The sequence below is a fragment of the Hyphomicrobium sp. genome, assembly GCF_019753045.1.
Lineage (GTDB): Bacteria > Pseudomonadota > Alphaproteobacteria > Rhizobiales > Hyphomicrobiaceae > Hyphomicrobium_B.
The window spans coordinates 230,687-288,357 of sequence record NZ_JAIELN010000002.1 but is presented as its reverse complement, the minus strand read 5'-3'; the positions used below and the strand labels follow the sequence as shown (position 1 = coordinate 288,357).

At 58.3% G+C, this 57,671-nt stretch carries 50 protein-coding genes and 1 pseudogene (2 of these 51 running past the window's edge); 23 read left to right on the top strand and 28 right to left on the bottom strand.

Features of this window, described 5'->3' with window-relative positions; translation table 11 throughout:
* The 10 genes from K2Q04_RS01805 to K2Q04_RS22155 form a co-directional block, all read left to right on the top strand.
* Positions 1 to 1,294: the 3' portion of an ABC transporter substrate-binding protein gene (locus K2Q04_RS01805; protein ID WP_291158458.1), read on the top strand. Its footprint begins 299 nt before the window's first position; the window shows 1,294 of its 1,593 coding nt (coding positions 300-1,593); the start codon falls outside the window, past its left edge; the stop codon is at positions 1,292 to 1,294.
* 29 nt (positions 1,295 to 1,323) lie between these two features.
* The gene (locus tag K2Q04_RS01800) at positions 1,324 to 2,292 is read left to right on the top strand and encodes an ABC transporter permease (RefSeq protein ID WP_291159102.1); all 969 of its coding nucleotides are present in this window, start codon (positions 1,324 to 1,326) and stop codon (positions 2,290 to 2,292) included.
* Between the two features lie 56 nt (positions 2,293 to 2,348).
* On the top strand, positions 2,349 to 2,996 hold the full coding sequence (locus tag K2Q04_RS01795; RefSeq protein WP_291158455.1) for an RraA family protein: 648 nt from the start codon (positions 2,349 to 2,351) through the stop codon (positions 2,994 to 2,996).
* A 25-nt stretch (positions 2,997 to 3,021) separates the two neighbouring features.
* Positions 3,022 to 4,302: an NtaA/DmoA family FMN-dependent monooxygenase gene (locus K2Q04_RS01790; protein ID WP_291158452.1), complete on the top strand. Its 1,281-nt coding sequence runs from the start codon at positions 3,022 to 3,024 to the stop codon at positions 4,300 to 4,302.
* A gap of 18 nt (positions 4,303 to 4,320) precedes the next feature.
* The gene (locus K2Q04_RS01785) at positions 4,321 to 6,624 is read left to right on the top strand and encodes a molybdopterin-dependent oxidoreductase (RefSeq protein ID WP_291158449.1); all 2,304 of its coding nucleotides are present in this window, start codon (positions 4,321 to 4,323) and stop codon (positions 6,622 to 6,624) included.
* A gap of 483 nt (positions 6,625 to 7,107) precedes the next feature.
* Positions 7,108 to 7,950: a LysR substrate-binding domain-containing protein gene (locus K2Q04_RS01780; RefSeq protein WP_291158446.1), complete on the top strand. Its 843-nt coding sequence runs from the start codon at positions 7,108 to 7,110 to the stop codon at positions 7,948 to 7,950.
* A gap of 139 nt (positions 7,951 to 8,089) precedes the next feature.
* Complete coding sequence (locus tag K2Q04_RS01775; protein ID WP_291158443.1) at positions 8,090 to 8,806, top strand: peroxiredoxin-like family protein; 717 nt, start codon at positions 8,090 to 8,092, stop codon at positions 8,804 to 8,806.
* 172 nt (positions 8,807 to 8,978) lie between these two features.
* Positions 8,979 to 9,791: a TonB C-terminal domain-containing protein gene (locus K2Q04_RS01770; RefSeq protein WP_291158440.1), complete on the top strand. Its 813-nt coding sequence runs from the start codon at positions 8,979 to 8,981 to the stop codon at positions 9,789 to 9,791.
* 33 nt (positions 9,792 to 9,824) lie between these two features.
* Positions 9,825 to 10,568 (top strand): MotA/TolQ/ExbB proton channel family protein, encoded by a 744-nt coding sequence (locus K2Q04_RS01765; RefSeq protein ID WP_291158438.1) that lies wholly within the window; start codon positions 9,825 to 9,827, stop codon positions 10,566 to 10,568.
* Positions 10,549 to 11,208: an ExbD/TolR family protein gene (locus K2Q04_RS22155; RefSeq protein WP_366935731.1), complete on the top strand. Its 660-nt coding sequence runs from the start codon at positions 10,549 to 10,551 to the stop codon at positions 11,206 to 11,208. The genes K2Q04_RS01765 and K2Q04_RS22155 overlap by 20 nt, the downstream gene beginning before the upstream one ends.
* 433 nt (positions 11,209 to 11,641) lie before the next feature.
* Here K2Q04_RS22155 and terL read toward each other — a convergent pair whose 3' ends face one another.
* From terL to K2Q04_RS01740, 4 genes are all read right to left on the bottom strand, one after another.
* Positions 11,642 to 12,613, bottom strand: a complete 972-nt coding sequence (terL, locus tag K2Q04_RS01755) for a phage terminase large subunit (protein WP_291158437.1) — start codon at positions 12,611 to 12,613, stop codon at positions 11,642 to 11,644.
* Positions 12,614 to 12,909: 296 nt separating this feature from the next.
* The gene (locus tag K2Q04_RS01750) at positions 12,910 to 13,053 is read right to left on the bottom strand and encodes a hypothetical protein (protein ID WP_291158435.1); all 144 of its coding nucleotides are present in this window, start codon (positions 13,051 to 13,053) and stop codon (positions 12,910 to 12,912) included.
* Positions 13,053 to 13,421 carry a DUF5681 domain-containing protein gene (locus K2Q04_RS01745; RefSeq protein ID WP_291158432.1) on the bottom strand — a complete coding sequence of 123 codons (369 nt, stop codon included), beginning with the start codon at positions 13,419 to 13,421 and terminating at the stop codon, positions 13,053 to 13,055. Before K2Q04_RS01745 ends, K2Q04_RS01750 begins: the two co-directional genes overlap by 1 nt.
* Positions 13,418 to 14,713: a DNA methyltransferase gene (locus tag K2Q04_RS01740; RefSeq protein WP_291158429.1), complete on the bottom strand. Its 1,296-nt coding sequence runs from the start codon at positions 14,711 to 14,713 to the stop codon at positions 13,418 to 13,420. The genes K2Q04_RS01745 and K2Q04_RS01740 overlap by 4 nt, the downstream gene beginning before the upstream one ends.
* Positions 14,714 to 14,865: 152 nt before the next feature.
* Between K2Q04_RS01740 and K2Q04_RS01735 the strand changes: the two genes are divergently transcribed.
* The 4 genes from K2Q04_RS01735 to K2Q04_RS01720 all read left to right on the top strand — a co-directional run bounded on the left by K2Q04_RS01735 (position 14,866) and on the right by K2Q04_RS01720 (position 20,216).
* Complete coding sequence (locus K2Q04_RS01735) at positions 14,866 to 15,096, top strand: hypothetical protein (protein ID WP_291158427.1); 231 nt, start codon at positions 14,866 to 14,868, stop codon at positions 15,094 to 15,096.
* 1,008 nt (positions 15,097 to 16,104) lie between these two features.
* Positions 16,105 to 16,461, top strand: coding sequence for a helix-turn-helix domain-containing protein (locus K2Q04_RS01730; protein ID WP_291158424.1), 357 nt, complete (start codon positions 16,105 to 16,107; stop codon positions 16,459 to 16,461).
* A gap of 858 nt (positions 16,462 to 17,319) precedes the next feature.
* Positions 17,320 to 19,425: a glycine-rich domain-containing protein gene (locus K2Q04_RS01725; RefSeq protein WP_291158421.1), complete on the top strand. Its 2,106-nt coding sequence runs from the start codon at positions 17,320 to 17,322 to the stop codon at positions 19,423 to 19,425.
* Entirely contained in the window at positions 19,350 to 20,216 is an 867-nt protein-coding gene (locus K2Q04_RS01720) for an RHS repeat-associated core domain-containing protein (protein ID WP_291158418.1), read from the top strand. The genes K2Q04_RS01725 and K2Q04_RS01720 overlap by 76 nt, the downstream gene beginning before the upstream one ends.
* A gap of 195 nt (positions 20,217 to 20,411) precedes the next feature.
* Here K2Q04_RS01720 and K2Q04_RS01715 read toward each other — a convergent pair whose 3' ends face one another.
* From K2Q04_RS01715 to tnpB, 5 genes are all read right to left on the bottom strand, one after another.
* On the bottom strand, positions 20,412 to 21,173 hold the full coding sequence (locus K2Q04_RS01715; protein WP_291158415.1) for a glucose 1-dehydrogenase: 762 nt from the start codon (positions 21,171 to 21,173) through the stop codon (positions 20,412 to 20,414).
* A gap of 151 nt (positions 21,174 to 21,324) precedes the next feature.
* A complete protein-coding gene (locus tag K2Q04_RS22150; protein ID WP_366935730.1) occupies positions 21,325 to 21,669 on the bottom strand; it encodes a cupin domain-containing protein in 345 nt (114 codons plus the stop codon).
* 294 nt (positions 21,670 to 21,963) lie between these two features.
* Positions 21,964 to 22,758: a glucose 1-dehydrogenase gene (locus K2Q04_RS01710; protein WP_291158412.1), complete on the bottom strand. Its 795-nt coding sequence runs from the start codon at positions 22,756 to 22,758 to the stop codon at positions 21,964 to 21,966.
* Entirely contained in the window at positions 22,755 to 23,849 is a 1,095-nt protein-coding gene (locus K2Q04_RS01705) for an LLM class flavin-dependent oxidoreductase (RefSeq protein WP_291158409.1), read from the bottom strand. The genes K2Q04_RS01710 and K2Q04_RS01705 overlap by 4 nt, the downstream gene beginning before the upstream one ends.
* A 396-nt stretch (positions 23,850 to 24,245) precedes the next feature.
* A complete protein-coding gene (gene tnpB / locus K2Q04_RS01700) occupies positions 24,246 to 24,506 on the bottom strand; it encodes an IS66 family insertion sequence element accessory protein TnpB (RefSeq protein ID WP_291158406.1) in 261 nt (86 codons plus the stop codon).
* A gap of 274 nt (positions 24,507 to 24,780) precedes the next feature.
* On the opposite strand from tnpB, the gene K2Q04_RS01695 reads away from it, so the two are divergent.
* Positions 24,781 to 26,289: an APC family permease gene (locus K2Q04_RS01695; protein WP_291158403.1), complete on the top strand. Its 1,509-nt coding sequence runs from the start codon at positions 24,781 to 24,783 to the stop codon at positions 26,287 to 26,289.
* 166 nt (positions 26,290 to 26,455) lie between these two features.
* Here K2Q04_RS01695 and K2Q04_RS01690 read toward each other — a convergent pair whose 3' ends face one another.
* The 5 genes and pseudogenes from K2Q04_RS01690 to K2Q04_RS01670 form a co-directional block, all read right to left on the bottom strand.
* Positions 26,456 to 27,130, bottom strand: coding sequence for a hypothetical protein (locus K2Q04_RS01690; protein WP_291158400.1), 675 nt, complete (start codon positions 27,128 to 27,130; stop codon positions 26,456 to 26,458).
* Positions 27,131 to 27,302: 172 nt separating this feature from the next.
* Positions 27,303 to 27,854 carry a flavin reductase family protein gene (locus K2Q04_RS01685; protein WP_291158397.1) on the bottom strand — a complete coding sequence of 184 codons (552 nt, stop codon included), beginning with the start codon at positions 27,852 to 27,854 and terminating at the stop codon, positions 27,303 to 27,305.
* 391 nt (positions 27,855 to 28,245) lie between these two features.
* On the bottom strand, positions 28,246 to 29,499 hold the full coding sequence (locus K2Q04_RS01680) for a D-amino acid dehydrogenase (RefSeq protein ID WP_291158394.1): 1,254 nt from the start codon (positions 29,497 to 29,499) through the stop codon (positions 28,246 to 28,248).
* 31 nt (positions 29,500 to 29,530) lie between these two features.
* A pseudogene (locus tag K2Q04_RS01675) lies at positions 29,531 to 29,662 on the bottom strand (alanine racemase C-terminal domain-containing protein); the annotation flags it as partial.
* 279 nt (positions 29,663 to 29,941) lie between these two features.
* Positions 29,942 to 31,429: a PLP-dependent aminotransferase family protein gene (locus tag K2Q04_RS01670; RefSeq protein WP_291158392.1), complete on the bottom strand. Its 1,488-nt coding sequence runs from the start codon at positions 31,427 to 31,429 to the stop codon at positions 29,942 to 29,944.
* Positions 31,430 to 31,631: 202 nt separating this feature from the next.
* On the opposite strand from K2Q04_RS01670, the gene ald reads away from it, so the two are divergent.
* From ald to K2Q04_RS01645, 5 genes are all read left to right on the top strand, one after another.
* Positions 31,632 to 32,747 (top strand): alanine dehydrogenase, encoded by a 1,116-nt coding sequence (ald, locus tag K2Q04_RS01665; protein WP_291158389.1) that lies wholly within the window; start codon positions 31,632 to 31,634, stop codon positions 32,745 to 32,747.
* An 18-nt stretch (positions 32,748 to 32,765) separates the two neighbouring features.
* A complete protein-coding gene (locus tag K2Q04_RS01660) occupies positions 32,766 to 34,115 on the top strand; it encodes an aspartate aminotransferase family protein (RefSeq protein WP_291158386.1) in 1,350 nt (449 codons plus the stop codon).
* 22 nt (positions 34,116 to 34,137) lie between these two features.
* Positions 34,138 to 35,679, top strand: a complete 1,542-nt coding sequence (locus tag K2Q04_RS01655) for a CoA-acylating methylmalonate-semialdehyde dehydrogenase (protein WP_291158383.1) — start codon at positions 34,138 to 34,140, stop codon at positions 35,677 to 35,679.
* A 102-nt stretch (positions 35,680 to 35,781) separates the two neighbouring features.
* Entirely contained in the window at positions 35,782 to 36,069 is a 288-nt protein-coding gene (locus K2Q04_RS01650; RefSeq protein WP_291158379.1) for a propanediol/glycerol family dehydratase large subunit, read from the top strand.
* The gene (locus K2Q04_RS01645) at positions 36,066 to 36,971 is read left to right on the top strand and encodes an EamA family transporter (protein WP_291158376.1); all 906 of its coding nucleotides are present in this window, start codon (positions 36,066 to 36,068) and stop codon (positions 36,969 to 36,971) included. The genes K2Q04_RS01650 and K2Q04_RS01645 overlap by 4 nt, the downstream gene beginning before the upstream one ends.
* Positions 36,972 to 38,519: 1,548 nt before the next feature.
* Here K2Q04_RS01645 and K2Q04_RS01640 read toward each other — a convergent pair.
* The 5 genes from K2Q04_RS01640 to ssuD all read right to left on the bottom strand — a co-directional run bounded on the left by K2Q04_RS01640 (position 38,520) and on the right by ssuD (position 44,560).
* Complete coding sequence (locus K2Q04_RS01640) at positions 38,520 to 40,217, bottom strand: recombinase family protein (RefSeq protein ID WP_291158373.1); 1,698 nt, start codon at positions 40,215 to 40,217, stop codon at positions 38,520 to 38,522.
* On the bottom strand, positions 40,214 to 40,672 hold the full coding sequence (locus tag K2Q04_RS01635) for a DUF2924 domain-containing protein (protein ID WP_291158370.1): 459 nt from the start codon (positions 40,670 to 40,672) through the stop codon (positions 40,214 to 40,216). The genes K2Q04_RS01640 and K2Q04_RS01635 overlap by 4 nt, the downstream gene beginning before the upstream one ends.
* Position 40,673: 1 nt before the next feature.
* Entirely contained in the window at positions 40,674 to 41,033 is a 360-nt protein-coding gene (locus K2Q04_RS01630) for a DUF3489 domain-containing protein (RefSeq protein ID WP_291158367.1), read from the bottom strand.
* A 576-nt stretch (positions 41,034 to 41,609) separates the two neighbouring features.
* Entirely contained in the window at positions 41,610 to 43,070 is a 1,461-nt protein-coding gene (locus K2Q04_RS01625; protein WP_291158364.1) for an APC family permease, read from the bottom strand.
* Positions 43,071 to 43,390: 320 nt separating this feature from the next.
* Positions 43,391 to 44,560 (bottom strand): FMNH2-dependent alkanesulfonate monooxygenase, encoded by a 1,170-nt coding sequence (gene ssuD, locus K2Q04_RS01620; RefSeq protein ID WP_291158362.1) that lies wholly within the window; start codon positions 44,558 to 44,560, stop codon positions 43,391 to 43,393.
* 365 nt (positions 44,561 to 44,925) lie between these two features.
* Here ssuD and K2Q04_RS01615 point away from each other — a divergent pair, with 365 nt between their 5' ends.
* Both K2Q04_RS01615 and K2Q04_RS01610 read left to right on the top strand, forming a co-directional pair.
* Positions 44,926 to 46,362: an FAD-dependent oxidoreductase gene (locus K2Q04_RS01615; protein ID WP_291158359.1), complete on the top strand. Its 1,437-nt coding sequence runs from the start codon at positions 44,926 to 44,928 to the stop codon at positions 46,360 to 46,362.
* Between the two features lie 18 nt (positions 46,363 to 46,380).
* Positions 46,381 to 47,235: an amidohydrolase family protein gene (locus K2Q04_RS01610; RefSeq protein ID WP_291158356.1), complete on the top strand. Its 855-nt coding sequence runs from the start codon at positions 46,381 to 46,383 to the stop codon at positions 47,233 to 47,235.
* Between the two features lie 103 nt (positions 47,236 to 47,338).
* On the opposite strand, the gene K2Q04_RS01605 is transcribed toward K2Q04_RS01610, so the two are convergent.
* The 6 genes from K2Q04_RS01605 to K2Q04_RS01580 form a co-directional block, all read right to left on the bottom strand.
* A complete protein-coding gene (locus K2Q04_RS01605) occupies positions 47,339 to 48,151 on the bottom strand; it encodes a TorF family putative porin (RefSeq protein ID WP_291158353.1) in 813 nt (270 codons plus the stop codon).
* 283 nt (positions 48,152 to 48,434) lie between these two features.
* The gene (locus tag K2Q04_RS01600; protein ID WP_291158322.1) at positions 48,435 to 49,037 is read right to left on the bottom strand and encodes an NAD(P)H-dependent oxidoreductase; all 603 of its coding nucleotides are present in this window, start codon (positions 49,035 to 49,037) and stop codon (positions 48,435 to 48,437) included.
* A 27-nt stretch (positions 49,038 to 49,064) separates the two neighbouring features.
* On the bottom strand, positions 49,065 to 50,123 hold the full coding sequence (sfnG, locus tag K2Q04_RS01595) for a dimethylsulfone monooxygenase SfnG (protein ID WP_291158319.1): 1,059 nt from the start codon (positions 50,121 to 50,123) through the stop codon (positions 49,065 to 49,067).
* A gap of 27 nt (positions 50,124 to 50,150) precedes the next feature.
* Positions 50,151 to 51,524, bottom strand: coding sequence for a glutamine synthetase family protein (locus tag K2Q04_RS01590; RefSeq protein ID WP_291158316.1), 1,374 nt, complete (start codon positions 51,522 to 51,524; stop codon positions 50,151 to 50,153).
* A gap of 4 nt (positions 51,525 to 51,528) precedes the next feature.
* Positions 51,529 to 52,797: an SfnB family sulfur acquisition oxidoreductase gene (locus K2Q04_RS01585; RefSeq protein WP_291158314.1), complete on the bottom strand. Its 1,269-nt coding sequence runs from the start codon at positions 52,795 to 52,797 to the stop codon at positions 51,529 to 51,531.
* A 95-nt stretch (positions 52,798 to 52,892) separates the two neighbouring features.
* Complete coding sequence (locus K2Q04_RS01580) at positions 52,893 to 54,137, bottom strand: SfnB family sulfur acquisition oxidoreductase (RefSeq protein WP_291158311.1); 1,245 nt, start codon at positions 54,135 to 54,137, stop codon at positions 52,893 to 52,895.
* Positions 54,138 to 54,524: 387 nt separating this feature from the next.
* On the opposite strand from K2Q04_RS01580, the gene K2Q04_RS01575 reads away from it, so the two are divergent.
* On the top strand, positions 54,525 to 55,334 hold the full coding sequence (locus tag K2Q04_RS01575; protein WP_291158309.1) for a MetQ/NlpA family ABC transporter substrate-binding protein: 810 nt from the start codon (positions 54,525 to 54,527) through the stop codon (positions 55,332 to 55,334).
* A 52-nt stretch (positions 55,335 to 55,386) separates the two neighbouring features.
* Here K2Q04_RS01575 and K2Q04_RS01570 read toward each other — a convergent pair whose 3' ends face one another.
* From K2Q04_RS01570 to K2Q04_RS01560, 3 genes are all read right to left on the bottom strand, one after another.
* The gene (locus tag K2Q04_RS01570; protein ID WP_291158307.1) at positions 55,387 to 56,046 is read right to left on the bottom strand and encodes a methionine ABC transporter permease; all 660 of its coding nucleotides are present in this window, start codon (positions 56,044 to 56,046) and stop codon (positions 55,387 to 55,389) included.
* 9 nt (positions 56,047 to 56,055) lie between these two features.
* A complete protein-coding gene (locus K2Q04_RS01565) occupies positions 56,056 to 57,120 on the bottom strand; it encodes an ATP-binding cassette domain-containing protein (RefSeq protein WP_291158304.1) in 1,065 nt (354 codons plus the stop codon).
* Between the two features lie 90 nt (positions 57,121 to 57,210).
* Positions 57,211 to 57,671, bottom strand: the 3' portion of a protein-coding gene (locus K2Q04_RS01560) for a MetQ/NlpA family ABC transporter substrate-binding protein (RefSeq protein WP_291158302.1). The gene runs 349 nt beyond the window's last position; only the last 461 of its 810 coding nucleotides appear in the window; the start codon falls outside the window, past its right edge — the gene reads right to left on this strand; it ends in the stop codon at positions 57,211 to 57,213.

The following is a 57,671-nucleotide window of genomic DNA, read 5'->3' as shown; positions in this document are numbered from 1 at the left end:
TGTGCGCTGGCACGATGGTCAGCCGCTGACATCGGCTGATGTCGCCTATTCCATCCTGACGCTGAAGAAGTTTCATCCTTACGGTTCAGCGACGCTCGTCAATGTAAGCGACGTCGAAACGCCGGATGAGCATACCGCCATCATACATTTGTCGTCACCGTCGCCGGCGCTTCTGGGCGCGCTTCGCGCGGAATTCTCGCCGATTGTGCCAAAGCATCTCTACGCGGATAAAGACCCGCGGACAAATCCGATCAACAATGCGCCGGTTGGAACCGGACCGTTCAAATTTCTCAATTGGGAGCGCGGAAGCCACATCACGCTCGTGCGCAATCCGGACTATTGGGATCAACCGAAACCTTATATCGATCGCCTGATCTTCAAGATCATTGCCGACGGCAACGCGCGCGTTGCCGCCTTTGAGACGGGAGATGTCGACATCGGCGCCACCCCGGTTCCACCCAATGAGGTCAATCGGATTCTGCGGCTACCGCATTTGCGCTCGGAGAATCGAGGCTATGCGTGGCTCGGATCCTTGACATTTCTCATGTTCAATCTCGAGCGCCCTCCTTTTGACAAGCTCGCCGTACGCCAGGCGATTGCTCACGCAATCAATGTTCCGCGTATGCTGGATATCATCTGGTACGGTCGCGGCGTCGTGACGAGCAGCCCCATCGTGCCGAGCCTGAAACCCTTTCATACCGATGTGCCGGGATATCCTTATGACCTGGCGCGCGCCAATGCCTTGTTGGACGAGGCGGACCTGCCGCGGCGTTCTGGTGGAATCCGGCTGAGGATGGATTTCGACTATCTCCCCTATGGAGACGGGTATCATCAGCTTGCGAAGTATGTTCGCGCGTCACTCGCCGACGTGGGCATTCATGTGACGATCCGCGCGCAGGATTTTGGCGCCTATGTTCGCCGGCTTTACACGCAACGAGATTTCGGGCTTGCGCAGGTCTCTGTGGCCAACGATTACGATCCGACTGTCGGCGTACACAAATTATATTGGTCGCGGATGTTTCGCCCCGGAATACCGTTTTCCAATGGCCCCCACTATCATAACCCGCGCGCAGATGAACTTCTCGAAGCGGCGTCCAGAGAAATCGATCTGGAGAAGCGGATCGCACAATATCGCGAGTTCCAGCTCGTGGTGGATCAGGATCTTCCCCACATCAATCTTTTGTCCCTCGACAGCTACACGATCCATCACCGGAAAGTCCGCGACCACACCGTGACCGTCGATGGCCTCGCCGGAAACTTTGCCGATGTCTTCATCGATCCGAGTGCAACATGAAATTCTCTAGTCTTCGACGCGGTCTTGTCATGTCCGGCCGCGTACTTCTATCCATTCCATTTCGCGCGCTGCCGACACTGCTCGCAGCGATCGTCGTGAGTTTCCTGCTGCTGAGATTGATCCCAGGCGATGCGGTCGATGTCATGGCTTCGCAGGTGGCGCTTTCGAATGAAAGCGATATCGCAAAATGGCGTCACGATCTTGGCCTCGATCGAAGCATCGGCGAACAGCTTCTCGATTATATCGTCAATCTCGCGCGGCTCGATTTTGGCTATTCGCATATCTATAACATGCCTGTCGCCAGCCTGATCGGGGAACGTCTTCCGTCGACGTGCTTGCTGGCGGGAACGGCCTTTGTCGTCGCGATTATCCTTGGCATCCTGGCCGGAGTGATTTCAGGCTATGCAAAAGGTGGCGCACTTGATCAACTGACCTCCGCTGTCCTGCTTTTGCTCTATTCGGTTCCCGCGTTCTGGACGGGACTGCTTTTGATCGAAGTTTTTGCCGTCTGGTTGAATTGGCTTCCGCTTGGTGGTTCTCAGTCCTTGGGACTTGATCTCTCCGGCGCGGCCCGGATCGGAGACAGGCTTCGCCATCTTGTCTTGCCGGCAGTGACGCTGGCTCTCTTTTACATCGCAGTCGATGCACGCTTGGTTCGGGCATCCATGCTCGAAGTACAGAACCAGGATTATATCCGGACCGCGATCGCCAAGGGCCTAGACCGTCATACGATCGTCTGGAAGCACATGCTCAGAAACGCCTTGTTGCCGCTTACGGCGGTAGCCGGAAATCGTATCGGTGCAATGCTCGGCGGCGCCGTCACCATCGAAACGGTTTTCAATTGGCCAGGCATGGGCCGTTTGGCGTTCGAAGCTGTCCTGAAGCGGGACTTCACCGTATTGACGGCGATTCTCGTCCTTTCAGCTTTTTTTGTAATCGCTGCCAACATCATCGTGGATTTGATTCAGGTCTGGATCGATCCGCGTATCGAACATTGAGAAATCGAAACGTCCTTGACCGCACGACCAGAATGTCCACCCTTAGGGAGCTTGAAATGCCTGCGTTCGTAAATCCGTTTCCGCCGCAAATATCCGCGGATCTCGTCAAGCGGTTTGCGCAATGCGAGACCGGAACCATCGGGCATTTCGAATATGAGGGTTTCCTCCATAACCATCTGCGCCCGGTGCTGCCGGGCGTGCGTGTCGCGGGTACGGCGATTACGTTGCGTGCTCCGAGCATCGTCGGCAGCCTGTCTTCCTATTTGATCTCCAATGCCCGTCCTGGCGATTTCATCGTCGTTGATCGCTGCGGTGAATCAAAACATGCCAACTGGGGTTATGTCACGAGTTTCGCTGCCAAGCTCGCGGGCGTCGTCGGGATCGTGGTTGACGGTCCAACAACCGACCTGCAGGAGCAACGGGATCACGGGATACCGTGCTGGTGCAGCGGCGCCTCGCCCATAACGGTCAAGGGCAATTTGCCGGTCGAGGGCGCAATCAACGTGCCGGTTTCCGTGGGTGGTGTGATCATCTCTCCCGGTGACGCCGTGCTTGCTGACGATAGCGGAATCTTCGTGTGCTCACCCAATCGATTGGAAGCAATCGTGGACGAGTCGCTTCGGCGGCAAAAAAACGAGAAGACAACGATCGCGCGACTAACGCGCGGCGAAACTCTGCTCGACATATTCGGTCCGCGCGCCTGACTGGTGTCCACAAAGGATCAACGAAATGAGCAAAGCGCTGCATTTTACGGCTTTTCAAATGCTGAGTCCCGGAGATCGCGGGGCATGGCGCGATCCCGACAACGTCCGCGATCCGACGAATCTACGTTATTGGCAGAAGCAGGCCCAACTGCTGGAGGCTGCGGGGTTCGATGCAATTTTTTTCGCCGACATACTCGGCGTATTCGAGACGCGGGAAACTGGACCCGAATTGTCAGTGCGGGATGCGCATGTCTTTCCTTTGGGCGATCCATTCGTTCTCGTCTCGGCTTTGGCTTCGGTAACTGAAAAGCTCGGTTTTGTCGTCACCGCGTCGAGCACTTATGAGCCGGCTTTTCTATTGGCGCGGCGCTTCAGCACGCTCGATCATTTCACCGGAGGCCGGATCGGCTGGAATATCGTTACGTCCTATCTTGACAGTGCCGCCGCGAATTTCGGGCTCAACGAACAGATTTCGCATGGCGAACGTTATAAGCGGGCCAACGAATATATTGAGGTGCTGGAAAAGCTTTGGCTGGAGTCGTGGGAGCCAGGGGCTCTCGTGCGCGATAAAGATGCGGGAATTTATGTCGATCCGGCCAAGGTGCATCCGATCAATCACCGCGGTCAGTATTTCAACGTCCGGGGACCTCACCTGAGCGAACCGTCGCCGCAAGGCAAACCCGTCTACTTCCAAGCGACGGCGTCCGAAGCGGGCTTTGATTTCGCCATTCGTCACTCGGAGGCGCTCTATACGAATGCTGGAAACTTGGAAGGGCTGGCCGCCAATATCAAAAAGCTCGAGCTTTTGGCCGCAGCGGCCGGCCGGAGTCGTCCGCGCATATTTACGGGTGTCACCATCGGTGTCGCGAGGACACGCGAGGAGGCGCAACGGAAAATAGATCGCCAGGCACAATTTCAAACGGATGAGAGCGTGCTCGCGTGGAACGGCATCGACATCCGGCAATATACGCGTGACACCCTTCTCTCGGAGTTGAAAACCTATGGAACGACGAGGCCCTTGCGCTCAGTAAACGGTCGCTACGACGTCACCATTCAGGATTATATCGATCACGTTCGCAATCAGCAGTCTCCATTCACGGTCGTCGGTACGCCGGAAGAGGTCGTGGACAGGCTGGTTGAAATATCCGAGCAGACGGGACTTGACGGGTTCAACATTAGCTCGTCGAGTTCGCCGGGGATTTACGACGATTTTCTCGAATTTCTGACGCCATTGCTGCGAAAGCGTGGACTTCTTCCCGAAGCGGACGCTGCTCCAGTCCATTTGCGGGATAGGCTCGCGCTGTGAGCTTTGTGCGTCGAACCCATGACTGAGCATAGATATTCAGCAGCACATTGGGGCATTTATGAAATCGACCCGGACCCGGCCGAAGGCCGGCCGAAGCTTCGATCGTTCTCGCTCGACCCCGATCCCAATCCGATTGGGCTAGACCAACTCGACCCCTCCGTCACCGCCTTGCGGATTGCGCAACCGGCGATCCGCGAAAGCTGGCTCGAAGCGGGAGCAGGGACAAACCCATCGAAACGAGGAAGAGAGCGCTTTGTAGAGGTCGATTGGGAGACCGCGCTCGATCTCGCGGCCGGCGAGATTGCAAGAATCCGCGCGGCCCACGGCAATGAGGCGATCTTTGGCGGATCATACGGATGGTCGAGCGCCGGCCGCTTTCATCACGCGCAGAGTCACTTGCATCGGTTTTATAATAATGTCGGCGGCTACGTGCACAGCGTCGACTCCTACAGTCTTGGCGCGGCGCGCGTGCTCATGCCCCACATTGCAGCCGGAATGGACGAATCCAATGTGTCTCATACGTCTTGGGACGTGTTGGCGGCGCATTGCGAATTATTCGTGAGTTTTGGCGGGATGCCTCTCAAGAACACGCGCGTCTCGCCAGGTGGCGCCGGACGGCATCGGGCGCGTGACGGCCTGCGACGGATGCGGGAAGCCGGCGCTCGGATCGTCAACATCAGTCCTGTCAACGACAGCCTCGAAGACGGCGCTTCCGACGAATGGATTCCAATTCAGCCCAATACTGATACGGCGATGCTGCTCGCTTTAGCGCATGTTGTGCTGAACGACTCACGTTTTGATCGTAGCTTCCTTGCGACTCACACGGTCGGCTTTGACCGCTTCCTGCCCTATTTGACGGGCGAGGCCGACGGAATAGCCAAAACCCCGGCCTGGGCTGCGGGTATCACCGGCGTATCCGCGGCACGAATAGAACGACTCGCCCGCGAGATGCTTGGCAAGCGCACGATGCTCAATATTGCCTGGGCGCTTCAACGCGCAGCGCATGGCGAGCAACCTTTCTGGATGCTCGTGACGTTGGCGGCAATGCTGGGACAGATTGGGCTGCCGGGTGGCGGCTATGGGCTTGGCTACGGCGCGATGAATACGATGGGAAGCAGCCATCCGCGCGTCCCCGGCCCGACCCTGCCCCAGGGCAGGAATGCGGTTGCGGCCTTTATTCCGGTTGCGCGTTTTTCCGATATGCTGCTTCGTCCGGGCGAGACGTTTCGTTACAACGGTGGCCTTCACCGTTATCCTGATATTCGGCTGGTGCATTGGGCGGGCGGCAATCCCTTCCATCACCATCAGGATCTGAACCGTCTACGACTGGCCTGGGAAAAGCCGGAAACGATTATCGTTCACGAGCAATATTGGAACCCCGTCGCACGTCACGCGGACATAGTATTGCCGGCAACGATCAGCCTCGAGCGCGAGGACCTCGCCTTTTCCACGCGCGAGGGATATCTGATCGCGATGCGGCGCGCGGTTGCGCCATATGGCAACGCGCGAGATGACTTCGCGATATTCTCCGGGCTTGCCCGTCGACTCGGCGTGGAACCGGATTATACAGAGGGGCTTGATGTCTTCGGCTGGCTCCGGCGCCTTTACGAGAAAAACCGCATGCAAGTTGCCGAAGCCGGCATCAAACTCCCCGATTTCGAGGAATTCTGGGAAACCGGATTCATTGATTACTCGCGGCATGACAGGCCCCATGTCATGCACGCCGATTTTCGCCATGATCCCGTATCCTGTCCGCTGCCCACGCCCTCGGGCAAGATCGAAATATTCTCCGAGCGCATCGCATCGTTCGAGCTTGACGATTGTCCGGGTCACCCAGTTTGGCGAGAACCATTCGAATGGCTGGGGCACGCCGAGTCGAAGCGATATCCCCTGCATCTCCTCTCCGATCAGCCGGTTCGCCGGCTGCACAGTCAGCTCGATCAAAGTCCCTCTAGCCGCGCCGGCAAGATTTCGGGACGCGAACCCGTCTACCTCAATCCAAAGGATGCCGCCCAGCGCGGGATCGCGCAGGGCGACGTGGTTGAACTATTCAACGATCGTGGACGCTGTCTGGCCGGCGCGATTCTGAGCGAAGCTATTATGCCTAGAGTGGTGCGGCTTTCGACAGGTGCCTGGTTCGATCCCGGCGATGATGTCGAGAAGCACGGCAATCCCAACACATTGACGCTGGATCGCGGCACTTCCTCCTTGTCGCAAGGTTGCAGTGCACTGACCTGCCTGATTGAAGTCCGACGATTTACAGGGTCTGTTCCGCCTGTGTCTGCTTTCACGTTACCGGAAATCATTGTCAAAGAAGTGTGACCCTCTACGGATCGTGGCGCGCATCAAACAGTGTGCGAGGTCCTTGCGTGCGAGGAGTGCTGGCAGGCAATCGGCACGCCGGGCACACCGATTGGTCGTTGGGGTAGACCCAGCAAATCTCATATCGAACGAAGAAATACATATTTGACCCCGCGCTGGCCGTGCTCTTAGCTGCACTTGCGAAAACGGGTAAATAGTGAGTTGCGTCAGAGAGTTCGCGCCCAAAGAAAAGGCGCTTCGCACAGCTGCGAATCTGGGCTTCCGGTGTCATCCGCCTCACCTAGCCCATTACTGGAAATGGCAACGCGTTCCTCGCCGCCATGTCGAGGCTGCACGTCGTCAGCCCGACGACCTTGATCACATGCGAGGAAGTCATTGCGCATTCGCTCGCCGCACTTGAACCTTTGAGGATTTGAGATGGCCGTAGTCTCCACACTTCAACGACCTGCCTTAACACGGCCGCCTCGCCTGATGGCGACGAACATGCCGATCGATTTGCTCCGCTCCTTCATTGCAATCGTCGAAGCGGGCTCCCTGGCTCAGGCTACCGAAACCATTCTGCTGACGCAGTCAGCACTCAGCCTTCAGATGAAACGGCTGGAGGATGTGCTGCAACAAAAGCTGTTCCGACGTGACGGGCGCAAGCTTTCGCTCACTCCCGCAGGCGAGGAGTTAGTCGGACATGCGCGCCAGCTCCTGGCGCTGAACGACCGAATCGTATCGGCACTTGGTCAGGATTTCGATCCGGAGCCGATCACACTCGGCTTGGTGCAGGACTTTGCCGACACGATCCTTACGGATGTCCTGAGCCGCTTCCATTTCGGGCATCCGCGCGCGCGCATCATCATCCGTGTCGGTGGATCGGTCGAGTTGCTCGACATGTTCGATCGGTCCCGTCTCGACCTCGTCCTCTGCCTCGGCCAGCATGGCGATCGTGTCGGATCGAGCCTGAAAACGGTCGGCCATGACCGGATGGTCTGGCTCGGCCAACCCGATAGCGCCGATTTGGAAGAGCTTCCGCTCGTACTCCTGGAATCTCCGTGCCGTTTTCGCGACACGGCATTGCATACGCTTGGCGAAAGCAAGCGCGCCTATCGAATTGTTTTGGAAACGCCCAATCTGCCCGCTCTGGGCGCAGGAGTGCGCGGCGGCCTCGGCGTGAGCTGCCGGACGCGGCGGTTCGCGACCTCTGAAGGCTTGCCTCTGCTACCGGCAGGCGTGCTACCGCCACTGCCGGAAGTCGAAACAGTGCTCGTGCGTCGCAACGGACTTTCCGATACCGCACATGATCTGGCCGAGTTGCTCGAGCAGGCCGCCGCCGATTGATGAGTTTTCACAAGATTTCCATTGAGACTAATTCCTTGGTCTCTCTGTCACGACTGAAGGCATACTGCTCTCCGACGTCGAATAAGCGGGTTACGCGGAAAGTTCCCAGTAACCGATATTGACTTGCAGGACGGACGGTATGTCATCTGATCAGCATCGAAATATTGCCTTTTCTCTGAACTCGCGTTTCCAAGAACTCGACTCTGAGCGCCGGCGGACATGGACGCCAGACGCTTTGGCCGTCTACGATAATCAGCGCGCAGAGCTTGTGCGCGAGCATAGCAAGCACCCGTTCGTCGGCTTAGGCGACACCCTCCCCGACGTGACACTGGTCCGCACGGACGGAAAACCGATCTCTCTCGATGCTGTCGCGACCGCCGGCCCGGCCGTCTTGATTTTCTTCCGCTTCGCGGGATGCCCAGCCTGCAACATCGCACTTCCTTATTATCGTGACACGCTGTGGCCCGCCCTCTCGGCAGCGCGAGTCCCGCTCATCGGCATTTCCCCGCAGCCGATTACGCTGCTGCACGAGATCGTAAAGCGGCATCAGCTTCCTTTCCCGATCGCCTCCGACGAGAACCTTGGTCTCTCGCGCGCTCTGGGTATCACCTATGTCTTCAATGATGCATCCCGTAAGTCGTCTGAGGCGAACGGCGGCACGAGTCAGGCGCTGAACGGAACATCATCCTGGGAGTTGCCCAAACCGGCCGTCATCATCATCGATCAGCACCGCGTCGTCCGTTTCGCCGATATCTCGCCAGACTGGATCATCAGAACCGAGACGCCGGCGATCCTCGACGCGCTGCGCTTGTCGGGGAAGAAGGCAAGCCAGGGAGCTTATTCTGAGCCAGTCTGAAATTGGAAGAAGCCAACTTATGCGCGAAAGCGCATGGAACATTCCAATAGCGATGAGAGCCGAGGAGACATGTTGAGATGGATAGGGCGTGAAATTTCGATGACCAACAGTCGTCATAGAACGCTGATGGCAAGATTGACGTCTACCCAAGCCACTGGTTGGGGGCAGATCAATGCCTAGAGCTTCGCAAGCCTATTCTATTCCTGCGCCGCCACCGCAGGAGCATGACACAACATTCTTCGCCGACACGCTTGTTCGAATGTCTTCGAGCAAGCCGCCCTATTTGTTTATTTCGGCAGGTATGGGGGCATACTTTGTCGTGCTGGCCGTACTCCTGACCGTCGATTTCAGCCCCGCGCCGATGACCCTCGAGGCGCCGGTCGAGATGGCGTTCGAGCAGAGCGAAGAGCAAGCACCGCAACCTGAGACCCCGCCGGAGCCGCCGCCCGTTCCGGAGCAACACCCTGAACCGCCGCCGCCGGTAGCCGAGAAGCCTCCTGAGCCTGCACCCGAACCGCCGCCGCCAGTTCCTGAAGAAGCAGCGGAAGCTTTGCCGGTGCAGCCGCCCCCACCACCGCCGCCGCCTGCGCTAGAGAAGCCTCCTGAACCGAAGCCAGAACCGGTGAAAGAGAAGCCCGCGCCAAAACGGTCAGCTGAAAAGCCGAAAGGAAAGCCCAGCGCGACGCGCACCGCGGGAGCCGTTCCGAGCGATTATGCCAACAAGGTCTTTCAGCGCATCAATCGGATCGCGTCCAACACCTTTCCACGTGGTGCTCTGACGCAAAAATCGGTGCGGGTCGGGTATGTCATCGTCATCGGCGCGTCAGGCCAACTCATTTCGAAGTCAATTTCGCCGTCGGGCGTTGCCGCCGTTGACCATGCCGTCGCGCAAGCTCTCGCCCAATCGGCTCCCTTTCCGCCACCGCCCAATCTCGGAGCAAGCTCCTATCGGATTGCCGGCGGCATCGTCTACCGCGTCCGGTGATCTCTTGAACACCAACATTAGTTGAGAGGAACAATGTCTGATCCTGCCCTTTCGAGTCCGGGTACCGGCGTCCCGGTTCACATAGCCACTCCGGTGGAGCTCTTCAATCAAGCGGACATTATCGTAAAAGTCGTGATGGCGCTGCTGATCCTTGCGTCTGCATGGAGTTGGGGAGTCATTGTTGCGAAGTCCCTGCGGCTCACTCTGGTCGACAGAAGGGCCAACCGCCTTCTCAAAAGTTTGAGGCACGGCATTCAGACGTCAGAGCTTTCGGAAGCGTTTTTGAAAGTGAAGGCAGACGATCCGCTGCGATACGTCTACCAGGCCATGGTGGAAGAGAACACGCGATCAGCGGAGCTGCGATACAGCTCGGGTCAGCAGGAAAGTTTGTTGGAGCGTATCCACCGGGTCGCGCAACTTTCGTCTACCAGCGCGCTCGATAATTTGCGAGCCGGCCTGCAGTCGTTGGCGAGCATCGGTTCGGTCGCGCCGTTCGTCGGGCTTTTCGGCACCGTTTGGGGCATCATGAATAGCTTCCAGGGCATCGCCGCGACGAACAACACAAGTCTCTCCGTCGTTGCGCCGGGCATCGCGGAAGCACTTTTTGCGACGGCCCTCGGTCTCGTCGCGGCCATTCCGGCGGTGCTCTTCTACAATAACATCAGCGGCCGGATCAGCCGCTACGGCAAGCGCCTGACGAACCTCGTCGGCATTTACGAGGTCGAACTATCGCGGCAACTTTCGAAAGGTGAAGTCCATGGCCGTCGCGCTGCGTAAGCATGACGAAGATTTCGACGACCCGCCGATGAGCGACATCAACGTGACGCCGCTGGTCGACGTCATGCTAGTTCTTCTTATCGTCTTCATGGTCGCCGCCCCTTTGATGACGAGTGGCATTCCCGTCGATCTGCCCAAGACGCAGGCGAAACCGCTCAACGATCAAAAACCGCCCATAGCGGTCTCGCTCGATGCCGCAGGCAAGTACTTCGTCGGCTCGACTGAAGTTCAGCCGGATCAATTGCTTGCTGTCCTGTTGAACCAAGCCGAGAACGGGCTCGATCAGCGCATCCACGTCCGTGCAGACAAGGACCTTCCATATCGAGTCATTCTCGAGGTGATGGGTAAGATCACCTCCGCGGGGTTCACCAAGGTGGCGCTGGTATCAAATCCACCGCCAGGCGCACAGCTTCCTTTGCCAGCGCCAGCGGCGGCTCAACCCCCGGGACCCGGCACAACGGCGGCTTCGGCTCCGACAACGCCGGTTGACACGGCACAACCTGCCTCGCCGACACCGGCTCCCCCGACGCCAGCGATAGCAGCACCGGCCGTCGCGCCTGCGCAAGGATCGCAGAGCGTAGCCCCTGCGGTTGCACCGCCGACGACTTCCGAAGTAGGTCCTGCTGTGAACCCGCAATAAGGGACGATGAGCAATGGTGGAGCAGCACGACGATTTGGCAAGCTCGTTCGTCGGAACGTAAATATTATGCCTAATCGTGTGAGGTGCAGTCGACATTCGATATTTTAGCCAACTCTGCAATTACTCTCCCGTCGTCATTCACAACCCGCGTCCTTCTTGTTCCAGCCTCCGGCCTTCAAGATATCCGTGGTTCCAGATCGAGCAATTAGCAAGCGTAATTCCTCGTCCGATGACTTTGACCTGACACTTCCGCCGGCCTCGCCTTCGATAATCCAGGCGTGATCAAGTCAGCGATCTCGTGGCCGCTATTTTTGAAGCGCTCGACGAAGGAACACCGGTCTTGGGCACGGGAACGCCTTGAGCACGTTGCGGTCGCGAGCCTACACTTGATGCCTCGATCATTATTAGCGGATATTGCCCAGGCGCCGTCGCCTCAGAACAGGGCACCGACTCTTTTTCGGGATCGGTTCTCGGCCCAGTTCAGAAATTGCGACACGCTGTCGACCTGATCGTCGTTGCGGCCGATTGGAAAGGCCAGCAGCTCATTTCGGAAGGCATCAAGCCATCGGGCGTTTCGTGGAATAAATACAGCTCCCGCCTCAATGATTGCCGACTGAGCTACGACGCGATCTGCCTTCGATCCTTCCGGACGCAACCCTATCCATCGAATGCCATGGCCCTCAGAGCGCAATTGCTGAATCAGGCCGAGTCCAACGCCTGCCTCTTCGAGCAGGACCGTGTTGACCGCAAAAGCGCGCGCGTGGTTCACGACCTTGCGCTTCAGATCGGGAAACTCCATCCGCACACGCAGCACGTCCTGAAGAAAATATTTGCCATTCTGAATAAGCCAGGTTGTGCAGACCGACCAATCCGATGCTTCACCGGACGTCGTCGCCAAGTCCCAGCTCTGCACAATTCGATCGTTGGCCGCCCGCGAGGGCAGAGAATCACAGACTTGAAACCAGCGCCATTTGAGGAGGTTGCCTTCGGCGGGGACCGGTGCCTGCTGGTATTGCGCTGAAAACTGGAAAGACGACATTGAGGCCCGAAGCTGCTTCAGAACTTTCAATGGCTCGCGTTCCGGATGCAGGGGTTCTCCTTCTCGACGTCCCACCATCCGCCCGTCCGACAACACATAGCTCTCATCCTCCTCAGCGATTGCCGAAAGACGAAGATGCTCCCAATGTTCCTTTTCCATGACATGGGCCACGAGATCATCAACGTGCACGCGTTGCATAATGAGGATGATCACGTCATCCTTTTTGTTGTCGAGCCGTGAGTAGAGAGTGGAATCGTACCACTGCTTGACGGAGTGACGGCGCGGCTCCGATTGCGCGTCCTGTGGCTTAATCGGATCATCGATAATGATGAAGTTGCCGCCACGCCCCGTGAGCGTACCGCCCACAGACGTTGACAACCGATAGCCGCCGGCGACGGTTTCGAACTCGCTTTCGGCCTGCTTGTGAGGATTGAGACCGCCGGCAACAAATGCCCGCCGGTACCACGGCGCCATCATGACCGTCCGGCAATCGCCTGCCAACTTGCTCGAAAGATCCTGAGAATAGCTCGCGCAAATAAAACGCAGAGCGGGGTTCTTTCCCAGCGCCCACGCCGGGAAGGCAACGGACGCGGAGATAGATTTTAGATTTCGTGGCGGCAGCGTGATGATCAGGCGCTTAATTTCGCGACGATAGGCGCGCATTAGCCGATCCGCGATAAGGTCATATGCCAATTCGGTGTGAATGGCTGACTGCCATCGACCGTCGCGAAAGCTTTGGCGATGAAGGAGGCCAAATCCTGCCGCAGTATGGCGTCGAAAATTTCTCCGTTGTTCAGCGAAGCCATTACTCTTCCTGTCCGGATCGGCGCCTAAACGCTTCGATGATCGCTTGGTCCAACGCATCGAGTTCGTTAGGCTGCAGTGCTGCGCGTTCGTTGCGATCACTGCAGTGGCCAAGGATCAGCTGAACGGACCTCACGTCTCCCTTCAGCGCCTTTGCACATAATGCCTTGATCATGGCTAGTTGTTTGCTGAGCTTTCGCGTTCGGCCTCCCTCCGTGACGGTAATGAGCTGTCGTAGCTCCTTCTCAAGTTCAGCCTTAAACCCTGGAGCACCTTTCGGTCGTCCTTTGGGATTGCCTGACTGACCGGGCTTGAAACGCGAATGTTTGGGTGGCTTGCCGTACCCGACACGATATTTGCTCTTCTTCAAGATCGGGACGACCTTCTTTTCCTCATGCTGTTCGAACGGCCGCCCGCTTGGATCTCGGAGAACGGGCGGCTCGTGACGGCGTCGGTCGCTTGTTGCCCGGTCAATTTTTGCCAACGCAGGACCGTGACGTCGACATACCGCGGTTCCAATTCAATGACTCGTGCTCGTCTGCCGACTTTTTCAGCGGCCATCAGTGTCGTGCCAGCACCACCAAAACCGTCGAGCACGATATCGCCGCGGTTACTGGCATCTTGGATTGCGTCAGCCACCAACAACACCGGCTTCACCGTCGGATGATCAGACAGATCGTTGTCTCTGCCCTTCCGCCACGTGTTGACGCCGGCGTATTCCCAGACGTTTGAACGGTAACGTCCAAAACGCCCAAGTTCGATGTTGTTCGTGTGGCTAGCGCGCCCCAATTTGTAGACGAAGACAAGCTCGTGCTTCGATCGATAGAACGAGCCCATTCCTCCATTCGTTTTATTCCAAACACAGAGGTTCTTGAGTTCCGCGTAGACACGCTTTCCTGCATCCGTGAGTTCGCCGAGATGCCGCCAATCCATGCACACATAATGGAGTGACCCATCGCTGCTTACCGACGCAAGATTGCCCAAGGCGACTTCCAAAAACTCGGTGAATTCTTTGGGGCTCATTTCTCCGCTGGCGACGGCGAACTCCTTGTGACGCTGCCGGCCGAGGCCCGACACATGACCATCAATCGGCACGTTATAGGGCGGATCGGTGAAAACCATTCTTGCTCGATCGCCGTCCATCAAACGCGCGACTACATCTCGATCGCGGACATCGCCGCAAATGATGCGATGCTCGCCGAGGCACCACAGCGTTCCGACGCGCGTAATAGCTTCCTCAGCCGATGGAACCTTTGGTAGCTCATCCATGACATCTGGAGGGTCGGGCTGTCGTTGGATCGCCAAATCAATCTCGGCATGGTCGAAGCCCGTCACCGACACATCAAAATCGCTGTCAATCGTGACGAGATCTGCCAATTCAATCGCGAGAACGTCTTTGTCCCAGCCGGACAGCTCCGCGAGCCGGTTGTCTGCAATCGCATAGGCGCGCAACTCTGCCTCGGTCAGGTGGTCGAGGCAGATCACCGGCACTGTCGCCAAGCCTAATTTGCGAGCGGCCTCAACCCGCCCGTGCCCGGCGACAATGCGGTCTTCGGCATCGATGAGTACGGGATTGACGAAACCGAAGGCATCAATGCTGTCAGCGATCTGACGGATTTGCTTCGCCGAATGCGTCCGCGCATTTCGATGCGCGGCCTTCAACGCCCGGAGAGTCCGCAGCTCAATCCTTGGATGTTCGAATGCAGTCGCCCGGATTTTGTCTCGAGAAGTTCGCGCCATATATCCCCAGCGCGAAGTTCTCGCGCGCCCCGTGTATCGTCAATGAGTGATGCGCAAACGCAACTAAGACCGGGATGGCGAACTCTTCCAAACGCTCCGGCGAACAACGTCACTCTGTAGTAAGCTTCCAGCTGGCCGAAATGTTCTCGGCCATTTTTTTGAATTTTGGATATCCCACCGGATTAGGTACGCATTTGCGCGTCAACCTGTTCCAAAGACGAATTGCTCTGATGCTGGTCGTGAATTCCCTGCTAGCTCCAGTAGGGAATTTTTTTCAGAAATGCCCGTGGATCAGCGGTTATTGAATGCAGTTCCAACTATCCGGAGGCCGCTTTATGCGGAATTCCCTGTAAATCAGCCCATATCAGGGAATTTCCTGGAGAGACGGGTTCGCCGCAGACTGCCAGCACAGCCAATAAAATCAGCAACTTACCGAATTGAGATCCACCCCACTTTCTCCTAGTGCCTCATCACTGCCTCGGAAACGATGAGCTCGCACGTTCCCACGCGCTCCGTCTCGCGCGGGCCCTTCCGACTATCGGCCGGGTGCGCGCGGTACGCACGGCGCGAGCCTTCGGCGTGGTGTGGATAGACGCAAAGCGCCGTGCCCGACGCGCTATACTCTGGACATATGTTTGAGGGCCCCGAGCACCACGACCTGTCGCGACAAACCGCGACCAGTACACCGTCACAATCGAGGACGCCCTCATCCGTTACGAACACGCGGGCCACCCACGCACACTCCGCAGCATCCAGCGCTATTGCATGAAAGGTGATCTCGACTGCCTCCGGCAGGAAACGACCTTCGGCACGCGGTACATGATCACTCCGGAATCGATTGCCCGCCACATCTCTCAGATTGAAGAATTGACCAGTGCGACAGGACGCGCCAAGTCGCGACCGGTCGCGACAAGAATTGCCACCCGAAACTCCTGCACAAAGAGAAACAACTGAAATCGGAGCTCCGACGGGCGACGACAGACAACGACAAGGGGCGACAGACCATGGTTCGCAGGCCACCACGATTGCTGCTCACGCAAGCGACGATCGCTACATCACGCGTCTTGAGGGCGAGGTTGAGTTCTTGAGAGACCAAGTGAAGCAGAAGGATACACAGATTGGCGAGCTCACTGAACGAGCCCGCGAGACAAACTTTCTCATCAAGGGCCTCCAAGACCTCGTGTTACGCCTCAACCCCGGATCGCCGCAACACCAGGACGAAGGCACCAATCGAGGATAGTAGCGAAGCGTGCCACCGGCTCTGTTGATAACGCCATTGCGCGAGCGCTAAGGGGTATAATGGGGGGGGCGCTATGGAGCACATCAGCAGCCGCCTCACAGAGCTCAAACGCAACATCGAGATCATCGGCGCCGATCCCGCGACGCGCTATGGCTTCACCCAGGTTCCGAACTTCGTACTAACGAACAAGGAGCTCTCTGTGGGTGCCAAGCTCGCGTACGCCATGCTGCTCAAGTACGCGTGGAGCGATGACGCGTGCTTTCCAGGCCAACAAAAGCTCGCGATCGATATGGGAGCAGGGGAGAGGAGCATCCGAACTTACCTTAAAGAGCTCGAGGCCGCCGGCTTCCTCGAAGTCGAGCAGCGGGGCTTAGGACAAACGAACCTCTACAAGCTCCACATCACCCTCAAGAAAGGGACGGGAAAATGAGCTGCCACACCAGACCGGCAACGGTGGCCACACCAGACCGGCAGAAATTGCCGCTCTAGAGCGGCCAATTCTTCCGGTCTCTCCTTATAAGAATACCCAGTATGAAAAGACCCATATTAAAAACACCCAGTATGGGGACCCGTCTTTTTAAAATGGATACGAAATGCAAAATCCATCAATGAAGGCAGCGACGGTTGTGTTGCATTTCAAGGGTGACATTCACCCCCCAGCCGATCCAAGTAAAGCAGCTGACTTGACAGAACGCATTTTGCGTGTCGCAAAAAAGTTATTGTGCGACGCATTACGCAACGCTCACCCGCACTCGTCAATAACCCCCATTTTCTAAGGCTGAATTGCATTTCAAGCTGCAATTCTCAGATATCGAACACGTCGCGATACGCGGTATCGAACGCGTCCGATATCTTTTTGCCCCTACAAGCGCCCCTACGCGCGTTTGTAGGCCCGGCGAGAGGCCTCGCGAAGCGCAAGAGACTGCAAATGCGCGCATTTCCCCCCACCCCCTTTGTCGGGCTGCCGCCCGACCTCGTGCCGCCATTCCGTCGAGTGTGTGTAAGCTTGCGCAACACCACACTAACGACGGAACTGGCGGCACTCGCCCGCGTTTGGTGGTGCTCTTCCGTGCGGTCAAACAGAGCGCTCATTTTCGCGCACGTGGAGCGCCGATCGCGGGCTCGGCTGACGGCACGAGGTCGGCCGGCACCGCCGAACGCCCCCTCGACTGCGGGGCATCGGACGCGCGGTGCGTCACGTTAGGCGTTGTGGGGCGCCTATCTCTGCGCCGCCTCTTCCACGTCAGCAAAGACAACTGACGGCTATGACATCCTGGGTCGCGTCTCGGTGGCAACGACGACAATCGCTGGCATCAGCTACCCGGTTACTAGTACATATGATCTGCAGGGAAACACGACTGAAATTAAATATCCGAGCGGTTCGCGCGCCGATTACAGTTTCGGATCGGGTGGTCTTATCAATGGGGTGACCTCGACTGCAGCGAACGGCGCGACGAGCTCAATCGCGTCATTTATCGACTACGCACCGAACGGCAAAATCAGCTCGATCGTTTATCCCTCCGGTATCATCACTTCCTACACATACGACGCTGCCAATCTCTATCGGCTCTCGCGTCTCCTCACCGCGACCAGCTCGACGGTCCAAATCCAGGTGCCTGTAAGCAAACCGGTCTATGATCTCGCAGTCGGCGGTGGTGGAGGCGGTGCCTCTTCAAATAGCCCCTTTGCAGGAAGAGGCGGCGGCGGCGGCGGTCAAGTCGCTTCATCTACAAATTACGTTTCTCCACAAGCCTATGCCATCACAGCTGGCGCCGGTGGTGCGGGTGGCACCGGTGGAAACGATGGCGCTGCTGGATCAAGCAGCAGCTTTGCCACGTCGACCGCTAGAGGCGGGGCGCAGGGCACATCTTCCGGCGGCGCGAGCGGTAACTCGAATGCCGGTGGAAGCCAGAGCGGCACGTCGCCGTATCTTACAGGCGGAGGCGGAAACGGGGGAACGGGCTCGAACGGCGGCACTAATAACGGTGGGAACGGCGGCTCAGGCACGCTCTCATCGTTATCTGGGTCGAGCACTGCGTATGCGGGTGGTGGAGGCGGTGGTTGTTCTGCTTCTGGCTCATGCACGGCTTCAGGACTCGGTCAGGCGGGCGGCGGAAACGGCGGCTCAATAGGTGGGAATGCCACGGCGAATTCTGGAAGCGGCGGTGGCGGTGGCTCTGGCGGCGGTATCGCATCGGGCGGAAACGGCGGCTCAGGCATTGTCATTATTCGCTACCCGACGGGTTCCGTCGTCGCGACCGGCGGTACTATTTCTACGACCACCTCGGATACAATTCATACGTTTACTTCGAGCGGAACTTTCACGGTCACACAAACAGGGACCACGACCGCTACTACGACGCTCGTCTATCCCCTCTTGGATCTGAACTATTCCTACGATTCCGTCGGCAACATCACGAGCATCACTGACAACGGATCGACAACGCCCCCTCGCAGCGCTGCCTATACCTACGACAACCTCGATCGCCTCTTAACAGCATCCACAACGGCTTCGTCGACTTCACCTTACTCGCTCACCTATGCGTACGATGCGCTCGGTAACATCACGAGCGTCGTAGGTGCTACGACGACGAGTTACGGCTACGCGCAGACGCGATACGCGAATCCTGACGCGCCGACTTCCGTCGGCGGCGTCTCCTACACTTACGACAACAACGGCAATGTCACGTCGCAAGGCACGACAAACTACGCCTACGATTACCTCAACCGCATGAATCAGTCGATTGTCGGCGGTGCTACCACGACCTACGGCTACGACGCCTCCGGTGCCCGCATGTTCCAGCAGACCGGCACCGCCATCATCCATTATCCGAGCCGCTACTTCTCGCGCATGCTCGTGGGCACGACGACCGCGACGAGCACCGATTATGTGTTCCTCGGCGATCTCTTGCTCGCGACTATCGACACGCCCCCTTCCCTCTTCGCGACCGCGATCCCGGCAGTTGTGGGTACGACCACCAAATACTCGACAGCGACCACCGGCACCACCACACGGCAATGGCTCATCGCGACATCAACCGCTTCGAATACGATTCTTGTCCTCACCGCCAATATCCAGCAGGCGACGGCGGGCATCGGCTCGATCGCGAGCGCCTACCTCATCACTGGCTCCGGCACGACCTCGCTCACCTTCGCGACGACCACGCGCCAGTCCACCGCCCGCACCGAGGTCTGGTATCTGATCAATCCTTCGTCGGCATCTTCGACGATCACCGTAACCTCGTCGGCACAACGACCGAGTTCAAGCTCGCCGCTACGCTCCTTTCCGGCATCTCGCAGACAAATCCAATCGACGTCATGTCATGCAAACTTGGGTCAACCGGCAATCCCGCCGTTACTGCCACCACGACCGTTACGAGCGACCTCATCGTGACGGCGCTCACGCGCCTAGCTTCCACAGACGCCACGACAAGCCGCACTGCGCTCTACAAGCTCCGAAACGGCATCCTGGGCGCCGGCAGCTACACGCTCGCCACAAGCTCGACGGCCTACACCGACACCTACACCGGGAGCGCAAGCGCGAACTGGTCCATGATAGCGGTCGCCTTTAAGGCGGCGACCACGACGCTATCCCCGACTGTTTCCTATGTGCATGCTGATCAACTCGGGTCGACGGCGATTGTCACGAATGCGAGCGGCACGCCGGCGCAGACGCTCGACTACTATCCCTACGGTGCGGCGCGCGTGAACTCTGGCACACCGATCGAGAGCCGGCAGTACATCGGCCAATTCGCCGACAGCCCGACATCACTCTCCTACCTCAATGCCCGCTACTACGATCCGGCGCGTGGGCAGTTCACGAGCGAAGATCCAGTGTTCTGGGAAATTGGGCTGACGAAGGATGGGAAGCACGCGTTAGAGAATCCGCAGAGCTTGAACAGCTATGCATATGGCAATGACAATCCGATAGTCGGCAAAGACCCAACTGGGCGGAGTACGCTCGAAGGAAGCGCAAGTATGGGCACATGGTACGCGGGCGCGACGGTGGGTGCCGATATCTCTACTGATCCTTGGGCCGTACAGTTTTACCTAGGCCCTACACTTGGACCTTCAATTGGAGGCCAGATACAAGCGGCATGGGACCCTGCTGGCTCTCTCGACCCATCCGGATTCTATACGGAACCTTCTGCTTCCGCTGCCTTCGGCATTGTACTGGGTGCGTAGGACCTGAGTGCCGACGTGGTTGTGGAGAATGTCAATACGCACGTGATATTTGGATTCTATGGCAGCGGTGAGGTCATTTTCGTTAGTCATCTTAAAGAGCCCGATTTAAAGAGCCCAATCCACTTTTCGAGTGGATCAGGCTCCAAGGGCTAAATACAGAACGATTGAAGCAAATGCTGAGTATCAGCTTATGCGCTATGTATAGGCCACGCTGACGCCACCATCGATAACAATTCCCGACCCCGTCATATAGCTCGACTCATCGCTGGCCAGGAACAGCGCGAGGTTCGCGATATCAATGGGCTGCCCAAGCCTTCGCAACGGAATGATATGAACGCGAGCCTGAATATCCTCTTCTGTGACAACTTCAAACAGCATTGGAGTTGCCACCTCACCCGGATGAATTGAATTGACGCGTATATTCAGCGGCGCTAGTTCCGCCGCAGCATTTCGCGTCAAGCCTTCGACCGCACCTTTACTGGGGCCGTACGCGTTCAAGCCGTCAGTATTCATATGATTCGCAATTGACCCGATGTTGACTATAGAGCCACCGCCGCCTTTCTTCATTGACTCGGAAACGGTTTTGATGCCGACAAATTGACTCCAAGCATTCACATTCATCGTGATGCTCCATTCGTCAAACGTCACGTCTGAGTAGTGCTTGGTTCTCAGAATGCCAGCATTGTTCACGAGGACCGTAATCGGACCAAATGCACTTTCAGCGGCCAAAACAACTTGTTTCCAGTCCGTCTCGCTTGTCACATCGTGCTTTAGCCCAATCGTGCTATTTGGATATTTCTTGCGTATTTCCTGAACTACAGATTCAAGCAGATCAAAATTGACATCAGTCGCAACTACCTTTGCGCCTTCCTTCGCAAAAAGCTCAGCTTCAGCGGCACCCTGTCCGCGAGCGGCCCCCGTAACAACAGCAACTTTGCCTTCAAGCCTCATCTGCATGTTCCTTTCTTGACCACTTTCTGCACAGACGCTGCTGCGAACAACGCACGAGCGGAACGTGCCAGCCGATTGTTGCTCAACGAGCACTACGCAGTCGGTTTAAATTATCGCGGTACAAACATGGAGGAACTGGCACCTCCCTATCTCGGGTCTACGGATCCCGGTTCGTGACATAAAATTTGCGGATGGTTTCTGACACCTTCCATGTGGCTGTTTCGTTCTCGTCTAGAACGAACAAGTCGCCGGGATTCAGGTGAAATGTTCTGCCACCTGGCTGCACCGTTACCTCCGCCCTGCCTTCGAGGACCACTACGGTTTCAGGGCCAGACACACCGGTCAGAGTTCCAGGAGTCATTTGCCATATCCCGTGCGTCTGGCCACCTCTCCGCCAGATGGGAAGCAGGCTGATCGAACCAGCGCTCGACTGAAGAGAGGCTTGATTTTCAAGATTGGCTGCGCGGACGGCAACGTGCCGAAGAGCAACAAGTGAACTCATGGTGTCTTACGAGCGATATTCATCGTCATCTCCCTTTGATGAAGTTGGGCGCGACCGAGCGGCCGATGAGAGTTTCGCTGCGGTGTTCGATCGGCTAGGTACCAGGATTTGCATCGCTGGCGATCCTCTTGAAGTCGGGACGGGTGGTGTTCCAGATCGCCTCGAGCTTTTCCTCGCGCGCCAAGCTGCCGACGACGATGATGGCTGCCCGCATGGCGTCTGGGCTGTGATGTTGGTGCGGCCGATAGCGAGGGTGGCCCTCACGACCGGCCGCAGATCTCGGAAGGAGCGCTCTCAGCGGCAGCAGAGCAGGCCGCCGTCGACGACGATCTCTGCTCCCGAGACGTACGAGGCCTCATCCGACGCAAGGAACAGCACCGCCGCCGAGACCTCACTCGGGTCGGCGAACCGACGCAGGGGGATCTGCCCGTGAATCGCCTCAGCGGACCCCGCGGGCAGTCCGCGCATCTCCTGTTCGAGCATCGGAGTGGAGATGTATCCGGGGTGCACGCTGTTACACCGAATTCCCTCGGGCCCATAGGTCGCGGCCATTGATTTGGTCATCAGAGTGACTGCGCCCTTCGAGGCCATATAGGCGAAGTAGCCCGCGGCCCCGATTAGACCAAAGATCGAGGAGATGTTAATGATCGAAGGTGAGCGCCCGAGCCGCACCAGCGGCATCAGTGCCCGCGTGCCACGGAAGATGCCGGTCTGATTGATCGCGATCGTTCGTTCCCACTCTTCGTCGGTGGCCTCCTCGGGCGAGGAGAGGCTGAGAACGCCGGCATTATGGATCAGCACGTCCAGTCGCCCTTTCTCGTTGGTGATGAGCGATGCAACAGCGCGCCAGCTGGTCTCGTCCGTGACGTCGAGTTCAACGAAGCGGACGTCGAGCTGGCGCGCGGCGAGTTCCGCGGCGAGTTGTTTACCCCGTTCCACGTCGCGGTCGGCTAGGTAGACCGTCCCGCCTTCCTCGGAGAGACGAGTGACGTGGGCGGCGCCCATGCCGCTGGCGCCACCCGAGACGAGTATGATCTTGCCCGCGACCCGGCCAGCCCTTACGTTTTGTTTTTTCCGGGGTTGGCTCACGCGTTGCACTCCCTGCCATCGAGGTGGGCCAGGAGCGGCGCGACTTTCGTTCCGAGAAGCTCGAAGTTACGGCGGTAGATCTCCGGGTTGTCCACGTACTCGTGGCCGAAAGAGATCAGGGTTCCGAAACCGCCGACCTCACGGTACAGGGTCTCGATCTTCTGCGCGACGGTCTCTGGCGAACCGACGATGTGGAAGTTTTCGGCCATCCACTCCGCCGACAAATCCTCTTCGGCGATCGCATCACCGGAGATGTATTTGCCGATCCCCAGCTTGATAAACGTCGGGATGTTGTAGTTCCCCCAGAGGTCGCCCATTGAGCCGTTGAGGTAGCCGACGCGGGCCTCGGCATCGGTGTCGGCGACGAACACGTCGCGACAGATACGCCACTCGGAGCGGCACGGCGTGTAGCCCTCGCTCTTGGCAGCCTCGGCGAAGGTCGCCCAGTGCTCGCGCAGGACGCCTGCGTGCACCTGCTGGCTCATCGGCGAGTAGCCACGCTGGCCAGCCACCGACAGCGTCGGCGACTTCGGCTGCATCCCTGTCATGATGACCGGAATTTTTTCCTGCTTGGGGGTCAAGTGCGGGCCGTGAATGTCCTCGCAGTATGCGGGCATATCGACGGTCCAGTACGTGCGCTCGATGCGATACGGTCCCTTACGGTTCCAGACCGCGTCAATGATGTCGAGAGCCTCGACCATCATCTGTGGATTGTTCTTCCCGGTGTTGAATAGTTGCGCGTCACTGGGGAACGCTCCGGGCGCGAAGCCGGCGATGTAGCGGCCGCCGGTCATGTGGTCGATCCACATCATCCGATGCGCAAGGGCGATCGGATTGTGGTAGGCGAGCAGGTGCGCTGCCGCACCGAGCTTGATCTTCTGCGTGACCTGAGATGCCGCTGCGATCATGGCTTCAGGTGAGGGACTGGGCTCACCGCCCAAGGTGAAATGCTCGGCGAAGTAGGCCTCGTCGAGGCCGTACGCATCCGCCCACTTGGTGATCTGAAGGTCCCATTCGATCACGTCTCGAACGGTCCTGCTGCCGTGCGCGTATCCCCTGGAGTAGGGGATGTTGAAGATTCCAAACTGCATGGGGGCTTTCCCTCCTTCTTGTCTCGACTCCCTCTGCCAACCAAAAAGTTGGACAGATGTTGAAAATAGGTCCGTCGTTCGTTCACTGTCAAGGGGCGTCGATCGCGAAGCGAGGTCGTAACAAGCGCGCTTGTTGCCTTGTTGAATCGCAAGCGCCTTCTGACGGCTGTGGTCAGGTGACCTCTTTAACTTCCGCAGCACAATCTCGCGCTCGATGCGCTCGGACGACTGGCCAAAGTGCATGCGCTTCAACCGCGATAGCTCGAGCTCTTTGGCTTTCAGCGTCTTGGCAACGAACGTCGATTTCGCAACGGCAAGCTTGTCGTCGCACGCGATCAGCGCCTGCGAGGTTTCAATGTCGCCGGGAAGATCGGCAGCCGTCCGCAAGCCGCTGACCTAAATTGCTTCGGGTTCATCCAGCGAGCGTCGACTGTGGAGCCCGCCAATCGATGTCTTCCAGCAACATCGACAAACTATGCCGGCGTCAGCGTCATCGATCCTTCTTTCGTAATCAGCCAACGAAGCGGCCCTTTCCAACCGCTTCGCGAACAGGCAGAAGCCCTGGCCGTCCCAGTCGAGGATCATGACGAGATCGCCGAACTTGCCGTGGAACACGAACAGGTGCCTGGCGAACGAGTCCTGATTCAGTGTTGCCATTCAGTGTGTCCGGCGCCAGGAACCGAGAGGTCGTTTGAGCCCGTTCTCATGTCGGTCGGCCCCATCGCCAAATAGGACGTACACCGCCCGCCGACATTGCAATCACGACGAGCCGCCGTCCAGCGCAGACGATGCTCACGTTGAATCCACCTATTGACGGCGTGATATGCGGCGACCTACATTCGCCAAATCTTCAACAAGTGTCCAAGTTTCGGGCGCCCACTCAGGGACTGCAGTGCCCGCAGCTAAATCCGGACCGAGGGAGGGTTACCCAATGACCAGCATCATACCGAACACCACAGTCACGGAGCGGTCGAACGCCGGTTCGACGCGGTTCAAACGTTCGATCGGCCTAGTCTCGAACTTCGCCCTGGGCTTCACCTATCTCTCGCCAGGAGCGGGCGTCTTGTCGATTTTCGCGGTCGGTCTCGCGATCGCTGGTCCACCGTCGATCTGGTGGTTCTTCATCGTCGCCGCGGGGCAACTCCTCGTCGCCCTCGTCTTCGGCGAGATCGTCTCGCAATACCCAATCACAGGCGGCATCTACCCATGGGCGCGCCGTCTGTGGGACCGCAAGTTCGCCTGGCTGGCCGCTTGGATCTACATGTGGTCCCTGGCTGTCACTACGACAGCGGTTGTCCAGTTCGCTGTCCCATTCCTCGGCCAGCTGTTCAGAATCGACCATGCCGGCAGCCTGCGGACACTCCTGATCGCTCAGGGCCTGTGCCTATTCGCATTCGCGCTCAATAGCATGGGCACCAAAACACTCGCGATGGTGGCCAAGATCGGGTTCATCTGTGAGCTTGTCGGCGTACTGGCACTCGGCCTTTACCTCCTGGCATTCGAACGTCACCACCCCTTCAGCGTGCTCTTCGATAGCATGGGTGTCGCAAAGGAAGGTTCCTACCTCGCCGCGTTCTTGCTGGCGGCATTGGTCGGCCTTTGGCAGTTCTACGGATTCGAAGCGTGTGGAGACGTCGCCGAAGAAGTCGAGGAGCCGGAACGCAAGATTCCGGTGGCGATGATCATGACCATCGTCGTCGGCCTGATCGGCGCCGTGGTGTCCTATGCGGGCTTCATCCTCGCAGCACCGAACCTTCAACAGATCGTCAACGGCGAGGTCACAGATCCCATTCCTGCCATCGTCGAAGCCAGCACCGGTCGACTTGGGATCGAGTTGTTCCTCATCGTCGCTGCCACGATCTTCCTCTCCGCGGCGCTCTCCCAGCAGGCAGCGTTGAGCCGGCTGCTTTACAGCTTCGCTCGCGACAACATGGTCCCCGGCTCACGCTGGCTCTCGCGCCTGCACGAGGAGGTCGCCGGCGGCGGAGCCGTCCCGCGCAACGCCATGATCGTCGCTTGCAGCGTTCCGATGGTGATCAACAGCTGGCTCTACTTCAAGCCCGATAGCGTGGTCCAGGTGACCTCGTTCGCCGTCATCGGCATCTACGTGTGCTTCCAGATGGTCGTCCTCGCAGCGCTGCGGCAGCGGTTCAAGGGCTGGTCCCCCGCTGGACCGTGGACGCTGGGATGGGCGGGCGGAATTGTCAACGTACTCGCGCTCGTCTACGGCATCATCGCGATGGTGCTCCTCGCGTGGCCGGGAAATGCTAGCCTGAACTTCGTTGACCGTTGGATCGTACTCATCGGACTAGCCGTTGTCACCGGGTCCGGCGTTCTCTACATGGTCATCGCTCAGCCGTACGGACACTCAAGCGGAGCGGAGGGCGACGCAATCGAGGTCGCCGAGCGACTGCGCAAGGAACGCTTCGCTCGCTCGTGATCTGATCGCGGTGCAGTCAAGGTTGACGTTATGGCGTGACCGGTCCGGGGTGAATAGGTAGCCGGCCGATCACGTCATACCGTATAGCACTTGCCCGGCGACCCCGCGTTTTCACCTCACGCACCGACAAATCCGACGCGGACCCCTGTCCGCGTCGGCTCAGCCTCTACCGGCGCCCGGAGATTCTCACGTCGTCCTTCGTGGCTCGCGTCGCCGCCTTGCGTGCAGCAGGGCGACGCGCGACCGAGCTCTTCGCCCGCCCGTGTTCCAGAACCGCGCGCAACAGGCGCTTGATCTCGCGGTCAGCGGGCACCGACAGGGTGAGTAGCGACTGGACCGCCATGCCATCCCAGATCGCTTCGATCTCGTTCGCCGTCTGTGCAGTGCAGAACTTCTTGAGGGCCTTCTTCGATTCTCCCGACCAGTGCATGACCAGCCGCCGGTAACGCTCGTCGCGCACACCCTGGGCGTACAGCTCGTACATCAAGGTGGAGAGTTGCTGGTCGGTCCGGAGAGCATCGAGGAGAACCAAAATGGCATCCAGCAGCTCTTCCTCCTTGGTCACAGCGTCGAGCGTGTGCGAGTACTTCTCCACCATCAGCTCGACGTAGTGCGCGAAGGCCGTGAGGATCAGGTCGTCGAGATCTTCGTAATAGTAGTGGGTGCTGCCCAACGCTTGACCGGCCTCCGCGACGACCTTGCGGTGGGTTACGCTCTTGACGCCATCGCGCGCGACGACACGCAGCGTCGCTTCGAGCAGTGAACGCTCCGCATCACTACCGCGCTTGCTGTGCGCGCGCTTCGTTCGAGGCAACTCTGACTCCTCAACCTCAGACCCCAATTCTGCATCTCCCTCTCTATTGACGATGAACCGCTACGGCGGGCCACAGTACAATATTGCAGGACAATCCGGGAGGGGCGGCGGCAATCTGGATGAGATCCTTATGTCGCGGTCATCGACAAACCATCATGGTGGATCGCCCGCGTAGGAATGTCTGGCCGAAAGCGATGCCTCAGGGATCGACCGACACGAAGCTGGAACGCCAAAAGATCAAAGGTCTAACTGTCGGCTCTTCGCTGACCGCGGCTTCCTTTACCGCACCGACCAGGAGCACGTGATCGCCTTCGAGGTGCGTCCGCAACACGCTGCACTCAATCCATCCGAGCGAGCCCGGAAAGACCGGAGAGCCGTCCGTACCCTTCCTCGAGTAGTTGATGCCATCGAACTTGTTGACCCCGCGGGCACTTTTGGCGAAGTGGAGGGCGAGCTCGGAGTGAGTGTCGTCGAGCAAGTTGACACAGAATCGCCCTGCCCGTTGAATCCGGGGCAGCGTTGCCGATGTCCTGGCAACAGAGATTAGTACCAGCCTCGGGACCATCGACAAGGACATGAAGGACTGGATTGTCAGCCCGAAGGGGCCGTCTTCGTCTTCTCCGGTTACAATTACTACACCGGTGGGGAACGACCCCACGGCTGTCTTGAAGTCCTGTTCGGAGACATCTGGCCAGTTCGCTTCACGCAATACGCCGAGCGCCCGGTCATCATAGCTTGCCAACGCCGTCATCTCAGACCCCAACTCATGCTGCGGCGATCCAATTGTAATTTGGACATTTGTTGAAATTATAGTGACGGCAGGCTCCTACGTCAATGGTCGTTGCCGGCCTCGTTCGGCCAACCGGTGCGGCTGTGAGATGTCCTTGGCAATGACTTTAGCGCCGCGTTCTGTGAGTAAGCGGGTGATCGCGAGCCTAAAGCTTAGCGTGCCGAACGTGCTGCCCTGCACAGGTGTCCGATTTGGCTGCTACGCCACGTCGAACATGCTCAGCCTGGTGCCTCAGCACGAGTATTTCCGGCAATTTCTCCGGGTGGACATGAACTGATCGAGCTTGGACAGTCCTGACGCGCCGCCTCAGCGTGATTCAGCTTTAAGCGCGCAAGCCAATTGGGCGACTCTGCTAACGGTAACGTTCAAGAGAGAGATCCTTCGTCTCGATCTCCGACTTGCTGCCGCCGATCAGGTCTGCCAGCACGCGGCCGGACCCGCATGCCATCGTCCAGCCGAGCGTTCCATGGCCGGTATTGAGGAAGAGGTTCGCGTAGCGGGTAGCGCCGATCACCGGCGTGCCGTCCGGAGTCATTGGACGCAGACCGGTCCAGAACGTACTCGCCGCCTGGTCGCCGGCACCGCCGAAGAGGTCCTCGACGGAGTGGCGCAGCGTTGCACGCCGCGCGTCCGGAAGGTCACGATTGAAGCCCGCGATCTCTGCCATGCCGCCGACCCGGATGCGGTCGCCAAGGCGCGTGATTGCGATCTTGTATGTTTCGTCCATCACGGTCGAGACCGGCGCGCGGGTCTCGTCGACAATCGGCAGCGTGATCGAGTACCCCTTCACGGGGTAGACCGGTAGCTGCAGGCCGAGGGACCGCAACAGGGCCGGCGTGTAGCTGCCGAGCGCGGCGACGAAGACGTCGGCTTCCAGGACATCTGTGGACGTTTCGACAGCGGCGATGCGTCTGCCGTCGGCACGCAGGCGCCGGATCTCGAGGCCGAAGCGGAATGCGACGCCGAGTTCGCGGCACATTCTTTCCAGCTCGCTCGTGAACTTGAAGCAGTCGCCCGTCTCGTCGTGCGGTATGCGCAGGCCGCCGGTGATCTTGTGCTGCACGGGTGCGAGCCCTGGCTCGACGGTGGCGCAGCCGGCCGGGTCCAAGAGCTCGAACGACACGCCGCTCCGGCGAAGCACGTCGATGTCCTTCCCGGCGCTGTCGAGCTGCTTCTGTGTGCGAAAGACCTGCAGGGTCCCGAGAGACCGCTGATCGTAGGCAATGCCTGTCTCATGACGCAGCGCGATCAGGCAATCGCGACTGTACCCGGCAAGGCGCACCATCCTCGCCTTGTTCACGCCATAGCGGGCAGCCGAGCAGTTCTGCAGCATGCCGGCCATCCAGCGCCAAGCACCCGGAACCGCTGTCGGACGAATAACGAGCGGCGCGTGCCTCATGAACAGCCATCGGACCGCCTTCATCCGAAGGCCCGGCGCGGCCCAGGGCGCGGCGTAGCCCGGCGAGATCTCGCCCGCGTTGGCAAAGCTGGTCTCGAGGGCCGAACCCGATTGGCGGTCGAGCACGGTCACATGATGACCGGCCTTGGCGAGGTAGTAGGCAGACGTCACGCCGATGACGCCTGCGCCGAGAATGACGATTTTCATGGGTAGCCTCTCGTTTGGATCTCGTGCGCACTCAGCAATAGTGACGACAGTAACGATGGCCGAGCCGGGTCAGGATCTCGTAGGAGATCGTTCCGGCATCGGCCGCCAGCGTATCCAGTGTCTGGTGCGAACCGATGATCTCGACGAGGCTGCCGGGCGTGACGCGCATCCATTCGAGCTTCTCGATCCGAAAAGTCCTCGCGTCGCGGCGGCGACAGAGCACCGCGAGACAAGCGACTATGAAGGTCGGCACGAGGCAGAAAAGCTGAAGCAACCGATCACACCATTCAGCGAGCTGCGCCGATCCCGAGGCAGTTCCCTTAGACTTTGATCTTCCAGAAGCGTTCGATGAGAGCATCGAAGGTGGGGGGGATCGAGCAATCTGACGACGCTGATCTTCCATTTTATGCTCCCACCGCCGTTCGAACCATCGGCCTAACTGTCAATGCCAGCCGTAACGTTGAGGTACGCGGCGCAAGAATGTCTGCAATCGCTCCGTGTCTTGATGCGCTACGTTGAACCGGAACCAAATACGATCCGGCGGCGAGACATGGAAGAAGTTTCCCGGCGCCAATATCAAACCCTCCTTCAAAGCGTCCTCGGCAATGTGCCGCGCATCGCAAGTCTTGGTCGGCGCCACCGGCCAGCCTGCGCTGAGGAACATCCCGCCGTCAGGAACTGCAAGAAGACAAAGGCCCGCCTCTTCCAAGACCGAGCGGTAGGCCTCGCGGGCTTGTGTCATGCGAGTGGAGATGCGCTCGACGGACCGCCGATGGTTCGGATCGGACAAGACCTCCAGGACGATGCGCTCACTCACTTCCGACGTGGTGAGACCTGTCACCATCTTGGTGCGCAAAATGTCCTCGACCATATTCCTGTTGCAGGCGACGTATCCAGACCGAAGCGATGGTGCGATCGTTTTCGAATAGCCATTCACAGAGATGACGCGCGACAACCCATCCATTGCAGCCAGACACGGGTCAAAATCCGTTCCGAACCTGCGGCAGATATCATCTTCGATGATGAGAAAGTGGAACCGTTCTGCTAAGGCCAGCAGCCGATACGCGTCTGTTGGCCGTAATGTCGTGCCTAGCGGGTTGTGCAACACCGTCGTCACAAACATGGCCTTTGGCCGATGCATCTGTGCAAGCTGAGCCGCCGCATCGAGATCCAAGCCGTCTTGTCCGCGGGCGACGGGCAACAGCTTGCAGCCGTGTCGAGCAATCAAACCATTCAGATTAGAATATCCCGGGCTTTCCACGAGCACCGCGTCGCCGGGCTGCAAACAGGTCCGGACAACCAGATCCAGCGCATGCGTGACGCCATGCGTGAGCACGATCTGGTCTGGGGTGATTGTGAGTGAGCGTTCGCTTAGTTCGCGAGCGATATGTTGGCGCAGACGATGGTAGCCAGCGGGATGCCCGTAACTTACAAGTTGTTCGGGTTTTGATCGGGCGACGCGCCTGATAGCGTTGCTGATGACCGTTCGATCGGAATACCAGTCAGAAGGAAGCCATCCGCATCCGGGTGAAGCAAGCAGCCGGCCATGTGCGAAGACATCTGATGATAGCCAGAAGTCGCTGATGCTGCTTGCTTCCGCTCGGGCTTCCTCCGGAACCAGCGACACCAAGCTTCCGCGTTGAGGGACGAAGTATCCCGCCCCTCGTCGCGCCGAAACCACGTGACGTGCCGTCAGAAGATCGTATGCGCCGGCCACCGTAAAAGCACTTACGCCAAGTTGCTCGGCGAGCTTGCGCACCGAAGGTAGCTTTGACCCCGGCGTCAAATGCCCGTTGGCTACGGCCTCGCTTAGCTTGCTCGCGATCTGCTCGACCAGCCCCACGCCACTCGATCGGTCGATTTCAACGGCAAACTGTCGTGACGCCGGGCCGGATCTCGACTTAGCGTATCTCTCGGGGCTCTCAGCCATACCGCCATCCAATCCGTCTAGGGATTCGAACCTGTACACTGCGACATGCATTGCAATACAGTTTATTGCAATTGTGATGAGTGTATCGGTAAAGTGTATTGGTCGCAACGCCCGTCGCCGCTAAAAGGGGAGCAGGTTTCATCGCCGTCATTAGAGCGGCCTTTACTTACAAAAAGCGCGAAAAAACAAGAGGTAGGCCCCGATGCTCGTTGGTGTTCCCAAGGAAATTAAGGTGCGGGAGTACCGCGTGGGCCTCATACCTGCGAACGTGCGCGAACTGACGGAACGCGGCCACACGGTCCTCGTTGAAGCTGGCGCGGGAGCCGGCATCGGCGCGACCGATGTTCATTATGAAGCCGCCGGAGCAACCATCGTCCAGACCGCAGCCGAAGTCTTCGCCAAGGCTGAATTGATCGTGAAGGTGAAAGAGCCCCAAGCTATCGAACGCAAGCAACTCCGGCCCGGCCAAATCCTATTCACCTACCTCCATCTCGCGCCGGATCCCGATCAAGCGAACGATCTCATCGACAGTGGCGCAACATGCATTGCGTATGAGACCGTAACCTCCCAGCATGGCACGCTCCCGTTGCTCGCTCCCATGTCGGAGGTGGCAGGCCGCTTGTCGATCCAGGCCGGAGCGTACTTTCTTGAGAAGGCGCATGGAGGTCTTGGCACCCTTCTCGGCGGTGTTCCCGGCGTTGACCCGGCGAAGGTCGTCGTTATCGGTGGCGGCGTGGTTGGAACGCACGCGATCCATATCGCGCTAGGCATGGCAGCAGAGGTCTGGTGCCTCGACCGCAATGTGGATGTGCTTCGAAACCTCTGGAAACAATTCGGCCGCCCGCTGAATACGGTATTCTCGACTCGGGATGCTATCGAGCACCATTGCACCACCGCTGACTTGGTGATCGGCGGTGTACTGTTGCCAGGTGCGGCCGCACCGAAGCTCATCTCCCGCGAAATCGTGCGCCGCATGAAACCCGGCTCCGTCATCGTCGACGTGGCGATAGATCAGGGCGGCTGTTGTGAAACATCTCGTCCCACAACGCACGACGAACCCACCTATGTGGTCGACGATGTGATCCACTATTGTGTGGCCAATATGCCCGGCGCCGTACCACGCACATCTGCGCACGCCCTGAACAATGCCACGCTGCCGTTCGTCCTTGCGTTGGCCAATCATGGCGTCGACGCCTTGAAACGCGATCCGCATTTCTTGAACGGCCTCAACGTCCACAAGGGCGTTGTGACCAACGATGCGGTGGCATCCGCTCTCAACCGTACATACGTCGAGCCACACAAGGCACTCGCCAGTTAATCCTCGTGGAGTGATCCCATGAATGTCCAGCTTCACAATTCGGGCGTGTCAGAAGGCTTGCGGCACTATTGGCTGCCCTTCACTGCAAACCGTTATTTCAAGCGCCATCCCAAGATCATCGCGTCGGCCAAAGGCGCCTATTTCACCATGGAGGACGGACGTCGTCTGTTCGACTGCCTGTCGGGCCTCTGGTGCTGCCCGCTCGGGCACGGCCATCCGCATATCGCCGAGGTCTTGAAGCGCCAAGCCGAGACGCTCGACTATGCGACCGCCTTCCAGATCAGCAACCCGGTCACGTTGAGCTTTGCCGCACGCGTTGCGGCGATGGCGCCGAAAGGGCTCGATCAGGTATTCTTTACCAACTCTGGTTCCGAGTCGGTCGATACTGCCATCAAGTTGGCGATCGCCTATCATCGCGCGCGCGGCGAAGGCCAGCGTTTCCGCATCATAGGCCGCGAGCGTGGCTATCATGGCGTCGGTATGGGCGGCATCTCCGTGGGCGGCATGGTGGCCAACCGGAAAGCGTTCGCACCGATTATGATGCCTGGCGTCGATCACCTGCCGGATACCTACAGCCGTGAGCACATGGCATTCTCGCGTGGACAACCCACTTGGGGGGCCCATCGCGCGAACGATCTGGAACGCCTCGTGGCACTCCATGACGCCTCGACCATCGCCGCCGTCATCGTCGAGCCGCTACAGGGATCGGCCGGCGTCATTGTGCCGCCGGTTGGCTATCTGCAGCGTCTGCGCGATATCTGCAGCCGACACGGAATCCTCTTGATCTTCGATGAGGTCATCACCGGGTTCGGCCGTCTCGGCACCAACTTCGGGGCCGAGCGTGTCGGCGTCAGGCCAGATCTGTTGACGTTCGCCAAGGGCGTGACCAATGGCACCGTTCCCATGGGGGGCGTAATTGCCTCGCAGGAGATCTACGAGACGTTCATGACCGGGCCCGAGGAGAGTGTCGAATTCTTCCATGGCTACACATACTCCGGTCATCCGCTGGCCGCCGCCGTAGGGCATGCGACGCTGGACATCATGGAGAAGGAAGGGCTCATAGTCCGTGCCCGCGCGCTCGAGCCCGCTCTCGAAAATGGCATCCATGCGCTGAGAGGCACGACGGGTATCCTCGACATCCGCAACTTCGGTTTAGCCGCCGCAATTGACCTGGAGCCTTTCGAAGGACGTCCGGGGCTGCGTGCCTTGCGCGTCTTCGAGCGCGCGCTCGACAATGGCCTGCTGGTTCGTTTCACCGGCGACACCATCGCTGTCGGTCCGCCCTTCATCTCGACCAAGCAGGAACTCGCGTCCATGTGCGAAACACTCGGCAACGTGATCCGCAGTGTTACTAGCCCGGATGCCTGATATCGTAATGGGAAACGGAAAAATGACCATTCTCGAAAGCGCTCCCCCATCGCATGGGCAAGCCGACGGTACTTACGTCGTCACTCATTACATCAACGGGACCCGAATCCGCTCGCGCTCGGGTCGTACGGCTGAAGTCTTCAATCCGGCGTTGGGTGCTCCCGCCGGCATTGTCCACCTCGCCGATACTGAAGAGATCAATGCTGCGGTCGCCGCTGCCAAAGCCGCGTTTCCCGCCTGGTCTCAGGAGCCTCCGCTGACCCGGGCTCGGGTGCTGTTCCGTTTCCTCGCTCTTCTGCAGTCGCATCGGACCGAGATTGCCAAGCATATCGTCCGTGAGCACGGCAAGGTCTTGTCGGATGCGCTCGGCGAGGTGGCGCGCGCTATCGATGTCGTCGAGTTCGCAACCGGCATTCCCGAGCTTCTGAAGGGCGAGTATACCGAGCAGATATCGCGCGGCATGGACGCATGGTCGATCCGCCAGCCGCTCGGCGTCTGCGTCGGGATCACACCGTTCAACTTCCCGGCGATGGTTCCCATGTGGATGATCCCGATCGCCATCGCGACGGGCAACACTTTCGTGCTCAAGCCCTCCGAGCGCGATCCCTCGCCGAGCCTCGTCATCGCCGATCTTCTCAAGGAGGCGGGCCTGCCCGACGGCGTCTTCAATGTCGTGCAGGGCGACAAGGTTGCGGTCGATGCGCTGCTGAGGCATCCCGACGTCGAGGCGATCAGCTTCGTCGGCTCGACGCCGATCGCCGAATATATCTATGCCACTGGCACCGCGCACGGAAAGCGCGTGCAGGCACTGGGCGGGGCCAAGAACCACATGGTCATCATGCCGGACGCCGACCTCGATCAATGCTGTGATGCCCTGATCGGCGCGGCCTACGGCTCGGCCGGCGAGCGCTGCATGGCGATCTCGGTCGCTGTTGCTGTTGGTAACGTTGGCGACGCGCTTGTCGAGAAGCTCGCCCCGCGGGTGAGAGCCATTAGGGTGACAGAAGGCAATGCAGCGGATGCAGAGATGGGCCCCGTTGTCACAGCTGCTGCGCAACAGCGTATCGAAAGGCTGATCGCCAAGGGCGTGGAAGAGAATGCGGCTTTGCTTGTCGATGGCCGCGGCTTTACGGTTGAACGTTTCGAGACCGGCTTCTTCTGTGGTGGGACATTGTTCGACCACGTGACGCCGGACATGATCATCTACAAGGAGGAGATCTTCGGCCCGGTGCTGTGCGTCGTCCGCGCTCCGGACTTGAAGGCCGCGATCGAGATCATCGACGGCAACGAGTACGGCAATGGTGTTGCCATCTATACGCGCGACGGCGGCGTCGCCCGTGAGTTCGCGCGCACCATCAACGTCGGCATGGTCGGCATCAACGTGCCGCTGCCGGTACCAATGGCCTTCAATTCATTTGGCGGGTGGAAGCGCAGCCTGTTCGGCGATCAGCACATCTACGGGCCTGAGGGGGTTCGCTTCTACACGCGGCACAAGGCTGTGATGCAGCGCTGGCCCAACGCCATTGGAAAAGGCCCCGAGTTCGCATTCCCAACAGTGAAATGACGAGTTCCGCAAACACCCACCTTGGACACCCGCAAGGGATTGGCCTATTAAGGTCTCAAGAAATTCGATCAAAGGATGCTCGGCTCGACGAATGGATTAGGCATGACGTCGTCGCTGTGGCGAGTGCCGCCTGATGCGCGTGGGAGAACCGCCTTTGACGATGAGCCGCGCACATCCCCCAATCGCTGGAAACGCTTTTCCGACTGGGATGAGCGGTTCTTAAGACTTGACAAATTTGCCACCGAAGTGGCCGATCATGGGTTCGTGGCGTTCGCCCATCCCAATGATCCTAAACCTGCCGTGTCATTCGCGAACGGTCGCGTCGAATCGATGGACGCCGTCGCGGTGCGCGATTTCGCTCATGCGACGGGCCTCAGAAACCATACATGATGAACTTCACGGCGCGTGCTCGACCATTGGCCACTCTACTGTGCGTGTTGGCACTTTTGGCCAGCATGGTATCGCTGGCAATTGGTACGTCGTTGGCCAAGCACCTCTTCGCAGTGGTGGGTGCCGAAGGCACGACCGTTCTTCGCGTTGGTTTCGCGGCAATCATACTGTTGGCGCTGTACCGTCCCTGGACTAAACCACTCGACCGCGGCCGCGGCGTCCTCATCGCGGTATATGGCACGACGCTTGGTTTTATGAACTTCTTATTCTATTGCGCGTTACGCACTATTCCACTCGGCCTGGCAGTTGCGATCGAATTCATCGGCCCCCTCGCCGTCGCCCTTCTCGCATCTCGCCGTGCCCAGGACTTTGTTTGGATCGGCTTCGCTGTGTTGGGTTTGGCCCTTCTGATGCCAATTTCTGGTCCGACGTCAAAATTGGACCCGGTCGGTATTGCCTTCGCACTCGGGGCAGGCGTCTGTTGGGCACTATACATCGTCACAGGTCAACGCGTGGGGAAGGCGAACGGCGGTCAAGCCGTTGCGCTCGGTATGGTCGTGGCGGCGCTGGTTGTGGCACCATTTGGCGCAATCAATGCGAGCGTGGCGCTGGACGATAAGAGGCTGCTACTGCAGTCTGTCGGCGTCGCCATCCTATCAAGCGCGCTCCCTTACTCTCTGGAAATGGTTGCCTTGCGTGACCTGCCGCGTCAGACGTTCGGGGTGCTTCTAAGCCTTGAACCGGTCATTTGCGCACTCGCGGGCCTTGCGTTTCTGGACGAGCATCTGACCGTGCAGCAATGGACCGCTATTGCATGCGTCATCACCGCTTCCGCAGGCAGCATGGCGTCTTTAGCGCGGGCAACGAAATCCAATTCGCCGAATGTCACACTGGCGCCATGAACAGTCGACGTAAACAATTCAATTCCCTCAGATTAAAGTGTTTACTCTCATGACGCGCACTAGTTCTCTCCGCGCTCAGCACCACGCGACGCGGGCATGCTTTCTTATACCAGGCTTGGCTATTGCCTCTTGGGCACCTCTGGTTCCTTTGGCCAAGCAGCGTGCGGGATTGGATGATGCCAGTTTGGGGCTGACCCTTTTGTGCCTAGGCTGCGGTTCGCTCGTTGCCATGCCCATGGCAGGAGCATTGTCGGAACGACTGGGCTGCCGAACCGTGCTTACGGTCGCGTCTCTGGTGATCTGCTTGACGCTTCCGATGCTATCTTGGGTCCAATCTCCTTGGCTATTGGGCGCGATGCTTTACCACCTGCGCGCGTTGCACATCGGGTTGGTAGTGAAAGCTATCCGCTGGATTATACGCGGGACATCCTCGCTAAAATTGCTTTTCGGCCACCCTCTCGAGTGTAGCCGTCAATGATAGATCGGACGTCATTCAATCCCGGAGATGCGTGCCGCAACGACACCGTGCGCCGCCAACGTTCGCTGGTCATTTGACTTTGTGCCGGACGCCTTCGCCGATGAGCGCGATCACGGTGATATCGACACCGCTGACGTTACTCATGCCGAATGGCTGCACAAAAACTAGGGAGTGTGTGGCCGCGAGACACCCGATGGGGGCAACCCCACACTGCAGGCACTTAAATCGAGCGCCACAATCTCGAAAATGACGCCGCAAACGGTCCACGCCAAAGCATGGCATTGATGTTTATTGCACGGATTCCAACGCACCCGCTGCCAACCCATGCGCTAATCGCATGGCGTGAACTTATGTCACTGTTCTTGCGAACGAAATGTTCGTCGCCCGATCGCTCCCAATTCCGTTTTCAAGGGCCAACGAAACGCTTCATGGCCTGCACTAAGGCTGAAAAGCTTTGAGGGAACGTCGATTTCCGAGCGAGAAGCGCAATGGAAGTCGATGCGGAGTTTGGTCGCCCCACGGGAGATATTCGCCTTAGAATACGTGAACAACAGCACCGTTAGAGCCATCGGTTCGACTACCGTTCCTAGATTTCACATCCCTCGACTGCTCATTCAGTCGGCGCTTCAAAATGGGCTCCGCGGAATGGTCGAGAGCTTGGCATATTTGCGCGTAATTCCATTTTCAATTCAGGACAGAACGGTTTCTCGTTAGAAACTAATTCAAATATTCGCGTCGGGAGGCGAATTCTCACACAAAAAATTATTCTTACATACGGTCTTACATTTTCAATTTTCGAGCCGTTTTTATTTCTTTAAATCAATCACTTGACGCGGAAGTGCTAATGTTAGTCCCCCAGCCAGCGACCAAGCTATTGATATAGCTGTATATTATTTGATTTCTGCGAGCGGAATTTCGTCGCAAAATCCGCGCCTTGTCAATGGGCATTTGGCTCTCGCGCAACTGGCCGCGTCTCTGGGAGATGGTTTTCGGGCTTCCGGGCCTATTTATCTCTGTCGGCATTTTTCGGCCGGTCAGACTCGCATGGTCTTGAGGCGCTTTCGGGCGCGCTACCGCGTCTCGAACCCGAGGACTGCGCGCTGGAGCTGCCAGTCGTGCGGAAGGTCTCTGCACAAAGAGAGAGGACGCGCCGGTGTCAGCTCCGGTGGATGGTGACCTGATACGAATGCGCGGACGATGTCCGGCGCGAGGTAGGTCACGCGCATGTGGGCCGACAAATAGTCTCGTTTGATGCCGAGCCGCTGCGCCATCGCTTCGATGGTCGCGTCGCGGCCAGTCATCAGAGCCTCACGTGTTGCGTATGCGGCGCGCATTAAAGTAACTATTTGTCCGTCAGGCTTTTCGGCAATGCCGCCGCCGACCACCAACCGGATTCCCTTTCCTGCACGGCGCAGTTTGGCTTCGATAGGCAGTGCGAATGTATCGGGTTCGCTCATCGCTGGCAGACTGGAGGTATTGCCAAGCAGGACAGATGCGATCTCCGTTCGCTTCAGTGACGTGATGATCTCATCATCATGGATCTCGACAGTATCGATAACCGATCGGATAAGCTCTCGTACCTTGATGGACGACAGGCTCGTCATGCTTTCGGCAAGTTGCATTGTCTTCGAAAGAGCGGACCGAAGCTTCGAGGCCTCGAGTTCGAAGCAGGACAATGCTGCTCCAACCTCCTGCTCCGAGGCAAAGAATGCGCGGAGCCGATCAAGGACCAAAGTCTCGATGTCGCCCGCAGGAATGCGCCAGCCCTTCGCATGGTCCGAACGTGTGCCTGTGATCAGCGAGGTCGAGACATAGTACCGAAAGCGGCGGTCCTTCTTGACAGCATGGGTCGGCGTCATCCGCTGTCCTTCACCGTCCACGATCAATCCCGCAAGCAGGCTGGGCCCCTCGGCAGCAGCGCCGAGCGCCCGGGCCTGCCGGTTACCAGACAGCCTCTCTTGAACGACTTCCCAGAGCTCAACGTCGATAATCCCCCCGTGCTGGCCCGGATAGATGTTGCCCTGGTGCGCGATCTCGCCCCGATAAAGTCGGTTCTGGAGCAGCGTATAGAGGGCCCCGCGAGAGAAGCGGTTTCCACCTGCCAGGACCCCGCCTGCGCCCTCGCGGCGTTTGCTGACGACGCCAAGCCGATCCAGTTCCTGTCCAAGCGCCCTGACCGATCCGAGTTCCGCATAGCGCCGAAAGATCAAGCGCACAGTCTCAGCCTCGACCTGGTTCACGATCAGCTTGCGATCCTTGACGTCGTATCCGAGCGGGACGTTTCCGCCCATCCACATGCCCTTGGCCTTGGATGCCGCAATCTTGTCGCGAATGCGCTCGCCGGCAATCTCACGTTCGAACTGTGCAAACGAGAGCAGCATGTTGAGCGTGAGGCGCCCCATAGAGGTTGTGGTGTTGAACTGCTGCGTCACCGAGACGAACGACGCACCATGCGCGTCGAACACGTCTACAATCTTAGCAAAGTCGGCGAGCGATCGTGTCAGCCGGTCGACCTTGTAAACGACCACGATTTGGACGTTGCCGCCCTTTATATCGGCCAGCAGCCGTTGAAGCGCCGGTCGCTCCATCGTGCCACCCGAAAGCCTTCCGTCGTCATACAGGTCTGGAAGCGCCGCCCACCCGGCATGCTTTTGACTCTGGATAAATGCAGCACAGGCCTCCCGCTGAGCATCGAGGGAGTTGAACTCCTTTTCAAGCCCCTCATCCGAGGACTTGCGGGTATAGATCGCGCAATTCAGTCGTCTCATTTGGTGCGTCTTTCCAGACCGAAGAAGCGCGGACCGGACCAGTGTGCGCCAGTGATTTCCCGCGCGACGACCGACAGTGACCTGTAACGCTTGCCGCACCACTCGACGCCGTCCGCGTGGACAAGGACAGTATGCGTCTGGCCGTTCCATTCGCGGACGAGCCGTGTGCCGACCTTCACACTTATGCGAATAGCCTTTACGCAAGGTGCTTTTGGGTCGGCGTCTAACAATGCCCCGGAGGTTGCGCCGGATAGTTTGCGCACGATGGACTTGGACAGGCCGCCGAACGCTCTCTCCTGGATCTTGTAGGTGATGCCGCGGAGCAGAAGATCGCGGGAGAGGCTCTTCGGCGGCTGCATTCCTTGCAGCCGCCGCCACTCGCCACGCAGCTCGAAGTTGGTGAGAGCTTCGAGCCGCGACAGCTCGGCCGCGATGTCGAGTGAGGTGCTCTTCACGTCAGCTGCCGCGCTTGGTCTCAATGCGGTAACGGCGAAGTTCACCTTCTGCCTTCTTCGAGGTCAGCGTGAAGCCGAGCTTCTTTTTGACCGTCCCGGCGAGAAAGCCACGGACGCTGTGTTGCTGCCAGTCCGTTGCTTCCATCATTTCCGGAATGGTTGCGCCTTCGCGCCGAGTAAGGAGCGTCAGGACGCGATCGTGCTTTGTGATGCGCACCGAGTGCGGTTCATCGCCGGCATCGGCCTTACTTGCGGCAGGCGATGCTGGCGGCTGCTTGGCAACTGATTTTGCTTTGACTGCTTTATTCCGCGATGCGGCTTTCTTGGTCTGTGCGGGGTAGGCAGTTTCTACAGTGGTCATGTTTGGTTCCAGGGTTTAAGGAAACGCTCCTATCGGCGCTCCCACCACCCGAAGCCCCGCGTTGCGCGAGGCGAGCCCAGCAAAACCGGCGCTCAGCTAAACGTCGGCGCCCGTCGCACCACCACCAATGCGTCCTTTACGGCAGAAGTCGAGGCCTGTTTTCGCTGCAAAACCTGGAGCCCGGACACTATCGTCAATGCATTACTCGCTGAGATTTGTGATCCTGTCGGTCCCATTTTAAATGCGATGCCAATTGCCTTTGGCAGCCGCTTTGAAAGTGCCCGCTCGGGTTCGAATCCTGCATGCTCGGTGCGGTCCGACGGCCTTTGCTCTTGGTGATATTCGACGTGATTTTATTGAGGGTCTGCCAGTCTATCCGAAGCACGGCTCCGTCATGACTGGAGAGGATAGCGTAACGGGCGGATAGATCAGTTCTTTGGATAGAGGGTATTTATGAGGATAGAGGGTATTTATGACCCAGCTCTTTAAGCAGGCCCTTGCGAAACTCTTCCACTGTCCGTGCAGGAGAGATCGGGGTGAGGGAGCGCACGATACGCTCCCCCTCTCCCCTGCCGGCTATTCCAGCTCGAGTTTGGGACGGAGTTTGGCAAGGATCGGCCCCAGCACGAAGGCGCCTATGAGCAGAGCGAGGATAGTGACCGCGAGCGGATCGCTGCCGCCGACGAGGGTCTTGAGATTTTGCAGAACGAGACCGAAGAACGCGGCAAGAGTAAGGAATCCGAGGCCGGGCGCGATAGCCCCCCTCCAGATCCCCACCGTGTGCTCACGGTGACGAGCGAAGAACACGACGACTGCAAGGCTGGCCAGGGTGTAGAGCAACACCACGCCGACAGCTGAGAATCCCCCGAGCCAAGTATAGAACTGATTGATCGGATCGAGGTTAGTAGCAGCCCCGAGGATCACGAGCGCAGCCACCACAATGGAGGTTGCGATCGAGGCCCGGTGGGGAGAGTAGTGACGACTATGGGCCACGCCCAGGCTCTTGGGGAACACATTCCGCTCCGAAAGCACGAACACATACCGGGAGACGATGTTATGGAACGACAGGATGCAGGCAAAGAGGCTGGTGACAAAGAGCACTTGGATGGCCTGGAAACCAATGGGGCCAAGATAGCGGTGGGTCGCGTCGGAGAGCATTGTGCCGCTGTTCTCAGTGGCGATTTTCACCGCATTCTGATCGCCGACGGCGGTGATCAGCGCCCATGACGAGACCGCGTAAAACACGGTGATGAGAATGAGTGAGCTATAGGTGGCGCGTTTGATGGTGCGCTCTGGATCGCGGGCCTCGTCGCGAAAAACAGCCGTTGCCTCGAAACCGAGGAAACTCAGGATAGCAAAGAGAATTCCCACTCCCGGAGCGCCGGAAAACACCTGATCGTATGAGATAATGCCAGTGGACAGTCCGCTATCGCCACCTCGGGCTATCACCACGGCGTCGAATACGAGGCAAATGGCGACCTCCGCCAGAAGACCGACCGCCAAGACCTTCCCAGATAGCTCGATGTTACGGTAGCCGAAATACGTGACGACGGCGAAAACACCAAACGCGTAAACCCACCACGGGGCACTTGGGAAGCCCCAGCTTTGCAGCAAATTGTCGATCCCGGGGCCAATCAGACCGTAGCAGCCGGTTTCGACGGCAATGTAGGATAATAGGGCGACAAGGCCTGCGCTGAGACCGATGCTGCGCCCGAGCCCCTTATCGATGTAGGCGTAGAAGGCACCTGCGGTCCGCACATACGGGGTCATCGCCGTAAAGCCAATTGCGAACAACAGCAGCGCGATTCCGGTAACGATATAGGTAGCGGGAAACCCCGTGCCGTTACCGGTCCCGATGCCGACGATCACAGTGCCTCCGAGCACGCCGAGCGGTGAAGCCGCGGCAGTGACCATGAACACGATCTGCCAGACGCCGAGGTTCCCCCGTAGCCGAGTGGTGCCGGTGGAGCGAACCGGAACATCTGCAATCGGCGACAGCTCAAGGCTCACGTCCGAGACCATGATGGTTTCCTTCATACGTCGAAGCTGGGATAAGAGAGCAACTCGGAGCGGGCCGATTACGGCTGCGCCCCAACGCTGCGTTCTGATATGCAGCGCCGGAATCTCTCTTCTGTCTAATATATATATGAGATATGCATTTGATTTTCCTTGATCGGAATAGGCCGCAGGCTCACCCATCCGACCATTCCTAACTGAGTTCTCTAATTGCGATTGCAAAAGGCATTGGCTTCATAGACGTGGCTCCTATTACGTCTGCGAGCTTGATGGGAAATGCACTTCCAAATGAGGGCGAGGAGCGACGCGCCAAGGTCAAAATCGTCGGGCTTCCGGAACACCTAGGATTGAGCAGCTTGCCGCCCGGCATCGGGCCGAATGACTTCTCCAAACGGACCCGTGTTGACGTTGAGAGGCCCCGGTTGTTTAGCACGACCAAGGGGCAAGAGCGGAAAGACCAGTTCAGCGAAGCGATAAGCCTCTTCGAGATGTGGGTATCCAGAGAGGATGAAACTGTCGATCCCGAGTGCGGCATATTCCTTTATGCGTTTTGCAACTGTCTCGGGATCGCCGACGAGCGCCGTTCCCGCTCCGCCGCGCGCGAGACCGACACCAGCCCAAAGATCGGGACTGATTTCGAGTTTGTCGCGATGGCCTCCATGCAGCGCTGTCATGCGCTTTTGACCCACTGAATCCATGCGGGCAAAGATTTTCTGAGCCGCCGCGATCGTGTCGTCGTCCAGATGCGAGATGAGTTTTTCAGCCGCTTTCCATGCTGCCTCGCGTGTTTCGCGGACGATGACATGGAGACGAATGCCAAAGCTTAAGTTGCGTCCCTCCTTCGCCGCGGCTTCCCGAACCACGGAGATCTTCTCGGCAACGTCGCCGGGAGGCTCGCCCCACGTTAGAAACTTATCGATGGACTGAGCCGCAACGCCGATACCCGCAGGGGACGAACCGCCAAAGTAAAGTGGCACCGACGGCTGCTGCACCGGCAGATATTGGAGTCGACCGTCTTCCAACTCGATGTAGCGGCCTTTGAAGGTGACATTCTCTCCCGCAAGCAGCGAGCGGTAAACGCCAAGAAATTCCCGGGTCAACTCGTAGCGCTCGGCATGATTATAGAAGAGGCCCTCGCCTTTGTTCTCGACGGGATCGCCGCCCGTAACGACGTTAACGAGGAGCCGCCCGCTCGACAACCGATCGAGGGTCGCCGTCATTCGCGCCGCTACCGTTGGCGATTGAAGCCCAGGTCGAAGTGCGACGAGATATCTGAGAGTCGTTGTCTGCGGTGCAAGCGCTGCCGCGACAATCCATGAGTCATCACAGGTTCGCCCCGTTGGCAGCAGGACGCCATAGAAGCCGAGCGCATCTGCCGCTTGCGCCACCTGCTTTAGATAGTTGAGATCGGTCTCACGACCCCCGAAGGAAGTCCCTAGGTAGCGGCCGTCGCCAAACGTTGGCAGAAACCAAAGGATATTGAGGTTGGTCGACGGCACGACATCGCTCATTAGTACACCCTGGAAATCTCAGAAAAGAGAGTTGAGAAGCGAACGTTCTGAATTTCCGGATGTCTTAAGTCCAAGAAGAATTTCGAAAATGCTTATGATCGCTTCGTGCTCAGACCATCCATTCCCCCACATTCGCCTTTGTAACCAGTTACCCCCTGCGGGAAGACTGATCGCGATCAGAAAAAAACCGAGAGTGAATATCTATAGAAGAAACAATTATTTTCCATGCTGGAGAAACTCATCTACCAGCCATTCGTGGGCGCACAGCGATCATCGTTGTTCGCTCACCGCAGTTTACTTCCTGCGCCGTCTCACCTCATTGCCACGGTCGGCCTTGAGAAGTTCCAGCAGCAAACCGCCCCTCGATGAGCACATCGCCTTCGCCCTCAGTCGCAATCATCGGCGGGGGCCTATCCGGCGCCGCCGTTGCCTACCATTTGGCCGAATATAAAACTGAAGCGAAAATCACGGTGTTCGAGCCGCGTCCGACGGTCGGGGCTGGTCTTGCCTATGGAACCACCAATCCTGCCCATCGGATCAACGTGCCGGCCGCGAAAATGAGTCTCATCCCGGGCCAGGATGAGCACTTCACGAACTGGATTTCTCGGACTGATGCCGTGGCAGACGATGCGGAAGCGCTCGCGGAGGACGGCCAGCTTTACGTCCGCAGGATGCTTTTCGGTAAATACGTCTATGAGCACCTCAAGCCACGCATAGTGTCCGGTGACATCACGCACATTGAGGAATTCGTTCATACGATCGAAAGATCAGGTGGGCGGTGGAGGATAACAACGGCGGAAGGCTTGATATTTTTCGCCGATATCGTGGTTCTCGCCACGACGCATCCGCCACCGCAACTGCCGCATACACTCGCCCAGGCGCTCAAAGACGATCGCCGTCTCATTGCCGATTCGACGAACGCGTCATTTGAGGAAATTGACCACCAAGCTCGTGTCACGATCATTGGCTCAGGCCTGACTATGGCCGATGTGGTCGCGTCGCTGGACAGAAAAGGTCATCAAGGCACAGTAACCGCGATCTCGCGGCACGGGTTGCTTTCACGCGGCCACACGCGCCAACCGTTTCAGCCGTTCGGTGAGTTCGTCCGCGATCCATCACTCTCAGCAGTCGAACTTCTTCGGAAGGTCCGTTCAACGATTGAAGAGGCCGCAGCGCTCGGAGTTCCGTGGCAGGCTGTCATTGATGCGGTACGGGCCCAAGCGGGGACCTTCTGGCCGACGATGTCCCTTAAAGAACGGAGTCGGATCGTCCGGCATCTGAGATCCTATTGGGACGTTCACCGCTTTCGCGTCGCGCCTCAGGTTGAGCACGTTATCAATCGAAGGCGTGCGGCGGGCACCTTTACGCTGCACGCCGCCTCCATCAGCGGCGCCGAGCCCCGGGAGGATCATATCCTCTTGCATCTTTATTCACGAGGATCGATGCGGCCCCTAAGGCACGAAACCGATTACGTCATCATCACTACGGGGCCGGCCCACAATCGCGTCGTCGAGGGAGAACCCCATCTCGCCTCTCTTGCTGCATCGGGGTTGATCCAAGGCGACAGCCTCGGTCTCGGAATTCTATGTAACCAGCAAGGACGAGCGATCGCGCAAAACGGCCAAGCGATCGCGTCTCTTCTCATCGTCGGTCCTTTGGCACGCGGCACGTTCGGCGAACTCATGGGCCTACCGCAGGTGACGAACTATGCAAAATTTATAGCCGATGAGGTCCAGCACGAACTTGCCGAACCGCGACGTTCGAGCGAGCAACGACCCGAACCCACCGCCAAAGCGCAATAGAGAAAGCCAGGAGCAGCCGTGACTCAGCGCATTATCGACGTGCGGAGCAGACCCGCATTCTTGCACGACTTTTATGGTGCGCGGCGCGGAACTCCTGAATTCGAGACCGCCAAGTGGCTCAATCGCCGCGTCGGCTCAAAGGACGACGAGCACTTTGTCCGATCCCACACTCTCGAAGGCTTTCAGCGGGACATCCGCAATGCCAACATCACGACGGCGGTCGTGATCGGACGCGATACGCCGGCAATTCAGAACACAAACGATGACATTGCAAAGCTCGTGGCTGGCCGCGGCGAGCTTATCGGGGTCGGCTCGGTCGATCCCGACCGCCTGGGCGCTGACGGCGCCGTCCAAGAAGCGGAGAGGGCCGTGCATTCCCTTGGTCTCAAAGCGATCAATCTCGAACCCGGTTTCGGAACACCGGCTCGTCACTTCGACGACCGTTTGTTGTTTCCCGTGTATGAAGCGCTGCAGGGGTGGGGAATTCCAGTCTTTCTGATGTCGGGACCGACGACGCCTGACTTGAACTTTAATAATCCGGCGGCGATCGGCCGTGTCGCACGTGCCTTCCCGGACCTCTCGATCGTCGTCCATCATGGGGCATGGCCCAATGTCCTCGACATCATTGGCGTCGCCTTCCGCTATGCAAATGTCTCTGTCGTCCCCGATATGTATATCTTTCTGCCGGGGGGTAGTTTCTACGTCGAAGCCGCGAACGGATTTATGCGCGAGCAATTATTGTTCGGCTCGTCATTCCCGTTCCGGGACATGGCGCAATCGGTCCAAGATTACCAACGATTGGGCTTCAACGACGCGGTTCTGGAATCGATTATGTTCGGCAACGCCAATCGCCTATTGAAGCTTGGCCTATAGCTGGACGCCGGTACGTTGCCGGCCTGCTGTCAGACGACCCTGGCACTTGGCTCCCAAGGGTTTGATTGTGCAAACCCTTGAGAGTTGCCGACACGCCCCGGCTCTAAGGTAGTGTCACGCCGGCAGTAAAAAGAAACCGAGAATCCGCGAGCCGCTGGTATTCCGCAAGTGAGGCAGGAGCATCGACGCTCGTATCCCAATAGCGGAAGTCGAGGAAAAATTTGTCGACAGCAACCTTTAAACCCGCATTCCAATAGGCATAAGCGTCATCGCCGACGAATGGCCCCGAGCCATTGCCAAAATACTTGGACGACCAGCTCGTTGCGTACCCGATTTGGGCAGTCAGCGACGGAGCAAACTCGCGATAATGGGGAAGCTCGTAAGCAACTGACCCTTCCACAGTGGCCGTTTGCGGGATTGCCAAGTCCTGGTCCGGAGTGAAGTAGCCGGTCAAGCCGAACGTCCAGTTCTTAATCGGAGAGGTCGATGCGGAAGCTTTGAGCTCGACATAGTCCAGATCGCCCTTGGTCAGTCCCCCTGGGTTCGTGCGCGCGCCATAAGTGTACCAGAGAACTGCGAGGTCAAAGTTGACAGGTCCGACGACCGGCCTGATGCCAGCGTAAACGTCAACTTCCCAGGGGCCCGTTGCCTGAAAGCCTTCCGCCGCGAGTTCCCGCGAGCCAATATTCGATCCCCAAATTCCGAGGTAGCCGATGCCATAGGTGAATTCGATATAGGGCTGGAAGGCGGGCTTTTCGTCCGTCAGTGAGATGCCGCGAAAGAGATAGTCGCTCGCGCCGGATATAGTAATCGAATAACCGAACTTGTTTTCATCCGCTACTGCTGCCGTCGAAAGCGCAATAGATGTGAATGCGCCGAAAGCAAGCGCGCGGGATGATCTTACAAAAGCCCCCATAGTATTTTCTCCCATATTCCATATTGGCAAAGGCCACTCATGGCACATGGGGCATAGATCACAAGCGAGCGTAATTCATGCAATGATAATATGCTTATTAATCAAGCTATTGGGTTGGCGTGTACCAATTTTGCCTCTGAATATGGATGCTATGACGGAATGCTTTAGCGGGGGCGATGACGAAACAGAAAATGGCAACTAAATGAGATGAAATTGCACGTAATAGCGGACAGCAAATTCTGCTATCGTGTCACCTTAATAATCAAAGCAATTGGTTGCCAATTTACGCTCGAACCCCGGCTCTTCGGAATGTCGATAATTCGATGGCGTGCGCGGCCTCGTCCGCCGCTTGCTCAATTCGGTCTTTCACGGCACCATTGATCAGAACGCCATCTTCGAAGTCATCTGCGATCGCGTAAATCGTCGTCGGCAATGTCCTGGCGCGAAAGAACGCAAACAACGGCCGGATATGATGTTCCAGCACGAGCGCATGATGATGCGTACCCCCGGTCGCTGTCAGGAGCACCGGCTTTCCGATAAGAGCATGCGGATCGAAAAGATCGAAGAAATGCTTAAAAATGCCAGTGTAGGATGCCTTGAAGATCGGAGAGCCGACGATCAGGAGATCGGACTGCTCGACGGCGGAAAAGAGCAAGCGAATCTCCGGCTCCGCCGCCTTGATGTCCCGCAGCGACACGATAGCTTGCCCCACTTCAGCCAGATCGATTGTCGTCAACTCGACCGGTCGACGATCGCCGACAGCGACGGCCACTGCGTCGGTGAGCGCCCGCGTCTTCGACGGCGATTGCCAGCTTCCGGATACGGAAACAAGCTTTACCGGCGCCGCAGACGAAGCCGCGGTCGATTTATCGGTCCAATGTTTCATCTTGCGCTTCTTTCCCGATCAGCTGCGTCAGGCGCGATGATTTTCGTTCTCATGCTTGAGCACGTCGATCACGGCATGACCAAAGACCGTCGGCTCTTCAAGGAAGTCGAGGAACCCGCAGAGGACGAGGTCGACGCCAGCCGCTTCCAATGCCCGTATCTGCTCGATCAAACGCTCAGGCGTTCCGATGAGCCCGGTCTTGAATCCGTCATTGGGTTGCACAAGATGGGCGAGGCTTGAGTTAGCCCACATGCCAACGCGATCTTTTGTTGATGATCCTGCACCTTGAGCATGCTCACGGAATGATTGCACCGACGCGGAATCGGCGCGCGCGATGATTTCGTCGAGAACACCGACCGCTTCGCTCTCCGTGTCGCGTAAAATCACGAAGGCATTGACCGCAAACTTCGGCTTGCGGCCGAGCGGCTCGGCAAGCTTGCGAACTTCCGCGATCTGCGCGGTGATCCCGTCGATGGTGTCGCCGTTCATGAAGTACCAATCTGCCCGGCGCGCAGCAAGATTGCGGGCGGCGAGAGAATTACCGCCCTGGAAGACGTCGATCGGATGCTGTGGCTTGGGTTTGAATGTCAACTCGCGAATGCGGAAGAAATCGCCAGAGAAGGAATAGGGCTCGCCCGAAGTGAGGCCGCGCAAAACACTTATGAATTCGTCTGAGCGGCGATAGCGCTCGTCGTGATCAAGCCATGTCTCGCCAAGGCGGACGAATTCATCCTTGAACCACCCGCTCACGACGTTGATGTGAAAGCGGCCTTGAGACAGCAGCGACAGCGTCGCCGCGAACTTAGCTACCATCGCTGGGTGCCAAAGCCCGGGATGCAGCGCCGCAATGACGTTTAGCCGCCTGGTCGCGGAAACAAGAGCTGAACTCGCCGCGAGCGCGTCGTACATGTCAGGGCTCGACCCTGCTGTCGAGACGAACCGAGCCGCGACAAGAGTATAGTCGAATCCTGCTTCTTCCGCCCGTCGCGCAACATCGAGTTGAAAAGCCAAATCGGGATCGGCCTTCTGCGGGATGCTGCTGAACAGCACGCTGCCGAGGTTGGTATTCCAGTAGGCAAACTGCATGATTATCTCTGTTCTGGTGCTCGGCGATCAGAGCACGCGCGCCAGTTCGCCAAGCTCCCACGGATCGACTCGTTCGTGGAACGAGGGATCGTCGAAGCCCGGTATGGCGCGTCTCGCTTTTCTGATTTCGTGGCGTTTGACGGTCGTGAATATCTTTACGAACTCGGGTCCGAGCGCCTCGACAAGAATGGTGTCGGCTTCGAGCGCTTTGAGCGCAGGCTCAAGCGCCGTGGGCAGCGACACAAAGCGCGTTTCTTCGTCGCCAGCCACCCGCGGAGGCGGTGGAGTCAGCGCTCGGCGAATGCCGTCGAGCCCAGCCGCCAAAATAGCCGCGGCCGCAACATATGGGTTGGATGCACCCGCGCCGATCCGGTTCTCAATGTGGATATCCGGGCCGCCAGCTGCTTTCACCCGTAGCGCAACGGTGCGATTGCTTGTTGCCCAATCAGCCTCAAATGGTGCGAAGGAATGTGCCCTGAATCGCTTGCTGCAATTGATGGTGGGAGCCAGGAGCGCAGAAAGCGCCGGTGCGTGGTGAATCTGGCCGGCAAGGAAGTGGCGCCCAATAGCTGAGAAATGATCGGGCGCAGCGGAATCCGCAAAAGCATTGGCCCCATCGCGCCAGAGAGAGACGTTGTAATGAAGGCCATTGGCGCTTCGGGCGATCGCGGGTTTGGTGATAAAGCTCGCGAGCCTGCCGGATGCTGCCGCGATCTCCTTTGCGATGTTCTTGAATGTAAAAGCCTGGTCGGCAGCGAGAAGACCACGGCGTGGCGCGAAATTCACTTCAAACTGGCTTGGGCCATACTCCAGATTTGCGGTTGTAACCTCGATGCCCAGCGCTTCAAGTGCCTCCGCGATCGCGTAGATAAGTGGTCTGTCACCGGCATCAAATGTCGCAAACTGTCGGACCGTTTCGCTCGCGGGCGCGAGTGATATGGGATCAAGAAGATAGAATTCGTACTCGAAGCCGCTCAGGACTTCGAATCCGAGGGCCGCGGCATCATTAAAGAGCTTTCGCGCGACTGTGCGCGACGCACCGTTCACGATTTCACCCGTTGCCGCGTGATAGGCGTCGGCGATAAAGCGCGCCGTTCCGTTGGAGTTCGGTAGGACGGCAAAGGTCTGAAGGTCCGGCACGAGGGTGATATCGGGATAACCCCGCTCCTCAAGATAGCCGGTGCCTTCAACCGCCTCGCACTGAACATCGAGTGCGAGAGGTGGGAGAGGAAAGTTCAGTCCGCGTTCAATGAGGCTCCTGAGCCGCTTTGCTGGAACGACTTTCGAGCGTGCGATGCCGTGAAGATCGGGGACTTCGACACGCAAAAACCTGACGCCCTGCGCCTCGACGTCCTTTTCTATCTCATCAAAGGCCGATTTCGTTGCGACCTGGATATTCATGGGGTCAGATCCAAGAGTGCAATGGCGGATTGACGCCATTGAGGTAATATTGGCCCACGGCAAACGCCTTCCAGCGCACGGGATCGTGCACGGTGTGGGTCCGAGCGTCGCGCCAGTAACGGTCAAAGCCGTTCGCTTCAAGAGTTGCGCGCGAACCTCCAAGCTCGATGAGCTTGTTGGCGGCGAGGATCGCGATGTCTGTGGTCAGAACTTTCGCCTCAGCGACGGCAACCTTCGCAAGCGCGATCGTATCTTCGTTTGTGTTTCTAAGCGTAGCGTCGAGCTGATGCGCGGCGCGCTCCAGCAACGCGTCTGCCGCATCAAAGCGAATCTCAAGATCGCCGATGTCGCGTAGCGTAAACGGGTCCTGTGTTGCGGCTTCCTGGCCGCTGTCGATCCACGGCCTCGCGCGCTTCCTCACGAAGTCGAGCGTCGCTTCGATCGCACCTTTCGCAATGCCGAGGTCGATGGCGGCGTGGATAAGCTGGCTTTGAGGCCCCGCGGCGCTCGGTTGCTCATAAACGATGTGCGCCGGGAGTACGCGGGTAGCCGGAATCGCGACGTTATCGAGCGTCACCGTTCCGCTAGCGGTCGTGCGTTGTCCAATGCCCGACCAATCATCGACGACAGTAAGCCCCTGACTATCCCGGTCGGCAATGGCGACGACGACATGCCCTTCTTCATTTAGCGCAACGATCGGGACAAGATGCGCGAAGAGAGCGCCGGTCGAATAGAATTTCTTGCCGTTGATGCGATAGTTGGCACCGTCTTGCGTGAGCCGGGTCGAAAAATCTTCGACGTTCTTGCCGCTCGATTCGGAAAAGGCGTTGCCGAGCCTGTAGCCAGAGAGAATGGCACCAAAAAGCTCGTTTTTCTGCTCCAGGCTTGCCGTCGAGCGTATGACGTCGACAATCTCAAAGTGATTTTGGGCAAGTTGGGAGAGAGATGGATCGGCAGCTGCAAGCGTTGCAAATACCTTGGCAACCGTCGTTTGAGAAACCCCTGCCCCGCCATTTTCCTTAGGGATTGTTATGCCCCAGAGGCCGCTTTGCGAGAAGATATCGATCTCGGCAAGGGGATAGTGGCGGGATCGGTCGCGCGCGATCGCGCCTTCCGCAAAGACCGGCGCGAGACGGTGAGCGGTCTCGATGGCGTCCGCATCGTCCTTGATCACCGCTGCGTCCTGTGCCGGTCGCGACGGCGCCCAGCCGGGCGGAAGTGAGCGCGCGGTTACGCGGTCGTTCTCTGCGGCAAGTGGCTTATGTTCTGACATTTGTCGTTTCTTTCGTTTCGCAATTCTCGATTGCCAACGGGAACGGGGCGTCGCGGTTTGCTCCGTGCGGCCCGCCTCGTGCGCTGATGCTGCCGCTAAATCCAGGAATGACGGGGCGGGAGGACGTGATTGAGGTAGTAATTCCCAATGATCGGATATTTCCAACGCACCGGATCGTGGACGGTGTGAACGCGCGCATTGCGCCAATGGCGGTCGAAATTGTTTTTCAACAGCGTCGAGCGAGCGCCGCCATGCTCGAACAGCTTGTTCGTTGCGAGAAGCGCGACGTCGGTCGACAATACCTTGGCTTTGGCCACCGCGATCGATGCCGCCGCGACGGTCTCAACCGTTGGATTGGCAACGGCAGCATCGAGAGCGCGCCCTGCCCGTGCGAGCAGCGCCTCAGTCGCGTGGAGCTTGATCTTGAGATCGCCTATATCAGAGATTGTGTAGGGGTCCTCGACTGCCTTTGCCTTGCCGCTGTCGATCCAGGGACGAGCCGAGTTGCGCACAAACGCGATCGTGTCCTCGATGGCCCTCCGCGCGATGCCCGTGTCGACCGCGGCGTGGACGATCTGGCAAACTGCGCCGTTGGCGCTCGGGCTGTCCTGAGATGCATAGCTTGGAATTACGCGCGACGGCGGCAGCACGACGTTCTCGATGATTACCGTGCCGCTTGCTGTCGTTCTCTGACCAAAACTTGACCAGTCATCGATAATGGAAAGACCCGGAGTATTGCGATCGGCGACAGCGAAATAGAGACGGCCTTCTGGGTCGACAGTCGTGATGGGAACAATGTGGGCGAGGAGCGCGCCGCTCGAATAGAACTTGCGGCCATTGACGACGTAGTCATCGCCCCGTCTCGTGATCTTTGTCTCAAAGTCGGCGGCGGTACGGCTGCCAAGTTCGGAAAAGGCGTTGCCGCTTCGGGTGCCAGCAAGTATGGCGCGAAAGAATTCGGCCCGCTGTTCGGGCGTCGCCGTGGTCCTCAGCGTATCGATGAAATCGATATGATTTTGCGGCAATTGCCCGATCGAGGGGTCGGCCGCGGCAACTATGCTGATGACTTCCGCGATAGTGGAATACGAAAGATCGGGGCCCCCATACTCCTTCGGAACGTTGAGCGAAAGAAGGCCGCTCTGCGTGAACTCGGCGATCTCGGCAACAGGCAAGCGCTGCTGCCGATCTCTCTCGCTTGCCGTCTCGGCAATTCTTGCAGCGAAGCGCTTCGCAATTTCAATGGCCTCGTCCGCACTGCTTACAACGTGAGCGCCTTTGGGCTCCTCAAGAATTGGGAGCGATGACTTGGTTAGGCTTGCAGCAGATTGATGCTCGGTCATTTCTCTTGCTCTTGTTTTAATTGGAGTCTCGGCGCGACGCGCTTGCCATTAACAACCCACCGATTGGCATCCTACGCACCACCCAAGGCGATCGTTCTCTATGGCGACGATCACCAGTTCGGCAGCGAAGCGCGAGGAGGCAGTCGGGAGTGCAGCGACTGAGTGATGCACGACACGCCGACCCATGACGCGGCGGTCGACCGCAGCTTCATGGATTGGCGCGATAATCCTTTCATTGCGCCGAAGCATGAACCAATAAAATCATCAAAGGATATGCACCGGATTGATATCTGCTCAGACGAGCACCCTTACGTTAAGGCGACAGGCGACCGGAGATCCTAGAGTCGCTAAACTCGCGCGCGGCCGACTATAGTGAGGAATATGATCATGCTTCGCTTCACCGTCTTCTTATTGGCGGCGCTCCCATTGCTCATTGCCTGTGACCGGTCCGACAATGGTGCGAGAGAGAATGTTCTGCGGATTGGCGCCACAGTCACACCGCATGCGCAGATTCTTGAGGAAGCCAAATCCATCTTAGCAGAGGAAGGCGTAAAGCTAGAGATTGTCGTCTTCAACGATTACGTGCAGCCGAACACGCAAGTAGCGGAGGGTCAGCTTGACGCCAACTATTTTCAGACGCAGCCCTATCTCGATGAATTTAACGCCGCGCGAGGCACCCACCTCGTGCCGATCATCGGCGTACATGTCGAACCGTTAGGTGCTTATTCGCATAAGTACCATGCGATCTCAGCCTTGCGTGACCATGCCGATGTCGCACTGCCGAACGATGCCTCGAACGCAGGGCGATCATTGCTGCTGCTGCAACAAGCTGGGCTGATCTCGTTGCGTAAGGGGCAGGATCGCCTACAAACAATCGCCGATATTTCCGAAAACCCAAAAAATCTAACCTTTCGCGAACTTGAAGCAGCCGTCTTGCCGCGTGTTCTCAATGAGGTCGATCTCGTCGTGATAAACACCAACTACGCGCTCGACGCAGGGCTTAACCCTCGGAAAGACGCGCTCGCGCTTGAAAGCGCGAAGAGCCCGTACGTAAATTATCTGGTGTCGCGGCTCGATAATCGTTCTGATCCGCGAATTCTCAAACTCGCGGCTGCACTGACCGGGCCCGCGATCCGCAACTACATCGACCGAACTTTTGATGGCGCCGTCATCCCCGCGGAAAGCGGCAATCCTTGAGAGAGGGCGCGATCGCGCGGCTCTCTTCATGCGAAAATATTGGAGGATTCCTTTATTTTCGCGTGAAGTGAATTACGAGACGATTGCCGAAGGCCTGCAGGATTTGGACCAGAAGAATAAGTAGTACCACAGTCACAATCATCACGTCGGTCTTGAAGCGCTGGTAGCCATAACGGATCGCCAGGTCCCCGAGCCCGCCGCCCCCAATCGCTCCTGACATCGCCGTGTAATCGACGAGGACAACGGCCGTCACGGTCACACTGGCGATCAGTCCTGGCAAGGCTTCGGGCAGAAGAGCGCGGAAAACAATTTGGGAGACGGATCCTCCCATAGCCTGCGTCGCTTCGATGACACCGCGATCAACCTCGCGCAGTGCTGTCTCGACAAGACGGGCGAAAAAAGGCGCCGTGCCGATGACGAGCGGAGGGATCACCCCGCGGACGCCGAGTGACGTGCCAGTGAGGAGCACGGTAACCGGCATCAGCAGAATGAGAAGAATAATGAAGGGGACCGATCGTATGGTGTTCAACACAACGGACAACAGGCCGTAAGCGAACGTTTGATCCAGTAGCTGTGTGCGCCCGGTCAGGAAGAGCAGAATGCCGAGCGGCAGCCCGAGCAGCACCGTGAAAAACAGCGAACCTCCGAGCATGGCGAGCGTCGCCAGCGTTGCCTGCAAGATATCGTCCCAGCCGATGGAGTGCAGAATCACCGATAAACCTCACGTTGCCGTTGCTTTCAACGGCGCCTCGGAATTGGCGCCGTTCAGGTGTTCCGCCGACACGCCGCTCGCGCGCAGACGCGCGATGGCACCGTGCACGTTGCCGTCCGTGAACGATATCGTAAGCTGCGCATACGGCACATCGCGGATCGTGCCGACGCGGCCGCCGGTTATGACATAGTCGATGCCGAACTCGCGAGCGACGGTGCCTAGAATGGGAGTGTGGGCCCTCTTCCCAACGAACGTGAGACGATAAATCTGTCCGCGCGGGATGCTACCCAAGTTCAATTCATCGTTCTCAGGCTCCGCTTCGTGCACGAGCTCGCGAGTCTTAGAGTGACTAGGGTGGAGGAATACGTCTTCGACGCGCCCGTGTTCGACGATCTGACCATGATCTAGCACGGCCACCCGGTGTGAGATCTGACGTACCACGTCCATCTCGTGCGTGATCAGAACGATGGTGATGCCGAGATCTCGGTTGATCTCAGCCAGAAGCTTCAAGACTGACCGCGTCGTCTGCGGGTCAAGTGCGCTGGTCGCCTCATCGCACAAGAGGACGTCGGGCTGCAGAGCCAAAGCGCGTGCGATGCCGACACGCTGCTTCTGCCCGCCAGACAGTTGCTTTGGATATTTCGCCACATGATCCTGGAGTCCGACGCGCGCAAGGAGCTTGCTTACGCGCTCGGCAATCACGCTGCTGCTCCGCACGCCCGAAAGCTTAAGTGGAAAAGCCACGTTCTCGGCGACGGTCTTTGCCGAGAGAAGATTGAAGTGCTGAAAGACCATGCCGATGCTGCGGCGGATTGTTCTAAGTTCCTCGCCTTTGACAAGCGTGATGGGCTTGCCCTTGAAGGCAATTTCGCCTGCGGTCGGCCGCTCCAATAGATTAATGAGCCGCACCAGCGTCGATTTTCCGGCGCCGGACGAGCCGATGATGCTGAAAATTTCGCCGCGTTGAATATCGAGATTGATATCGCGAAGCGCGGTCGCCGCTCGTCCTCCGACAAGAAAATCCTTAGAGACGCCTCTGAGGCTGACGATCGGCTGAGATGGCTGGCTGTTCACTCCTGCCCCTATTGATGGATGTCGCGCATCTGGAATCGCGCAAAGAGCAGGCGGAGGATGCCCGCCCTGCTCTTGCGGTGTCGCTTGCGATTAGAATGCCGGATAGATCTGGCCCTGGTAGTGGGCTTTGATGAACTCGCGCGTTGCATCGCTATTTAGGGCCTTAGCGATGATTTTCACCTCGGCACGGTCCTTATCCTCCGGACGCACGACAAGATATTCTCCCCAGATGTTTCGGCCGTCCTGTCCACGGTCGATGTAGAGTGATTTTTCCAGCGGGAGCTTCGACTCGAAAACATAGTTGCCGTTGAGTGCAGCGAGCTCGACTTGCTCCAAGGCCCGAGGCAATAACGCCGATTCAAGTTCAGTGATCTTGAGGTGCTTCGGGTTCTCCAAGATGTCCTTGAGTGTCGGCAGCGGATCCTCGGGGCTCTCGAGTTCCGGCTTGCCCTTAAGTTTGATCACGCCAATCTTTTGCAGCAGCAGAAGACCACGGCCTCCATTGACTGGATCGTTGGGAATGGCAACAGTCGCGCCATCCTTGAGTTGGT

Excerpts from the sequence above, each read along its gene's own strand:
- K2Q04_RS01800 (WP_291159102.1), top strand. The coding sequence starts at position 1,324 with ATGTCCGGCCGCGTACTTCTATCCATTCCATTTCGCGCGCTGCCGACA.
- K2Q04_RS01795 (WP_291158455.1), top strand. The coding sequence starts at position 2,349 with ATGCCTGCGTTCGTAAATCCGTTTCCGCCGCAAATATCCGCGGATCTC.
- K2Q04_RS01790 (WP_291158452.1), top strand. The coding sequence starts at position 3,022 with ATGAGCAAAGCGCTGCATTTTACGGCTTTTCAAATGCTGAGTCCCGGA.
- K2Q04_RS01785 (WP_291158449.1), top strand. The coding sequence starts at position 4,321 with ATGACTGAGCATAGATATTCAGCAGCACATTGGGGCATTTATGAAATC.
- K2Q04_RS01780 (WP_291158446.1), top strand. The coding sequence starts at position 7,108 with ATGCCGATCGATTTGCTCCGCTCCTTCATTGCAATCGTCGAAGCGGGC.
- K2Q04_RS01775 (WP_291158443.1), top strand. The coding sequence starts at position 8,090 with ATGTCATCTGATCAGCATCGAAATATTGCCTTTTCTCTGAACTCGCGT.
- K2Q04_RS01770 (WP_291158440.1), top strand. The coding sequence starts at position 8,979 with ATGCCTAGAGCTTCGCAAGCCTATTCTATTCCTGCGCCGCCACCGCAG.
- K2Q04_RS01765 (WP_291158438.1), top strand. The coding sequence starts at position 9,825 with ATGTCTGATCCTGCCCTTTCGAGTCCGGGTACCGGCGTCCCGGTTCAC.
- K2Q04_RS22155 (WP_366935731.1), top strand. The coding sequence starts at position 10,549 with ATGGCCGTCGCGCTGCGTAAGCATGACGAAGATTTCGACGACCCGCCG.
- K2Q04_RS01750 (WP_291158435.1), bottom strand. The coding sequence starts at position 13,053 with ATGGCTTCGCTGAACAACGGAGAAATTTTCGACGCCATACTGCGGCAG.
- K2Q04_RS01735 (WP_291158427.1), top strand. The coding sequence starts at position 14,866 with ATGGCGAACTCTTCCAAACGCTCCGGCGAACAACGTCACTCTGTAGTA.
- K2Q04_RS01730 (WP_291158424.1), top strand. The coding sequence starts at position 16,105 with ATGGAGCACATCAGCAGCCGCCTCACAGAGCTCAAACGCAACATCGAG.
- K2Q04_RS01720 (WP_291158418.1), top strand. The coding sequence starts at position 19,350 with ATGTCATGCAAACTTGGGTCAACCGGCAATCCCGCCGTTACTGCCACC.
- K2Q04_RS01715 (WP_291158415.1), bottom strand. The coding sequence starts at position 21,173 with ATGCAGATGAGGCTTGAAGGCAAAGTTGCTGTTGTTACGGGGGCCGCT.
- K2Q04_RS22150 (WP_366935730.1), bottom strand. The coding sequence starts at position 21,669 with ATGAGTTCACTTGTTGCTCTTCGGCACGTTGCCGTCCGCGCAGCCAAT.
- K2Q04_RS01705 (WP_291158409.1), bottom strand. The coding sequence starts at position 23,849 with ATGCAGTTTGGAATCTTCAACATCCCCTACTCCAGGGGATACGCGCAC.
- tnpB (WP_291158406.1), bottom strand. The coding sequence starts at position 24,506 with ATGGCAACACTGAATCAGGACTCGTTCGCCAGGCACCTGTTCGTGTTC.
- K2Q04_RS01695 (WP_291158403.1), top strand. The coding sequence starts at position 24,781 with ATGACCAGCATCATACCGAACACCACAGTCACGGAGCGGTCGAACGCC.
- K2Q04_RS01685 (WP_291158397.1), bottom strand. The coding sequence starts at position 27,854 with ATGACGGCGTTGGCAAGCTATGATGACCGGGCGCTCGGCGTATTGCGT.
- K2Q04_RS01680 (WP_291158394.1), bottom strand. The coding sequence starts at position 29,499 with ATGAAAATCGTCATTCTCGGCGCAGGCGTCATCGGCGTGACGTCTGCC.
- K2Q04_RS01670 (WP_291158392.1), bottom strand. The coding sequence starts at position 31,429 with ATGGCTGAGAGCCCCGAGAGATACGCTAAGTCGAGATCCGGCCCGGCG.
- ald (WP_291158389.1), top strand. The coding sequence starts at position 31,632 with ATGCTCGTTGGTGTTCCCAAGGAAATTAAGGTGCGGGAGTACCGCGTG.
- K2Q04_RS01660 (WP_291158386.1), top strand. The coding sequence starts at position 32,766 with ATGAATGTCCAGCTTCACAATTCGGGCGTGTCAGAAGGCTTGCGGCAC.
- K2Q04_RS01655 (WP_291158383.1), top strand. The coding sequence starts at position 34,138 with ATGACCATTCTCGAAAGCGCTCCCCCATCGCATGGGCAAGCCGACGGT.
- K2Q04_RS01650 (WP_291158379.1), top strand. The coding sequence starts at position 35,782 with ATGACGTCGTCGCTGTGGCGAGTGCCGCCTGATGCGCGTGGGAGAACC.
- K2Q04_RS01645 (WP_291158376.1), top strand. The coding sequence starts at position 36,066 with ATGATGAACTTCACGGCGCGTGCTCGACCATTGGCCACTCTACTGTGC.
- K2Q04_RS01640 (WP_291158373.1), bottom strand. The coding sequence starts at position 40,217 with ATGAGACGACTGAATTGCGCGATCTATACCCGCAAGTCCTCGGATGAG.
- K2Q04_RS01630 (WP_291158367.1), bottom strand. The coding sequence starts at position 41,033 with ATGACCACTGTAGAAACTGCCTACCCCGCACAGACCAAGAAAGCCGCA.
- K2Q04_RS01625 (WP_291158364.1), bottom strand. The coding sequence starts at position 43,070 with ATGAAGGAAACCATCATGGTCTCGGACGTGAGCCTTGAGCTGTCGCCG.
- ssuD (WP_291158362.1), bottom strand. The coding sequence starts at position 44,560 with ATGAGCGATGTCGTGCCGTCGACCAACCTCAATATCCTTTGGTTTCTG.
- K2Q04_RS01615 (WP_291158359.1), top strand. The coding sequence starts at position 44,926 with ATGAGCACATCGCCTTCGCCCTCAGTCGCAATCATCGGCGGGGGCCTA.
- K2Q04_RS01605 (WP_291158353.1), bottom strand. The coding sequence starts at position 48,151 with ATGGGGGCTTTTGTAAGATCATCCCGCGCGCTTGCTTTCGGCGCATTC.
- K2Q04_RS01600 (WP_291158322.1), bottom strand. The coding sequence starts at position 49,037 with ATGAAACATTGGACCGATAAATCGACCGCGGCTTCGTCTGCGGCGCCG.
- sfnG (WP_291158319.1), bottom strand. The coding sequence starts at position 50,123 with ATGCAGTTTGCCTACTGGAATACCAACCTCGGCAGCGTGCTGTTCAGC.
- K2Q04_RS01590 (WP_291158316.1), bottom strand. The coding sequence starts at position 51,524 with ATGAATATCCAGGTCGCAACGAAATCGGCCTTTGATGAGATAGAAAAG.
- K2Q04_RS01585 (WP_291158314.1), bottom strand. The coding sequence starts at position 52,797 with ATGTCAGAACATAAGCCACTTGCCGCAGAGAACGACCGCGTAACCGCG.
- K2Q04_RS01580 (WP_291158311.1), bottom strand. The coding sequence starts at position 54,137 with ATGACCGAGCATCAATCTGCTGCAAGCCTAACCAAGTCATCGCTCCCA.
- K2Q04_RS01575 (WP_291158309.1), top strand. The coding sequence starts at position 54,525 with ATGCTTCGCTTCACCGTCTTCTTATTGGCGGCGCTCCCATTGCTCATT.